The 57,671-nt window shown below is 72.9% G+C and carries 49 protein-coding genes, 1 tRNA gene and 1 riboswitch (2 of these 51 running past the window's edge); of the genes, 34 read left to right on the plus strand and 16 right to left on the minus strand.

The window, feature by feature from the left end:
- Window positions 1-865, minus strand: partial view of an ABC transporter permease gene (locus tag ACFY4B_RS20485; protein ID WP_049649813.1) — the 5' portion only. It extends 116 nt beyond the left edge of the window; 865 of the gene's 981 nt are visible here — the first part of the coding sequence; the start codon lies at window positions 863-865; its stop codon lies off the left edge, out of view.
- A 304-nt stretch (window positions 866-1,169) separates the two neighbouring features.
- Window positions 1,170-1,266, plus strand: a riboswitch (ZMP/ZTP riboswitch).
- Between the two features lie 19 nt (window positions 1,267-1,285).
- Here ACFY4B_RS20485 and ACFY4B_RS20490 point away from each other — a divergent pair.
- Entirely contained in the window at window positions 1,286-2,743 is a 1,458-nt protein-coding gene (locus tag ACFY4B_RS20490) for a glycine hydroxymethyltransferase (protein ID WP_380665050.1), read from the plus strand.
- Between the two features lie 127 nt (window positions 2,744-2,870).
- On the opposite strand, the gene ACFY4B_RS20495 is transcribed toward ACFY4B_RS20490, so the two are convergent.
- The 4 genes from ACFY4B_RS20495 to ACFY4B_RS20510 form a co-directional block, all read right to left on the minus strand.
- The gene (locus tag ACFY4B_RS20495; protein ID WP_387969662.1) at window positions 2,871-4,298 is read right to left on the minus strand and encodes an aldehyde dehydrogenase family protein; all 1,428 of its coding nucleotides are present in this window, start codon (window positions 4,296-4,298) and stop codon (window positions 2,871-2,873) included.
- 107 nt (window positions 4,299-4,405) lie between these two features.
- The gene (locus ACFY4B_RS20500) at window positions 4,406-4,870 is read right to left on the minus strand and encodes a DUF6624 domain-containing protein (RefSeq protein WP_074004455.1); all 465 of its coding nucleotides are present in this window, start codon (window positions 4,868-4,870) and stop codon (window positions 4,406-4,408) included.
- 348 nt (window positions 4,871-5,218) lie between these two features.
- The gene (locus ACFY4B_RS20505; RefSeq protein ID WP_074004361.1) at window positions 5,219-6,856 is read right to left on the minus strand and encodes an APC family permease; all 1,638 of its coding nucleotides are present in this window, start codon (window positions 6,854-6,856) and stop codon (window positions 5,219-5,221) included.
- 316 nt (window positions 6,857-7,172) lie between these two features.
- A tRNA-Leu gene (locus tag ACFY4B_RS20510) sits at window positions 7,173-7,257 on the minus strand.
- A gap of 393 nt (window positions 7,258-7,650) precedes the next feature.
- Between ACFY4B_RS20510 and ACFY4B_RS20515 the strand changes: the two genes are divergently transcribed.
- Complete coding sequence (locus ACFY4B_RS20515) at window positions 7,651-8,169, plus strand: ATP-binding protein (protein ID WP_369808266.1); 519 nt, start codon at window positions 7,651-7,653, stop codon at window positions 8,167-8,169.
- An 84-nt stretch (window positions 8,170-8,253) separates the two neighbouring features.
- Here the strand turns inward: ACFY4B_RS20515 and idi are convergent, their stop codons facing one another.
- Window positions 8,254-8,907, minus strand: coding sequence for an isopentenyl-diphosphate Delta-isomerase (gene idi / locus ACFY4B_RS20520; RefSeq protein WP_079272473.1), 654 nt, complete (start codon window positions 8,905-8,907; stop codon window positions 8,254-8,256).
- Window positions 8,908-9,496: 589 nt separating this feature from the next.
- Between idi and ACFY4B_RS20525 the strand changes: the two genes are divergently transcribed.
- The 15 genes from ACFY4B_RS20525 (at window position 9,497) to ACFY4B_RS20595 (ending at window position 27,148) form a co-directional block, all read left to right on the plus strand.
- On the plus strand, window positions 9,497-10,252 hold the full coding sequence (locus ACFY4B_RS20525; RefSeq protein WP_049649809.1) for a sugar phosphate nucleotidyltransferase: 756 nt from the start codon (window positions 9,497-9,499) through the stop codon (window positions 10,250-10,252).
- Complete coding sequence (locus ACFY4B_RS20530) at window positions 10,240-11,301, plus strand: iron-containing alcohol dehydrogenase family protein (protein WP_049649808.1); 1,062 nt, start codon at window positions 10,240-10,242, stop codon at window positions 11,299-11,301. Before ACFY4B_RS20525 ends, ACFY4B_RS20530 begins: the two co-directional genes overlap by 13 nt.
- A 91-nt stretch (window positions 11,302-11,392) precedes the next feature.
- Window positions 11,393-12,130 carry a CDP-alcohol phosphatidyltransferase family protein gene (locus ACFY4B_RS20535; protein WP_049649827.1) on the plus strand — a complete coding sequence of 246 codons (738 nt, stop codon included), beginning with the start codon at window positions 11,393-11,395 and terminating at the stop codon, window positions 12,128-12,130.
- Entirely contained in the window at window positions 12,127-13,026 is a 900-nt protein-coding gene (locus ACFY4B_RS20540; RefSeq protein ID WP_049649807.1) for a glycosyltransferase family 2 protein, read from the plus strand. Before ACFY4B_RS20535 ends, ACFY4B_RS20540 begins: the two co-directional genes overlap by 4 nt.
- A 155-nt stretch (window positions 13,027-13,181) precedes the next feature.
- Complete coding sequence (locus tag ACFY4B_RS20545) at window positions 13,182-14,123, plus strand: ABC transporter permease (RefSeq protein ID WP_049649806.1); 942 nt, start codon at window positions 13,182-13,184, stop codon at window positions 14,121-14,123.
- Entirely contained in the window at window positions 14,116-14,925 is an 810-nt protein-coding gene (locus ACFY4B_RS20550; RefSeq protein WP_234348229.1) for an ABC transporter ATP-binding protein, read from the plus strand. Before ACFY4B_RS20545 ends, ACFY4B_RS20550 begins: the two co-directional genes overlap by 8 nt.
- Window positions 14,926-15,197: 272 nt before the next feature.
- Complete coding sequence (gene hpnC / locus ACFY4B_RS20555) at window positions 15,198-16,163, plus strand: squalene synthase HpnC (RefSeq protein ID WP_117492544.1); 966 nt, start codon at window positions 15,198-15,200, stop codon at window positions 16,161-16,163.
- A gap of 41 nt (window positions 16,164-16,204) precedes the next feature.
- A complete protein-coding gene (gene hpnD, locus ACFY4B_RS20560) occupies window positions 16,205-17,062 on the plus strand; it encodes a presqualene diphosphate synthase HpnD (RefSeq protein WP_375876312.1) in 858 nt (285 codons plus the stop codon).
- Between the two features lie 127 nt (window positions 17,063-17,189).
- Complete coding sequence (gene hpnE / locus ACFY4B_RS20565; RefSeq protein ID WP_387969667.1) at window positions 17,190-18,623, plus strand: hydroxysqualene dehydroxylase HpnE; 1,434 nt, start codon at window positions 17,190-17,192, stop codon at window positions 18,621-18,623.
- Window positions 18,624-18,823: 200 nt separating this feature from the next.
- Window positions 18,824-19,912, plus strand: coding sequence for a polyprenyl synthetase family protein (locus ACFY4B_RS20570; RefSeq protein WP_387969669.1), 1,089 nt, complete (start codon window positions 18,824-18,826; stop codon window positions 19,910-19,912).
- A gap of 64 nt (window positions 19,913-19,976) precedes the next feature.
- Window positions 19,977-22,001 (plus strand): squalene--hopene cyclase, encoded by a 2,025-nt coding sequence (gene shc / locus ACFY4B_RS20575; RefSeq protein WP_049659813.1) that lies wholly within the window; start codon window positions 19,977-19,979, stop codon window positions 21,999-22,001.
- A complete protein-coding gene (locus ACFY4B_RS20580) occupies window positions 21,998-22,678 on the plus strand; it encodes a hypothetical protein (protein WP_074004365.1) in 681 nt (226 codons plus the stop codon). Before shc ends, ACFY4B_RS20580 begins: the two co-directional genes overlap by 4 nt.
- A 2-nt stretch (window positions 22,679-22,680) precedes the next feature.
- Entirely contained in the window at window positions 22,681-23,709 is a 1,029-nt protein-coding gene (hpnH, locus tag ACFY4B_RS20585; protein WP_049649487.1) for an adenosyl-hopene transferase HpnH, read from the plus strand.
- 138 nt (window positions 23,710-23,847) lie between these two features.
- On the plus strand, window positions 23,848-25,758 hold the full coding sequence (dxs, locus tag ACFY4B_RS20590; protein WP_387969672.1) for a 1-deoxy-D-xylulose-5-phosphate synthase: 1,911 nt from the start codon (window positions 23,848-23,850) through the stop codon (window positions 25,756-25,758).
- Window positions 25,748-27,148 (plus strand): aspartate aminotransferase family protein, encoded by a 1,401-nt coding sequence (locus ACFY4B_RS20595; RefSeq protein WP_387969675.1) that lies wholly within the window; start codon window positions 25,748-25,750, stop codon window positions 27,146-27,148. Before dxs ends, ACFY4B_RS20595 begins: the two co-directional genes overlap by 11 nt.
- A gap of 110 nt (window positions 27,149-27,258) precedes the next feature.
- Here ACFY4B_RS20595 and ACFY4B_RS20600 read toward each other — a convergent pair whose 3' ends face one another.
- Entirely contained in the window at window positions 27,259-27,531 is a 273-nt protein-coding gene (locus ACFY4B_RS20600) for a DUF6343 family protein (protein ID WP_375876302.1), read from the minus strand.
- Between the two features lie 76 nt (window positions 27,532-27,607).
- Between ACFY4B_RS20600 and ACFY4B_RS20605 the strand changes: the two genes are divergently transcribed.
- Window positions 27,608-27,865: an I78 family peptidase inhibitor gene (locus tag ACFY4B_RS20605; RefSeq protein WP_117492538.1), complete on the plus strand. Its 258-nt coding sequence runs from the start codon at window positions 27,608-27,610 to the stop codon at window positions 27,863-27,865.
- Between the two features lie 43 nt (window positions 27,866-27,908).
- Here the strand turns inward: ACFY4B_RS20605 and ACFY4B_RS20610 are convergent, their stop codons facing one another.
- Complete coding sequence (locus tag ACFY4B_RS20610) at window positions 27,909-28,718, minus strand: phosphatase PAP2 family protein (protein WP_380777726.1); 810 nt, start codon at window positions 28,716-28,718, stop codon at window positions 27,909-27,911.
- Window positions 28,719-28,949: 231 nt separating this feature from the next.
- Window positions 28,950-29,717, minus strand: coding sequence for a 3-oxoacyl-ACP reductase FabG (gene fabG / locus ACFY4B_RS20615; RefSeq protein ID WP_049649491.1), 768 nt, complete (start codon window positions 29,715-29,717; stop codon window positions 28,950-28,952).
- A 445-nt stretch (window positions 29,718-30,162) separates the two neighbouring features.
- Here fabG and ACFY4B_RS20620 point away from each other — a divergent pair, with 445 nt between their 5' ends.
- A complete protein-coding gene (locus ACFY4B_RS20620) occupies window positions 30,163-30,987 on the plus strand; it encodes a MarR family winged helix-turn-helix transcriptional regulator (protein ID WP_053111942.1) in 825 nt (274 codons plus the stop codon).
- A 193-nt stretch (window positions 30,988-31,180) separates the two neighbouring features.
- On the opposite strand, the gene ACFY4B_RS20625 is transcribed toward ACFY4B_RS20620, so the two are convergent.
- Window positions 31,181-32,047 carry an aldo/keto reductase gene (locus ACFY4B_RS20625; protein ID WP_074004369.1) on the minus strand — a complete coding sequence of 289 codons (867 nt, stop codon included), beginning with the start codon at window positions 32,045-32,047 and terminating at the stop codon, window positions 31,181-31,183.
- Between the two features lie 600 nt (window positions 32,048-32,647).
- Between ACFY4B_RS20625 and ACFY4B_RS20630 the strand changes: the two genes are divergently transcribed.
- The 12 genes from ACFY4B_RS20630 (at window position 32,648) to ACFY4B_RS20685 (ending at window position 44,860) form a co-directional block, all read left to right on the plus strand.
- Entirely contained in the window at window positions 32,648-34,423 is a 1,776-nt protein-coding gene (locus ACFY4B_RS20630) for an ABC transporter transmembrane domain-containing protein (protein WP_387969682.1), read from the plus strand.
- Window positions 34,424-34,466: 43 nt separating this feature from the next.
- Window positions 34,467-36,239, plus strand: a complete 1,773-nt coding sequence (locus tag ACFY4B_RS20635) for an ABC transporter ATP-binding protein (RefSeq protein ID WP_387969685.1) — start codon at window positions 34,467-34,469, stop codon at window positions 36,237-36,239.
- 155 nt (window positions 36,240-36,394) lie between these two features.
- A complete protein-coding gene (locus ACFY4B_RS20640; protein ID WP_049649495.1) occupies window positions 36,395-36,640 on the plus strand; it encodes a lipopolysaccharide assembly protein LapA domain-containing protein in 246 nt (81 codons plus the stop codon).
- A gap of 47 nt (window positions 36,641-36,687) precedes the next feature.
- On the plus strand, window positions 36,688-37,416 hold the full coding sequence (locus ACFY4B_RS20645; RefSeq protein WP_387969750.1) for an amino acid ABC transporter ATP-binding protein: 729 nt from the start codon (window positions 36,688-36,690) through the stop codon (window positions 37,414-37,416).
- 66 nt (window positions 37,417-37,482) lie between these two features.
- The gene (locus tag ACFY4B_RS20650; RefSeq protein WP_117492530.1) at window positions 37,483-38,385 is read left to right on the plus strand and encodes a glutamate ABC transporter substrate-binding protein; all 903 of its coding nucleotides are present in this window, start codon (window positions 37,483-37,485) and stop codon (window positions 38,383-38,385) included.
- Between the two features lie 12 nt (window positions 38,386-38,397).
- Window positions 38,398-39,042 (plus strand): amino acid ABC transporter permease, encoded by a 645-nt coding sequence (locus ACFY4B_RS20655; RefSeq protein ID WP_074004373.1) that lies wholly within the window; start codon window positions 38,398-38,400, stop codon window positions 39,040-39,042.
- On the plus strand, window positions 39,039-39,908 hold the full coding sequence (locus ACFY4B_RS20660; RefSeq protein ID WP_387969689.1) for an amino acid ABC transporter permease: 870 nt from the start codon (window positions 39,039-39,041) through the stop codon (window positions 39,906-39,908). The genes ACFY4B_RS20655 and ACFY4B_RS20660 overlap by 4 nt, the downstream gene beginning before the upstream one ends.
- Window positions 39,909-40,074: 166 nt before the next feature.
- The gene (locus tag ACFY4B_RS20665) at window positions 40,075-40,980 is read left to right on the plus strand and encodes a LysR family transcriptional regulator (protein ID WP_049649505.1); all 906 of its coding nucleotides are present in this window, start codon (window positions 40,075-40,077) and stop codon (window positions 40,978-40,980) included.
- A gap of 124 nt (window positions 40,981-41,104) precedes the next feature.
- Complete coding sequence (locus tag ACFY4B_RS20670; RefSeq protein ID WP_387969692.1) at window positions 41,105-41,686, plus strand: cysteine dioxygenase; 582 nt, start codon at window positions 41,105-41,107, stop codon at window positions 41,684-41,686.
- 58 nt (window positions 41,687-41,744) lie between these two features.
- The gene (locus tag ACFY4B_RS20675) at window positions 41,745-42,866 is read left to right on the plus strand and encodes a YeiH family protein (protein WP_387969753.1); all 1,122 of its coding nucleotides are present in this window, start codon (window positions 41,745-41,747) and stop codon (window positions 42,864-42,866) included.
- Window positions 42,867-42,968: 102 nt separating this feature from the next.
- Complete coding sequence (locus ACFY4B_RS20680; protein WP_387969695.1) at window positions 42,969-43,679, plus strand: spermidine synthase; 711 nt, start codon at window positions 42,969-42,971, stop codon at window positions 43,677-43,679.
- A gap of 155 nt (window positions 43,680-43,834) precedes the next feature.
- Window positions 43,835-44,860, plus strand: coding sequence for a TetR/AcrR family transcriptional regulator C-terminal domain-containing protein (locus ACFY4B_RS20685; RefSeq protein WP_387969697.1), 1,026 nt, complete (start codon window positions 43,835-43,837; stop codon window positions 44,858-44,860).
- 140 nt (window positions 44,861-45,000) lie between these two features.
- Here the strand turns inward: ACFY4B_RS20685 and ACFY4B_RS20690 are convergent, their stop codons facing one another.
- The 3 genes from ACFY4B_RS20690 to ACFY4B_RS20700 all read right to left on the minus strand — a co-directional run bounded on the left by ACFY4B_RS20690 (window position 45,001) and on the right by ACFY4B_RS20700 (window position 48,623).
- Window positions 45,001-46,908, minus strand: a complete 1,908-nt coding sequence (locus tag ACFY4B_RS20690; RefSeq protein ID WP_387969700.1) for a hypothetical protein — start codon at window positions 46,906-46,908, stop codon at window positions 45,001-45,003.
- Window positions 46,909-47,139: 231 nt separating this feature from the next.
- Window positions 47,140-47,982: a TetR/AcrR family transcriptional regulator gene (locus ACFY4B_RS20695; protein WP_387969703.1), complete on the minus strand. Its 843-nt coding sequence runs from the start codon at window positions 47,980-47,982 to the stop codon at window positions 47,140-47,142.
- Between the two features lie 131 nt (window positions 47,983-48,113).
- Window positions 48,114-48,623 carry an NUDIX hydrolase gene (locus ACFY4B_RS20700; RefSeq protein ID WP_049649511.1) on the minus strand — a complete coding sequence of 170 codons (510 nt, stop codon included), beginning with the start codon at window positions 48,621-48,623 and terminating at the stop codon, window positions 48,114-48,116.
- 122 nt (window positions 48,624-48,745) lie between these two features.
- Between ACFY4B_RS20700 and ACFY4B_RS20705 the strand changes: the two genes are divergently transcribed.
- Window positions 48,746-49,969, plus strand: a complete 1,224-nt coding sequence (locus tag ACFY4B_RS20705) for a serine hydrolase domain-containing protein (RefSeq protein ID WP_387969706.1) — start codon at window positions 48,746-48,748, stop codon at window positions 49,967-49,969.
- Window positions 49,970-50,021: 52 nt separating this feature from the next.
- Here ACFY4B_RS20705 and ACFY4B_RS20710 read toward each other — a convergent pair whose 3' ends face one another.
- From ACFY4B_RS20710 to ACFY4B_RS20720, 3 genes are all read right to left on the minus strand, one after another.
- Entirely contained in the window at window positions 50,022-50,345 is a 324-nt protein-coding gene (locus ACFY4B_RS20710; protein WP_049649513.1) for a hypothetical protein, read from the minus strand.
- A gap of 230 nt (window positions 50,346-50,575) precedes the next feature.
- A complete protein-coding gene (locus ACFY4B_RS20715) occupies window positions 50,576-52,099 on the minus strand; it encodes an aldehyde dehydrogenase family protein (RefSeq protein ID WP_049649514.1) in 1,524 nt (507 codons plus the stop codon).
- A 427-nt stretch (window positions 52,100-52,526) separates the two neighbouring features.
- Window positions 52,527-53,474 (minus strand): hypothetical protein, encoded by a 948-nt coding sequence (locus ACFY4B_RS20720; protein ID WP_049649515.1) that lies wholly within the window; start codon window positions 53,472-53,474, stop codon window positions 52,527-52,529.
- Window positions 53,475-53,784: 310 nt separating this feature from the next.
- Between ACFY4B_RS20720 and ACFY4B_RS20725 the strand changes: the two genes are divergently transcribed.
- Window positions 53,785-56,799: an AAA family ATPase gene (locus tag ACFY4B_RS20725; RefSeq protein WP_079272478.1), complete on the plus strand. Its 3,015-nt coding sequence runs from the start codon at window positions 53,785-53,787 to the stop codon at window positions 56,797-56,799.
- A gap of 244 nt (window positions 56,800-57,043) precedes the next feature.
- Window positions 57,044-57,671 carry the 5' portion of an aldose epimerase family protein gene (locus ACFY4B_RS20730; protein ID WP_082345467.1) on the plus strand. The gene runs 440 nt beyond the window's last position, so the window shows 628 of its 1,068 coding nt (coding positions 1-628); it begins with the start codon at window positions 57,044-57,046; its stop codon lies off the right edge, out of view.

The raw sequence follows: 57,671 nt of genomic DNA on the forward strand, positions 1-57,671 counted from the left end.
CGGCCTGGAAGACCTCGGAGCCGCGCGCGATCATCCGCCCCCAGTCCGGGACCGGCTCGGTGACGCCGACGCCGAGGAAGGACAGCGCGGCCTCGGAGGCGACGAAGGTCGGCACCGCCATGGTGGCGTGCACCAGCAGCTGCGAGCGCACATTCGGCAGGAGTTCGTGGACGACGACATGGAATCGGCTCGCGCCCTGGGCCCGTGCGGACTGCACGAAATCCCTTTCCCGGAGCGAGCGGACGGTGGCCCGCAGGGAAAGCGCGAGCGGAATCCAGCCGAACGCCGAGAAAACCAGGATCAGCACCAGGAACTGCATCCACTCCGGTTCCGCGGTGCCCGGGTCGACCAGCCGGGACTGGATCACCGGGCTGAGCGCGAGCAGCAGGAGCAGGGTGGGAAAGGCCAGCAGCACATTGGCGAGGAATCCGAACAACCGGTCGGTGATCCCGCCGAGGTAGCCGACCGCGACGCCGACCAGCACGCCCAGCGTGGTGGTCACCACGGCGGCCGCGAAGGCGATCAGCAGCGAGGTGCGGATGCCGTACAGCAGCTGGGTGAACACGTCCCGGCCGAGGCCGGGCTCCAGGCCGAACCAGAAGTCCCCGGAGATGCCGCCGTTCGGCAGCATCGGCAGGCCGCTGTCGCTGAGCAGGCCCGGAGCGTTCTGGCCGTAGTGGTCGACCGGGTTCTTCCCGTACAGCGCGGCGACCAGCGGAGCGCCGAGGGCGAGCAGCAGGAACAGCACCACCACCGCCAGGGCGGAGGCGCCGACCCGGTCCCGCAGGATCCGGCGGAGCGGGCCGGGGTCGGCGGCGGGCACGGGCCCGGCCGCGGTGCCTGGGACGGTGTCGACCACTGCCATGAGGCGTAACCCCCGAATTCTCCGCCGCCCCATGGGTGAGGGTGCGCTGGTGTGTATTTCCGGTACGGCCTCCGGGGGTTTCCCGGCGGCTGTTCGAGCGCCATTTGATCGGATGCGTCCGAGGTTCCGCAAATCACCTTTGGCGGACGTTCGGGTCATTCCTTTCGAACTGTTTCGGGAAATGTGGCGGCTTCATTTCGCTGAAACACTCGCGTTGCAAAAGAACGGACATACCATGCCGAAACGGACTGTCCGTTCCGCATTCTGAGACCTCCGCCACAGTCCCTCCGGTGTTGGTACGATCCCGGTGGGCCGCAACTGGCGCGTAGGGATGGAATCAACCATCGGGAAGCGGCCCCGTGAATCCTCACGTGAACTTGCCGAGCGCCTGGGCCCCCGCATCCCCACCAGGAGACCGCCATGGCCCAGCAGCCCCACACCGCCGCCTCCGCCGCGGCCGACACCGCCTTCCGCAGCGCCCTCGACGTGGTCGCCGGCGTCGAACCGCGGATCGCCGCCGCGATCGGACAGGAGCTGGCGGACCAGCGCGGCTCGCTCAAGCTCATTGCCAGCGAGAACTACGCCTCCCCGGCCGTCCTGCTCACGATGGGCAACTGGCTCAGCGACAAGTACGCCGAGGGCACCGTCGGCCGCCGCTTCTACGCGGGCTGCCGCAACGTCGACACCGTCGAGGGCATCGCCGCCGAGCACGCCCGTGAGCTGTTCGGCGCCGACCACGCCTACGTCCAGCCGCACTCCGGCATCGACGCCAACCTCACCGCGTTCTGGGCCGTCCTCTCCCAGCGGGTCGAGAGCCCGGCGCTGGAGCGCGCCGCGGTGCGCAACGTCAACGACCTCACCGAGGAGGACTGGGCGCGGCTGCGCCAGGAGCTCGGCAACCAGCGGATGCTCGGCATGTCCCTGGACACCGGCGGCCACCTCACCCACGGCTTCCGGCCCAACATCTCGGGCAAGATGTTCGAGCAGCGCAGCTACGGCACCGACCCGGCCACCGGCCTGATCGACTACGACGCGCTGCGCGAGACCGCCCGCGAGTTCCGCCCGCTGATCATCGTGGCCGGCTACTCCGCCTACCCGCGGCTGGTGGACTTCCGCCGGATGCGCGAGATCGCGGACGAGGTCGGCGCGACCCTCATGGTCGACATGGCGCACTTCGCCGGCCTGGTCGCGGGCAAGGTGCTGACCGGCGACCACGACCCGGTCCCGCACGCCCACATCGTCACCACGACCACCCACAAGTCCCTGCGCGGCCCGCGCGGCGGCATGGTGCTGTGCCAGTCCGAACTGGCCGAGCACGTCGACCGCGGCTGCCCGCTGGTGCTCGGCGGCCCGCTCTCCCACGTGATGGCCGCCAAGGCGGTCGCCCTCGCCGAGGCCCGCCGCCCCGAGTTCCAGGCCTACGCCCGCGCCGTCGTCGCCAATGCCCAGGCACTGGCCGAGGGCCTGCTGCGCCGCGGCGGGAAGCTGGTCACCGGCGGCACCGACAACCACCTGGTCCTCGCCGACGTCTCCGGCTACGGCCTGACCGGCCGCCAGGCGGAGGCGGCGCTGCTCGACTCGGGCATCGTCACCAACCGCAACTCCGTCCCGCAGGACCCGAACGGCGCCTGGTACACCTCGGGCGTCCGCCTCGGCACCCCGGCCCTCACCACCCGCGGCCTCGGCACCGCCGAGATGGACGAGATCGCCGACCTGATCCACACCGTCCTGCGCGCCACCGCCCCCGCCACCACGGCCAAGGGCTCCCCGTCCAAGGCCGCGTACACCCTGGACGCCGCCCTCCGCGACGCCACCGCCAAGCGCGCCGCCGACCTGCTCGCCCCGTACCCGCTCTACCCGGGCGTGGACCTGGCCTGACGGCGAACGGCGAACAGATGACAGATTTCGAAATCTGTCATCTGTCATCTGTTCGCTGAAAGTTGTCAGCCGTCAGCCGTCAGCCGTTCGTCGGCCCCGCCCCGCGCCGCCCCGTGCACCGGGTCCGCTAGTACTGCAGGGACTTGTACTGCAGGAACTCCTCCAGCCCGTGCCGGCCCAGCTCCCGGCCGAGGCCGGAGCTCTTGTAGCCGCCGAAGGGCGCGAGCGGGTTGAAGCGGCCGCCGTTGAGGTCCACCTGGCCGGTGTCGAGGCGGCGGGCGAAGGCGGCGGCGGTGTCGGTGTCGCGGGCCCAGACGCCGCCGGCCAGACCGTACGGGGTGCCGTTGGCGAGTTCGGCGGCGTGGTCCTCGTCGCGGTAGCGGAGGATCGCCAGGACCGGGCCGAAGACCTCCTCCTGGGCCACCGTCATCTCCGGGGTCACGTCGGCGAGCACGGTCGGGCGGACGTAGTAGCCGGTGGCGGGTTCGGTGACCGGCTCGGAGCCGCCGACGACCAGCCGGGCGCCCTCGGCCAGCGCGCCGTCGATGTAGCCGCGCACCTGGGCCAGCTGCCTGGCGTTGACCAGCGGGCCGATCCGGGTCTGCGGGTCGGTCGGGTCGCCCGGCCGGTACTGGGCGGCGACCTCCTCGGCCCGGGCGACCGCCTCCTCGTACTGGTCCTCGTGCACCAGCAGGCGGGTCAGCGCGTTGCAGGTCTGGCCCGAGTTGGCGAAGACGTTGGCGACGTTCGCCTTGACCGCCCGGGCCAGGTCGGCGCCGGGCAGCACCACGTTGGCCGACTTGCCGCCCAGCTCCAGGGAGACCCGCTTCAGCCCCCGGCCGGCCGTCTCGGCGACCTGCCGGCCGACGGCGGTGGAACCGGTGAACGAGACCAGGTCCACGTCCCGGTGCCCGACGAGCGCCGCGCCCGCCACCGCCCCGGTGCCGGTCACCAGGTTGAAGACGCCCGCCGGGAACCCGGCCGCGTGCACCAGCCGGGCGAACAGCCGGGCCACCAGCGGGGTGTCCTCGGCCGGCTTGAGGACCACCGGGCAGCCGGCCGCCAGGGCCGGGACGGTCTTGGCGACGATCTGGTGCAGCGGGTAGTTCCACGGCGTGATCGCCGCGACCACCCCGGCCGGCTCGGCGTGCACCACCGAGTTGCCGATCCGCTCCTCGAAGGGGTGCTCGGCAAGGAGGGTCAGGTAGGAGGTCGCCACGGCGAGCGGCAGCCCGGCGTGCACGGCGCCGGCGAAGCCGACCGGGGAGCCCAGCTCGGCGACGACCGTCTCGGTGATCTCGTGCTGCGCGGCGGCGATCCCGTCCCGCAGCCGGGTCAGCAGCGCCAGCCGCTCCTCGGGGGTGGTCGTGCCCCAGGCGCGGGCCGCCCGGCGGGCCGCCGTCACCGCCGTGTCGACGTCGGTCGTGCCGCCGGCCGGCACGGTGGCCAGCACCTGTTCGGTCGCCGGGTTCAGTACGGTGATCGACCCGGCGTCCCCGGAGGGCCGCCACTCGCCGTCGATGTACTGGTCGCTGTACTCCGCGTACTGCCGCACCGATCGTCCTCTCGTCCGCCCTTCAACTAGCAGCGCTAGCCGAAGGTCAGTCAATGCGGCCCGGGCGGCCGCGCGCAAGAGTCAATCCCGACCGGCGGACCTGACGGTTACTTCGGAGCGAACCGCGCGGTGTACTCGTCGAACGGCTCGATGCCCACCTCCGCGCGCCGCTCGTCCAGCCGCTCCGGCTCCTCGCACGGCCACGGCACAGGGCGGCCGTCCGCCACCGCGCCGATCTGCGTCCCGTAGCGCTGCTCCCGGCCCTCGTTGACCGCCAGCCGGTCCTGGAGGAAGGCCAGGTCGCGGGCGCCCGCCTCACCCCGGGCGACGGCCTCGCCCATCAGTGCCGCCGCCCGCCGCTGGACGTCGAGCTGCCGGTCCGCGTGCTGCGCCACCAGCCACGCCGCCCGGGCGGCCTCGGGGCCGACGGCGCGCTCGGTCGGCCAGCCGTGCGCCGCCATGATCTCCGCGAGCCGGTCCCCGTGCCGGGCGGTCAGCCGCCGCCAGGCCGCCTGCTCGGCCAGGTCGGGGCTGTTCGCCAGCCGGGCGGCCGCGCCGTCCTCGGCCATCATCGCGACCAGCTCCCGCGCGAGGACCGGATCCTGACCGTACCGCTGTGCTTCCGTCACGTCGACGACGCTCCCTGTAGCCGGGCCCTCCTGCCGAGGACCGCCCGCCACCACGCTAGGCGCGGAGAACGCGACGAAGATCATCCCCGAAGACGGTGACCCGGGGGTGCCGCCCACGGCAGAATGGATGCACACCGGGAACGAAGCGCTCCACGCACACCGGGAACGAAGCGCACCGCGCACGCGCCAACGAAGCGCTCCACGCACGCGGCGACGGAACGCACACTCCCGCGAGAGACGCCGAAGGGCCGGTCGGAGGAATCCGACCGGCCCTTCACCGTGTGACGAGGATCAAACCCGGGACGGCTCCGCCGCCTCGGCGCCCTCGGCCTCCAGCATCTCCTCGCGGACCGCGGCCAGCGAGGGGTTGGCCCAGGCGCTGGCGACGCCCCAGTAGTAGAACGCCAGCCCGATCGCGGCGACGATCAGCAGGTCCCAGCCCTCCGGCAGGTAGCCGTGCCCGCCGAAGTCGGCGCTGCCCGCCCAGGAGACGCCGGCCATCACGAACAGGTACGCGACCATCCAGGCGCCCGCCTTCAGGTGCGGCTTCAGCACGGCGAACGGCTTGCGCAGCTCGTACCAGGCCCAGATCGGCAGGCCGGCGGCCATCAGCAGGATGACCTTGCCGGTGAGCGGCCAGCGGGCCCAGTAGAGCACCAGCGAGCCGAAGATCATCGCGATCGGGGCGATCACCGGCATGGCGCGCAGCCGGACCGGCCGCGGCAGTTCGGGGGCCAGGCGGCGCAGCGCCATCACGGCGACCGGGCCGGTGATGTACGAGATCACGGTGGCCACCGAGACGATCTCGGCCAGCGAGCCCCAGCCGCGGAAGACCGCGAGGAACATGAACGCGACCACCAGGTTGAGCACCAGCGCCGGGCGCGGGATGCCGGTCTTGGCGTCGACCCTGCCGAAGATCTTCGGCAGGTGGCCGTTCTCCTGCACGCCGTGGATCATGCGCGAGGTGGTGGCGGCGTAGATCATGCCGGTGCCGGAGGGGGAGATGAAGGCGTCCGCGTAGAGCGTGATCGCGAGCCAGTTGAGGCCCCAGGCGATGGCCAGGTCGGCCAGCGGCGAGGTGTAGGAGAGGTTGCTCCAGCCGTTCGCCAGGTCGCCGCCCGGGATGGCGCCGAGGAAGGCGATCTGGAGCGCGACGTAGATCACCAGGGCGATCAGGATCGAGCCGATGACGGCCTTCGGCAGCGACTTGCCGGGGTTCTTGGCCTCGCCGGCCAGGTTCAGCGGGGACTGGAAGCCGTTGAAGGCCCAGACGATGCCGGAGACCGCGACGGCGGTGAACACCGAGCTCCAGCCGTTCGGCGCGAACCCGCCGTGGTCGGTGAAGTGCGCCGAGTCGAAGTGCGCGAAGAGCAGCGCACCGGCGGTCACCGTCGGGACGACGACCTTGAAGACGGTGATCGCGGTGTTGGTCTTGGCGAACAGCGTGATCGCGAACCAGTTGAGGGCGAAGTAGACGAGCAGCAGCACGCTGGCCAGCGCCACGCCGCTGAGGGTCAGCTCCTTGCCGTCGTACAACCCCTGCGCCCAGCCGAAGTGCCAGGAGCTCATGTACTGCACGGAGGCGGTGGCCTCACCCGGGATGACCGAGACGATGGCGATCCAGTTGGCCCAGGCCGCCAGGTAGCCGGCCAGCGAGCCGTGCGAGTACTGGCCGTACCGGACCATGCCGCCGGCCTTGGGGAACATCGAGCCCAGCTCGCTGTAGGTGAGCGCGATGGTCAGCGCCACCGCGGCACCGATCACCCAGGCGAGGATCGAGGCGGGTCCGGCGAGCTTGGCGGCCCGCTCGGCACCGAACAGCCACCCGGAGCCGATGATCGACCCCAGCCCGACCGCGGTCAGGCTGATCGTTCCGAGCGATCGGCGGTAGTTCTGGTGTGATGCCGTCGACGATTCGGGCTCACTCAACGTATCGGTCCTCTCGCTCGTGGTTCATCGGGTGGTGTCGGTGTTTTTGCGATTTTGCGTCGGTATTTCGGACAAACGGAGAGCAGCCTAAGGTCCAAAAAGGGGCGAAAACCTCAGAGGAAGCTCAAACCATCCGATTGTTGCCATCTCGTGTCCGGCGTCCGGGCCGATGCGGACCGGCGAGGAGACGGACGCCACAGCGCCAGGGAGGGCGGTGGCCAGGGACGGCGACCGGGGCCGGCCCGGGGGAAAGGGGCGGCCCGAAAAACGAAATTCCCCGTGGAAGCCTTTCGGCCTCCACGGGGAATTTCGGCTGTGTCCGAGGGGGGACTTGAACCCCCACGCCCGATAAAGGGCACTAGCACCTCAAGCTAGCGCGTCTGCCATTCCGCCACCCGGACTGGGTGTGTGCTTCGGGGGCTTTTTCCTCGCCCCCTCGGCGACAGAGAGAACATTACCAGGGTTCTGGAGTGCTTCTCACCTGCGCTTCCTCGGGGCCGCGCCGACCGACATCCTGGTCGGGCCGCTCCGGGGGCACGGGGCCGCGGCGCACCGCCCGCACAGGTTGGTACGGCCTGTGAACGCGCTCGAATCCGGCCCGAACCGGTGGGGTCCGCGAAGGAACCGGTCGACTCCCGCACCGCCCGCGGTCGGTTGCGGCCGGAAGCGGTCCGACACGGGCAACTTGTCGACGGTGCCGCACCCGCCGCGACGGCTCTCCTAGCCTCTGTGGACCGAGGGCGCCATGAAGCGGATCGCCTGATTCCCGGGTCGCGGACGAAGGGCGGCTGGACGTGGAGCAGATCAGCGGAGCGGCGAAGGCCGAACCGAGACGCGGCAGGCGGGGGGAGGGCCCGGTCGGGGCCACGGCCTCCGCGGGCCCCACCGAGGGCGTGTGGCGCTTCCCGGTGCCCGCCACCGAGGCCTCGGTGCCGCTCACCCGGCACGCGGTGCGCGACCGCCTGCTGGCCCAGGGCATGACCGGGGTGCGCTACCAGGAGCTGGTGGACGACCTGCTGCTGATCGTCTCGGAGCTGGTGAGCAACGCGGTGACGCACGCCGCCGAGCTGTCGCCCGAGGTGGTCACCGAGCTGTCGCTGCGCCGGGCCTGGGTGCGGGTGTCGGTCGAGGACGGGGACCCGTACCGGCCGAAGGCGCTGGAGAACGACACCGGACGCACCGGCGGGCGCGGCCTGCTGCTGGTGAAGAGCGTCACCCTGCAGGCCGGCGGGGTGTGCGACGTCGAAGACACGGGGGAGGGCGGCAAGGTCATCTGGGCCTCGCTGCCCGTTCCCCCGGGGCCCGACCACTGACCGGCCGGGCCGGACGCCGGACCGACGGCCGACACCTCCGGACCGCCGGTCGGGACGGCCGGACCGCCGGCCGGGGCGGGCGGACTACCAGTCCCGCCCGGCGATCTCCCGGATGCCCGGCAGCGCGGCCTCGAAGACCGTCTCGAACCAGACCGAGAACGGCCGCTCCGCCCGCAGCTCGCGCAGCTCCTGCGCGGTCACGAAGGCGAAGTCGTCCACCTCCTCCGGGGCGGGCTCGACCGGCGCGGTGACCAGTCCCACGAACAGGTGGTTCCACTCCCGCTCGATCAGCCCGGACGCCTCGTCCGGCAGGTCGTAGCGGACGGTGCCCGCCTCGCACAGCAGCGCCGGTGCGACACCCAGCTCCTCGGCGGTGCGCCGGGCGGCGGCGACGAACGGCGGCTCGTCCGGGTACGGGTGGCCGCAGCAGGTGTTCGACCAGACGCCGGGGGAGTGGTACTTGCCGAGGGCCCGGCGCTGGAGCAGCAGCCGGCCCTGGCGGTCGAACAGGAAGACCGAGAAGGCCCGGTGCAGCCGGCCCGGCTGCTGGTGGGCCCAGAGCTTCTCGCCGGTGCCGATCGTGACGCCCGCGTCGTCGACCAGTTCCAGCAGGATCTCGGTTCCGACGGGGGCGGACCCGGTGGCCCGGGGGTCGACCGTCACATCGGTCTCCACGTCGAGACCGGTGTCGATCTCGGCCGCGAAGTGCGTGGGATCGGTCGGAAGACTCTGGGGCATGGGGCCTCTTTCGGGAGCGGGAGCAACGGGAGCATCGGGTGTCTCCGACACACCGGGCGGAGTGCGGCGGACACAGCGGGGGCACCGGCGCCGGCGTCGGCATCCAGTCTGCCGTATGGGTGGCGGTCGGCAGGGGTCCCACGCACAACCGGGCGGATCATGACCCGGAGGAGTCGGAAACCGTCCAGAGAAGGGTCCGGGATGCCCTCGTAAGAGTCACAGAATTCGCAGAACCGTTCGGCGCGCGTTCGGAGCCCGTTCGACCGGCCCGGCGCCTCCTCATGGCCTCCCCGCACCGTCCCGCAGGCGGGGCCCGGGCGGATCCGGTGCGGCCCCCGGGCGGCCCGACGGCCGTTCGACGGGCCCTCGGCGGCCGCCCGTCCGCCGCTCCGCCGCCGCCCCTGGGCAGGGCGGGCGCGTTCTGGCCGGTGGCCCCGGTCGCCTACCATCACATACGACACGGTGCCCGGATCTGTGCCGGCACCGGCGCGCCGCCGCCCGGCCCGGTCGAACACCGGTCCGGGGGTCCCGGTGGCGCCGCCGCCCCCGGCACGGCCCCGCGCACAGCACGACGGATCAGGAGACCCGCATGATCGGCCTCGTTCTGGCAGCCGGCGCCGGCCGCCGGCTGCGCCCGTACACCGACACCCTGCCCAAGGCGCTGGTGCCGGTCGACGGGGAACGGACCGTCCTGGACCTCACGCTCGGCAACTTCGCCGAGGTCGGTCTGCGCGATGCCGCGATCGTCGTCGGCTACCGCAAGGAGGCGGTGTACGACCGCAAGGACGCCCTGGAGAGCAAGTACGGCGTCAAGCTCCACCTCGTCGAGAACGACAAGGCCGAGGAGTGGAACAACGCCTACTCGCTCTGGTGCGCCCGCGACCTGTTCGCCGAGGGCCTGCTGCTCGCCAACGGCGACACCGTCCACCCGGCCTCCGTCCAGCGCACCATGCTGGAGGGCAACCGGCGCCTGACCGACGCCGGCGCCGCCCCCGGCATCCTGCTCGCCCTCGACACGGTGAAGAAGCTCGCCGACGAGGAGATGAAGGTCGTCGTCGACCCGGCCACCGGCATGCGCCGGATCACCAAGCTGATGGAGCCGGCCGAGGCGAGCGGCGAGTACATCGGCCTCACGGTGATCAACCCGTCCGCCGCCGCCGACCTGACCGACGCGCTGCGCGCCACCTACGAGCGCGACCCGCAGCTGTACTACGAGGACGGCTACCAGGAGATGGTGAACCGCGGCCTGCGGATCGACGTCCAGCCGATCGGCGAGGTCTCCTGGGTCGAGGTCGACAACCACGACGACCTGGCGAAGGCGCGGGAGATCGCGTGCCGGTACTGACCCGACTGGTCCCGTCGCCGCTGTTCGTCGAGATCCGCCCGGGCGCGCTGGACGCGCTCGGCGGCATCCTCGCGGACCAGCGGCTGTCGGCCTCGGGCCGGATCGCGGTCGCGATCAGCAACGGCTCCGGCTCGGCCATGCGCCGCCGCCTGGAGCCGGCCCTGCCCGGCGCCGACTGGTACAACGTGGACGACGGCAGCCTGGACAGCGCGGTGCGGCTGGCCGAGGCGATGCGCGGCGGCCACTACGACGCGATGGTCGGCCTCGGCGGCGGCAAGATCATCGACGCCGCCAAGTACGCCGCGGCCCGGGTCGGCCTGCCGCTGGTCGCGGTCGCCACCAACCTGGCCCACGACGGCATCTGCTCGCCGGTCTCCACCCTGGACAACGACGCCGGCCGCGGCTCCTACGGGGTGCCCAGCCCGATCGGCATCGTGGTCGACCTGGACGTGATCCGGCAGGCCCCGCAGCGCTTCGTGGCGGCCGGTGTGGGCGACGTCGTCTCCAACATCTCCGCGTGCGCGGACTGGGAGCTGTCGCACGCGGTGACCGGCGAGCCGGTGGACGGTCTGGCCGTGGCGATGGCCCGCTCGGCGGGCGAGAACCTGCTGCGGCACCCGGGGAGCACCCAGGACCAGGACCTCCTGACGGCGCTCGCCGAGGCCCTGGTACTGTCCGGCATCGCGATGAACATCGCGGGCAGCACCCGGCCCTCGTCGGGTGCCTGCCACGAGATCTCGCATGCCCTGGACGTGCTGTATCCCAAGCGGTCCGCCCAGCACGGCGAGCAGGTCGGCCTCGGCGCCGCCTTCGCCAGCTTCCTGCGGGGCGAGCGCGAGCTGACCGGTCTGATCGTGGAGCGCCTGGCGAGCCACGGACTGCCGGTGACCGCGGCTCAGATCGGCTTCACCGAGGCGGAGTTCACCGAAGCGGTGCACTACGCTCCGAACACCCGACCGGGGCGCTTCACCATCCTCGAACACCTCGACCTCTCCCCTTCCGCAATCAGGGACGCGTACGCCGACTATGTCCAAGCCGTCAACAGCTGACCCCTCCACCGCGGGCGCCGAACGGCCCCCGGTGGACCTGACCCGCAGGCCCTCGATCGGGGAACTGCGCGCGGTGATCCACCCGGAGGGCATGCTCCAGCGCCGCAGTGCCGAGCACTGGGCCGGTCGCCTGTACATGCGGAAGATCTCGCTGCGGATCACCCGGGTGCTCTCCACCGTGACGGCGATCACGCCCAACGGTCTGACGTACCTGATGATGGTCACCGGCATCCTGGCCGGTGCCGCGCTGGTCCTGCCGGGCATCGCGGGCGCCGTCCTGGGCGCCCTGCTGATCCAGGTCTACCTGCTGCTGGACTGCGTGGACGGCGAGGTGGCCCGCTGGCGCCGGCAGACCTCGCTCACCGGCGTCTACCTGGACCGGGTCGGCCACTACATGTCCGAGGCGGCGCTGCTGACCGGCCTCGGCCTGCGCGCCACCGACCTGCTGCACCGCGAGGGCACCGGGTCGCACTGGGAGTGGGCCTTCCTCGGCACCCTGGCCGCGCTCGGCGCGATCCTGATCAAGTCCGAGACCGACCTGGTGGACGTGGCCCGCGCCCGCAGCGGCCTGACGGCCGTCGAGGACAGCGCCTCGGTGCCGCGTTCGGCCTCTGTCGCCAAGGCCCGTCGGGCGGCCTCCTTCCTGAAGTTCCACCGCCTGGTCGGCGCGGTCGAGGCCTCGCTGCTCATCCTGGCCGCCGGCGTCGCCGACGCCGTGCACGGCGGACTGCTCTTCACCCGGCTCGCGGTGGTCGTCCTGGCCGCGATCGCGATGCTCCAGACCGTGCTGCACCTGCTGAGCATCGTCCTCTCCAGCAGGCTGCGATGAGCGCGCCGGGCACGGCGGAGGACTTCCGCCTCGGCGCCGTGATCATCACCATGGGCAACCGGCCCGCCGAGCTCAACGCCCTGATCGAGGCCGTCCGCGCCCAGGAGGGCCCGGCGGTCGAGCTGGCCGTGGTCGGCCAGGGTGTGGAGCTGCCCCCGCTGCCGGAGGGCGTGCGCACCGTCGAGCTGCCGGAGAACCTGGGCATCCCGGGCGGGCGCAACGTCGGCATCGAGCTGTTCGGCCGGGACGGCGCGGAGGTCGACGCCGTCCTCTTCCTGGACGACGACGGGAACCTGCCGCGCACCGACTCGGCCCGCCTGCTGCGCGAGGCCTTCACCGCCGACCCGGAGCTGGGCATCGTCTCCTTCCGGATCGCCGACCCGGACACCGGTGTCACCCAGCGCCGGCACGTCCCCCGGCTGCGCGCCAGCGACCCGCTGCGCTCGTCCCGGGTGACGACCTTCCTGGGCGGCGCGAGCGCGGTGCGCTGCAAGGTGTTCGAGCAGGCCGGGCAGCTGCCCGCCGAGTTCTTCTACGCCCACGAGGAGACCGACCTCGCGTGGCGCGCGCTGGACGCCGGCTGGGCCATCGACTACCGGGCGGACGTGGTGCTGCACCACCCCACGACCTCGCCCGCCCGCCACGCGAGCTACTTCCACAACGTGGCCCGCAACCGGGTCTGGCTCGCGAGGCGGAACCTTCCGGCCCTGTTGGTGCCTCTCTATCTGGGAACCTGGTTCCTGCTGACCCTGGCCCGCCGCCCCTCCCCGGAGGCGCTGAAGGCCTGGTGGGGCGGGTTCCGGGCGGGCTGGCGCGAACCCTGCGGTGCGCGGCGGCCCATGCGGTGGCGTACCGTCTGGCGACTGACCAGGCTGGGCCGACCTCCGATCATCTGATCACATCTGATGGCATCCGCATCGGATGATCGATCGCTGCGGCCGGTGCCCACACACCGGCCGGCTCCCCCGAGATCCCAGTGGATCCCCATCGGCGCACGACCGGCGGACCCCGCCGACCGGCCGCCCCGACCGATCCCGCGTGAAGGACGAATGTGTCGACAGTGAGTGAACCCGTCAGCCTCTCGGCCCCCAGGGGGGCGGACGCGGGCCTGACCCCCAAGCAGCTTGCGGACAAGTACGGTCTGGCGGTGAGCGGCGCCCGTCCCGGCCTGTTCGCCTACTCCAAGCAGCTCTGGGCCCGGCGCCACTTCATCTGGGCCTTCGCCACCGCCCGCCTGGTGGCCCAGTACACCAACGCCAAGCTCGGCCAGCTGTGGCAGGTGGTGACCCCGCTGCTCAACTGCGCGGTGTTCTACCTGGTCTTCGGCGTGATCCTGGCGAGCAAGCAGGGCTTCCCGGACAACACCTACATCGCCTGGCTGTGCATCGGCGTCTTCGTCTTCCAGTTCACCCAGAACGCGGTGCAGGCCGGCACCCGGGCGATCTCCGACAACCTCGGGCTGATCCGGGCGCTGCACTTCCCCCGGGCCAGCCTCCCGATCGCCTTCACCGTGATCCAGCTCCAGCAGCTGCTGATCTCGATGGTCGTCCTGGTCGTCACCGTGCTCGCCGCCGGCATCACCCCGGGCCGGACCTGGCTGCTGATCATCCCGGCGCTGCTCCTGCAGACGCTCTTCAACACCGGCATCTCCCTGGTGATGGCCCGGCTCGGCTCCCGGACCAGCGACATCTCCCAGCTGATCCCGTTCGTGATGCGCGCCTGGATGTTCCTGTCCGGTGTGATGTTCAGCATCCAGGACAAGATCACGCACTGGCCGCACTACATCCAGACGCTGATGTCGCTCAACCCGGCGTCGATCTACATGGACCTGCTGCGGCACGCCTTCGCGCCGGTCATCTACAACCCGCACCAGCCGGTGCACCAGACCCTCCCGCCGCACCAGTGGGCGTACGGCCTGGCCTGGGGCGTGGGCATGTTCGTCGTCGGATACGTCTTCTTCTGGAAGGCCGAGGAGGAGTACGGCCGTGGCTGACATCGACCTGAGCAACAACGACACCGTCACGGACGCGGACGTCGCCCGCGAGCCCACCGTCGTCGTCGACGACGTGCACATCGTCTACAAGGTGCACGGCGCCGGCTCCGGCAAGGGCAGCGCCACCTCGGCGCTGAGCCGCATCATCAGCCGCAAGCGCGCCTCCGGCGTGCGCGAGGTGCACGCGGTCAAGGGCATCAGCTTCACCGCGTACAAGGGCGAGGCGATCGGCCTGATCGGCTCCAACGGCTCCGGCAAGTCGACCATGCTGGCCGCCATCGCCGGCCTGCTGCCGACCGAGAAGGGCGGCATCTACACCAACGGCCAGCCCTCGCTGCTGGGCGTCAACGCCGCGCTGATGAACGAGCTCACCGGTGAGCGCAACGTCGTCCTCGGCTGCCTGGCCATGGGCATGACCCCGGCCCAGGTGAGGGCCCGCTACCAGGACATCGTCGAGTTCTCCGGCATCAACGACAAGGGCGACTTCATCTCCCTGCCGATGCGCACCTACTCCTCCGGCATGGGCGCCCGGCTGCGCTTCTCGATCGCCGCCGCGAAGACCCACGACGTGCTGCTGATCGACGAAGCCCTCGCCACCGGCGACCAGGCCTTCCAGCAGCGCAGCAAGCGGCGGATCGACGAGCTGCGCAAGTCCGCCGGTACGGTCTTCCTGGTCAGCCACGACAACAACTCGATCCGCGAGGTCTGCGAGCGGACCATATGGATCGAGGCCGGCGAGCTGGTCATGGACGGACCCACCGAGGAGGTCGTGAGCCGCTACGAGCGCGGCGAGCGACCGTAGTCCCCGTCACACTCCCGCGGGGCCGGTTCCGGAGCTTCCGGAGCCGGCCCCGCGCCTTTCCCGCCGCCCGGCGCGGAGGCGAGCGCCCGCTGCCCCGGCGGGGCGCTCTTCTCCGGCGCGCCCGGGCGTGTCAGCCTGGTGGTCGCGGGGGCGGTGTGCCGTGCGTGACGCCCGCGCTCGGACGCGTGTCCGAGTCGGACCGGTCGTGCCAAGCGGTGTAGAACGGGGGAGTGACAGCAGTGTCGGCTTCGGCCCAGCCCAGAGATACGCCGGTGAACGGTTCCGCAGGACAGACCCTGGACAAGGCGGGCGCGGAGAACTTCCCCGTCGCCCCGTTCTTCCTGCCCGCGGCCTGGCGCGACGACCTGATGGCGGTGTACGGCTTCGCCCGCCTGGTCGACGACGCCGGCGACGGCGACCTGGCCGACCCGGCCGCCACCGCCCGGCTGCTCGGGGTCGAGCAGACGCCCCCCGCCACCCCTTCGGACCAGTCCGGCCCGCCGGCTCCGCAGGAGACCGCCTTCCGGCTCGCCCTGCTCGACGGACTGGAGCAGGACCTCGACCGGGTCTTCGAGACGGCCCTGCGCACCGCCGGCGGCTCCGGAGCGGCCGGCGCGGACCGCCCCCGCCACCCGCTGATGAGCGCGCTCGTCCCGCTGGTCGACCGGCACGGCCTGACCCCCGAACCGTTCCGCCGTCTGATCGAGGCCAACCGGGTGGACCAGACCACCTCCCGCTACGCCACCTTCGACGACCTGATCGGCTACTGCACCCTCTCCGCCGACCCGGTCGGTCGCCTCGTGCTGGCCATCGCGGGCGTCTCCACCCCCGAGCGGACCGAACTCTCCGACGCCGTCTGCAGCGGCCTCCAGGTGGTCGAGCACATCCAGGACGTGGCCGAGGACCTGGCCCACGGCCGGATCTACCTGCCCGCGGAGGACCTGGCCCGCTTCGGCGTCACCGAGGCCGACCTGGCCGCGCCCTCCGCCGACGGCGCGGTGCGCGAGCTGATCGCCTTCGAGGTCGAGCGGGCCCGCACCCTGCTCGACCGCGGCGCACCATTGGTAGGTACGGTTCGGGGGAGGCTTCGACTGCTCCTGGCGGGATTCACCGCAGGCGGCTATGCGGCCCTGGCGGCCGTCGAGGACGCCGGGTACGACGTGCTCGCCCAGCAGGCGAAGCCGGACAAGCGCCGCCTCGCAGCGAAGGCGGCGGCCATCTTCGCGAAGGGAAGGTGAACGCCCGCGTGGCGGCATCACCACTGGCGTCGGCCCAGGTCATGGCGGCGTACCGGTACTGCGAGGCAGTCACCGGACTGCAGGCGCGCAACTTCAGCTACGGCATCCGGTTGCTGCCAGAACCCAAGCGGTTGGCCATGTCGGCCCTGTACGCCCTGGCCCGCCGGGTGGACGACATCGGCGACGGCGACCTCCCGGACGACCGCAAGGCCGAGGCGCTGGTGCGCACCCGGGAGCTGGTGGACGAGGTCCGCTCCGGGGTGGTCGCCGACGACGACACCGACCCGATCAAGGTCGCCCTGGCCGACGCGGCCCGGCGCTTCCCGATCCCGCTCGGCGGTTTCGACGAGCTGATCGACGGCGTCGAGATGGACCTCAAGGGCGCCGAGTACCAGACGTACGACGAGCTGAAGGTCTACTGCCGCTGCGTGGCCGGCGCGATCGGCCGGCTCTCGCTGGGCGTCTACGGCTGCGACGACCCGGAGCTCGGGGCGCGCTACGCGGACACCCTGGGCCTGGCGCTGCAGCTCACCAACATCCTGCGCGACCTGCGCGAGGACGCCCTGACCGGCCGCACCTACCTGCCCGCCGAGGACCTGGTCCGGTTCGGCTGCGAGCAGGGCTTCGCCCTGCCCGAGCCGCCGGTCGGCGCGGACTTCACCGGCCTGGTGGCCTTCGAGGCCGCCCGCGCCCAGGCCGCCTTCGAGGAGGGCCTGCGGCTGCTGCCGATGCTCGACCGCCGCAGCCGCGCCTGCACCGCCGCGATGGCCGGGATCTACCACCGGCTGCTCGGCCGGATCGCCGCCGAACCGGAGTCGGTCCTGCGCGGCCGGGTCTCGCTGCCGGGCTGGGAGAAGGCGTACGTGGCGCTTTCCGGGCTCGCCGGGGGGCGTTCTTGATTCTCGCAACAGTTCTGTCACGCTGTGTCAGCTGGGAATCACGTGCGGGTAGTTCCGTGTTGAACAAACGAGGATCTTCTTCAGGGACCGCCCGCGGGCGGTCCACCGACTGCGAGGGGGAGGGCCGATGACCGGGCGAGCCGATGCCGCGCGCCCGGCGGCCGTGGTGGTCGGCGGCGGCCTCGCCGGGATCACCGCCGCGCTGCGCCTCGCCGAGGCGGGCCACCGGGTCACCCTCGCGGAGGGGCGGCCCCGGCTCGGCGGCCTGGCCTTCTCCTTCCAGCGCGGCGAGCTCACCGTTGACAACGGCCAGCACGTCTACCTGCGCTGTTGCACCGCCTACCGCGGCCTGCTGGAGCGCCTCGGCGCCTCCCGGCTGGTCCACCTCCAGGACCGCCTCGACATCCCGGTGCTCTCCGTCACCGGGCCGCCGGAGGCCCCGGTGCGCACCCTGGGCCGACTGCGCCGGGCCGGCCTGCCCGTCCCGCTGCACCTGGCCGGCAGCCTGGCCCGCTACCCGCACCTGTCCCCGGCCGACCGCGCCCGGGTGGTCCGCGGCGCACTAGCCCTGCGGGGCCTGGACCTCGCGGACCCGGCCCTGGACGAGGTCTCCTTCGGCGACTGGCTGCGCCGCAACGGGCAGAACGCCGCCACCCAGGCCGCCCTGTGGGACCTGGTCGGCGTCGCCACCCTGAACGCCCGGGCCGACCAGGTCTCGCTGGCGCTCGCCGGGATGGTGTTCAAGACCGGCCTGCTCGCCGACCCGGGCGCCTCGGACATCGGCACCGCCGCCGTCCCGCTCGGCGTGATCCACCACGACCGGGCGCTCACCGAACTGGAGCGGGCCGGCGTCCGGGTGCTGCTGCGGTCCCGGGTGGCCGAGCTGAAGCCGGCCGCGCCGCAGCACGCCGTCCGGCTGGAGGGCGGGGAACTGCTCACCGCCGACACCGTCGTGCTGGCGGGCGCCCAGGACAGCGCGGCCGCGCTGCTGCCGCCGAACGCGGTCCCCGGGCAGGAGCGGCTGGCCGGCTTCGGCACCGCGCCGATCCTCAACGTGCACGTGGTCTACGACCGCAAGGTGCTGCGCCGGCCGTTCTTCGCCGCGCTCGGCTCCCCGGTGCAGTGGGTCTTCGACCGCACCGCGCACTCCGGCCTGGCCGCCACCCCGACGGGCCGGGCCCACCCGGGCGCCCAGTACCTGGCGCTGTCGCAGTCCGCCGCGCAGGACGAGATCGACCTGCCGGTGGCCGAGCTGCGCGGCCGCTACCTGCCCGAGCTGGGCCGGCTGCTGCCGGCCGCGGCCCAGGCCGAGGTGCTGGACTTCTTCGTCACCCGGGAGCGCACCGCGACCTTCGACCCGGCGCCGGGCAACGGGGCGCTGCGCCCCTCGGCCCGCACCGAGGTCCCCGGCCTGCTGCTGGCCGGCTCGTGGACGGCCACCGGCTGGCCCGCGACCATGGAGGGCGCCGTGCGCAGCGGCCACGCCGCGGCCGACGCCGCGCTCGCCGCGGCCGGCGCCCGGACGCCGGTGGACCGCGGCGACGGGAGGTGGCCCAGGTGACGGCGGGCCCCGCCGCCGGAGAGCCCGCCAGAGCCGACGGGCGTACCGTCGAGCGCACCGGCGCATCCACCGGGAGCGGCCCGGCCGGCCGTACCGGCACCGCTGGAACCACCGGCACCGGCACTCGATTCGACACCAGCCGCACCGACAGCGCCCGGCCGCCCCGTGCGGCCCGGCACCACGAGGAAGAGGGAACGCACGTGGAGTCACGCACCGGCTACGCCGTCGGAGGCACGGCGCACGCCGAACCGGTCTCGGTGCCGGAGCTGCTCGCCCGCAGCCGTACGCTCTGCACCCCGCCGCTACGGGCCGCCGTCGCCCGACTGGCCGCACCCATGGACACCGTCGCCGCCTACCACTTCGGCTGGATCGACCGGGACGGCACCCCGGTGACGGGGGACGGCGGCAAGGCCGTGCGCCCGGCGCTGGCGCTGCTGTCCGCCCGGGCCACCGGCGCGGCGGCCGAGGTCGGCGTGCCCGGTGGGGTCGCGGTTGAACTGGTGCACAACTTCTCCCTCCTCCATGATGATCTGATGGACGGTGACGAGACCCGACGGCACCGGGCCACCGCCTGGACGGTCTTCGGGCCGGCCCAGGCGATCCTGGTCGGCGACGCCCTGGCGACGCTCGGCACCGAGGTGCTGCTCGACGCCGCCGTGACCGGCGGGGCGAGCGCCACCGACGCCGCGCGCGCCGTCCGGCTGCTCACCACGGCGACCCGCCGGCTGATCGACGGCCAGGCGATGGACGTCGCCTTCGAACAGCGCGACAGCGTCACGGTCGCCGAGTGCCTGGAGATGGAGGGCGGCAAGACGGCGGCACTGCTGGCCGCCGCCTCGGCGATCGGCGCCGTCCTGGCCGGCGCCGACGACAAGGTCTCCGACTCGCTCCAGCGCTACGGCTACCACCTGGGCCTCGCCTTCCAGGCGGTGGACGACCTGCTCGGCATCTGGGGCGCCACCGAGGTCACCGGCAAGCCGCACTGGGGGGACCTGCGCCAGCGCAAGAAGTCCCTTCCGGTCGCCGCCGCCCTGGCCGAGGGCGGAGCGGCCTCGCGCCGGCTCGCCGAAGAGCTGGCCGACCCGAAGGGACGCGGGGAGGAGAGCGAGCCCGAGCTCGCCGCCCGCGCCGCGCTGATCGAGGAGGCCGGCGGCCGCGCCTGGACCCGGGAGGAGGCCCGCCGCCAGCACACGACTGCCCTCGCCGCCCTGGACGAGGTGCCCATGACCGACGAGGTGCGGGAGCACTTCGTCGCACTCGCCGAATTCGTGGTGGTACGAGAGAGGTGACGTTACGTTGACAGCAACCGCGGACGGCCGGCTCGACCCTGAGTACGATTCCGAGCCGGTCGCGGTGGGCGACCGCCCCCCGGCCCTGCTGGGCACGGGGCGGTGGCAGCCCGAGGACACCGACCAGCCGCGGCCGGCCGGTGAGACGGACCACGGACCGGCCGACGCGCGGGAGGCCCTGGCCCGCGCCACCACCCACCTGCTCTCCCTGCAGTCGTCCGAGGGCTGGTGGAAGGGCGACCTGGAGACCAACGTCACCATGGACGCCGAGGACTTACTGCTCCGCCAGTTCCTGGGAATCCGCACCGAGGAGCAGACCCGCGCCACCGCCGAATGGATCCGCTCCCAGCAGCGCGAGGACGGCACCTGGTCCACCTTCCACGGCGGGCCGCCCGAGCTGTCCACCACCGTCGAGGCGTACGTCGCCCTCAAACTGGCCGGGGACGACCCGGAAGCCCCGCACATGCTGGCCGCCGCGCGCTACGTCCGCTCCGCCGGGGGCATCGCGGCCGCCCGGGTGTTCACCCGGATCTGGCTCGCCCTGTTCGGCTGGTGGCCCTGGGAACGGCTGCCCGAGATGCCGCCCGAGATCATCTTCCTGCCCAGGTGGCTGCCGCTGAACATCTACGCCTTCGGCTGCTGGGCCCGCCAGACCATCGTCCCGCTGACGGTCGTCTCCTCCCACCGCCCGGTCCGTCCGGCGCCCTTCCCGCTCACCGAGCTGCACACCGACCCGAACGACCCGTACCCCCACCGGCCGCTCGCCCCCGCCACCACCTGGGACGGCCTGTTCGAACGCCTCGACAAGGCGCTGCACGCCTACCACCGCCGGGCCTTCCGCCCGCTGCGCCGACTGGCCCTCTCGCAGGCCTGCCGCTGGATCGTCGAACGCCAGGAGGCCGACGGCTGCTGGGGCGGCATCCAGCCCCCCGCCGTCTACTCGCTGATCGCCCTGCACCTGGAGGGCTACGAGCTGGAGCACCCGGTGATGAAGGCCGGACTCTCCTCCTTCGACCGCTTCACCGTGCACACCGAGGACGGCAAGCGCTGGCTGGAGGCCTGCCAGTCCCCGGTCTGGGACACCTGCCTGGCGACCATCGCCCTGGTCGACGCCGGGGTGCCGGCCGACCACCCGGCGCTGGTCTCCGCCGTCGACTGGATGCTCGGCGAGGAGATCCGCAAGCCCGGCGACTGGACCGTGAAGCGGCCCGGGCTCGCCCCCGGCGGCTGGGCCTTCGAGTTCGAGAACGACACCTACCCCGACATCGACGACACCGCCGAGGTGGTGCTCGCGCTGCGCCGGGTCGCCCACCCCGACCCGGCCAAGGTCGACGGCGCGGTGGACCGGGGCGTGCTGTGGAACCTCGGCATGCAGTCCAAGAACGGCGCCTGGGGCGCCTTCGACGTGGACAACACCAGCACGCTGCCCAACAAGCTGCCGTTCTGCGACTTCGGCGAGGTGGTCGACCCGCCGTCCGCCGACGTCACCGCGCACGTGGTGGAGATGCTCGCCGAGACCGGCCGCTCCCGCGACCCCCGGACCCGGCGCGGCATCGAGTGGCTGCTGCGCAACCAGGAGGCGGACGGCTCCTGGTTCGGCCGCTGGGGCACCAACTACATCTACGGCACCGGCTCGGTGCTGCCCGCCCTGGTGGCGGCCGGCGTCCCCGACGAGCACCCGGCGATCCGCCGGGCGGTGCGCTGGCTGGAGGACCGGCAGAACGCCGACGGCGGCTGGGGCGAGGACATGCGCTCCTACGACGACCCGGCGCGCTGGGCCGGGCGCGGCGACTCCACCGCCTCGCAGACCGCGTGGGCGCTGATGGCGCTGCTCGCGGCCGGCGAGGGGCCCAAGGACCGGGCCAACCCGGCGGTGGAGCGCGGCGCGGAGTGGCTGGTGCGCACCCAGCTGCCCGAGGGCACCTGGGACGAGCCGCAGTTCACCGGCACCGGCTTCCCGTGGGACTTCTCCATCAACTACCACCTGTACCGGCTGGTCTTCCCGGTCACCGCGCTCGGCCGCTACCTCAACGGCGCCCCGGGCACGATCCGGGCCGACGGAACCCCGGCGATCGGGACGGCGCGGTGACCACCGCGCCCCTGCTGGTGCTCTGCGCCCTGGGCCCCGAGGTCTGGGCCCTGCGCGGCGGCGACTGGCGCGGTGCGACCGGAGGGTCCCCGGTGCTGGTGCGCACCGGGGTCGGCCGGCGCCGCGCCGGGCTGGCCGTCCGGCGCCTGCTCGGCTCCGCGCCCAGCGGCTACGGCGCCGTGGTGGTGGCCGGCTTCGGCGCCGCGCTCGGCCCGGGCGTCCTGCCCGGCGACGTGGTCGCCGCCGACGGCGTGCGCGACGCCGAGGGCCACCTGTACCCGCTCGACTCCGGCGCGGAGCTCACCCGGGCGCTGAAGGAGCGCGGCCTGACTGTGCACACCGGCGTGCACCACACCGCCGACCACGTGGTGCGCGGCATCGAACGGCGGGCGCTGCACCTCCAGGGCGCGCTCGCCGTCGACATGGAGGCCGCCGCCGTCCTGGCCGCGCTGCGCGAGGTCCGGCCCGTGCTGCCGGCGGCCGTCCTGCGGGTGGTGGTGGACACGCCCGAGCACGAGCTGCTGCGGCCCGGCACCCTCCCGGCCGGGGTGCGCGCCTGGCGGACCCTGCGGGCGACGGTACCCGCCCTCGTCGACTGGTACCGGCAGGAGCGCGCGCCCGGCTCCGTAGACCTGAACCACCCCACATCCTCGACGCTCCCCCAGGAGGCGAGCTAGCCATGGCCATGCCGTTGCGCCAGACCGTGCGGGTCGGCACCTACCTCATGCAGCAGAAGCTGCTCAAGCGCCGGGACAAGTTCCCGCTGATCGTGGAGCTGGAACCGCTCTTCGCCTGCAACCTCGCCTGTGAGGGCTGCGGCAAGATCCAGCACCCGGCGGGTGTCCTGAAGCAGCGGATGCCCGTCGCCCAGGCGGTCGGCGCGGTCCTGGAGTCGGGTGCCCCGATGGTCTCGATCGCCGGCGGCGAGCCGCTGATGCACCCGCAGATCGACGAGATCGTCCGGCAGCTGGTCGAGCGCCGCAAGTACGTGTTCCTCTGCACCAACGCGCTGCTGATGCGCAAGAAGATGGACAAGTTCACGCCCTCGCCGTACTTCACCTTCGCGGTGCACATCGACGGCATGCGCGAGCGGCACGACGAGTCGGTGGCCAAGGAGGGCACCTTCGACGAGGCCGTGGCCGCGATCAAGGAGGCCAAGCGGCGCGGCTTCCGGGTGACCACCAACAGCACCTTCTTCAACACCGACACCCCGCAGACGGTCATCGAGGTGCTGGACTACCTCAACGACGAGCTCAAGGTGGACGAGATGATGATCTCGCCCGCCTACGCCTACGAGAAGGCCCCCGACCAGGAGCACTTCCTCGGCGTCGAGCAGACCAGGGCGCTCTTCCGCGCGGCCTTCGCCGACGGCAACCGCAAGCGCTGGCGCCTCAACCACAGCCCGCTCTTCCTGGACTTCCTGGAGGGCAAGGCCGACTTCGAGTGCACCCCCTGGGGCATCCCCAACTACTCGCTGTTCGGCTGGCAGCGGCCCTGCTACCTGATGGCCGACGGCTACGTGCCGACCTACCGCGAGCTGGTCGAGAAGACCGACTGGAGCAAGTACGGCCGCGGCAAGGACCCGCGCTGCGAGAACTGCATGGCCCACTGCGGCTACGAGCCGACCGCCGTCCTCGCGACGATGGGCTCGCTGCAGCAGTCGCTGCGCGCCATCACCGAGACCGTCAACGGCAACAAGGGCCGCTGAGCGGGGAGCCGGCCTCCGGGTCGGCACCCCGGCCCCGGGCCCCGCGCCCGGGGCCGGCTCCGCCCCCGCAGCCAGGCCGGCCCGCGCCCGGGCCGGGTGGAGGCACCACCGCACCGCTCCGAGTCGTGAGGTGAACCCATGTCACTGCTCTCCCGCGTCACGTCCCCGGCCGAGCTGCGCAAGCTCCCGGCTGTCGAACTGCCCCTGCTCGCCGACGAGATCCGCGACTTCCTGATCGAGGCCGTCACCCGCACCGGCGGCCACCTCGGGCCCAACCTCGGCGTGGTGGAGCTGACCATCGCGCTGCACCGGGTCTTCGACTCGCCGTACGACCGGATCGTCTTCGACACCGGCCACCAGAGCTACGTCCACAAACTGCTCACCGGCCGCCAGGACTTCAGCCGGCTGCGGATGCGCGGCGGACTCTCCGGGTACCCCGCGCGGGGCGAGTCCGAGCACGACCTGGTCGAGAACTCGCACGCCTCCACCGCGCTCTCCTACGCCGACGGCCTGGCCAAGGCGGCCCGATTGCTCGGCCAGCACGACCGGCACACCGTCGCGGTGATCGGCGACGGCGCCCTCACCGGCGGCCTCGCCTGGGAGGCGCTCAACAACATCGCCGAGGCGCGCGACCGGCCGCTGGTCATCGTCGTCAACGACAACGAGCGCTCCTACGCCAGGACCATCGGCGGCCTCGCCAACCACCTGGCCACCCTGCGCACCACCCAGGGCTACGAGCGGTTCCTCGCCCTGGGCAAGGAGGCCCTGCAGCGCACCCCGCTGGTCGGCCAGCCGATCTTCGACGCGCTGCACGGCGCCAAGAAGGGGTTCAAGGACGCCTTCGCCCCGCAGGGCATGTTCGAGGACCTCGGCCTCAAATACCTCGGGCCGATCGACGGCCACGACCTGGGCGCGGTCGAACAGGCGCTGCGCCAGGCCCGCAACTTCGGCGGACCGGTCATCGTGCACTGCCTGACCGTCAAGGGCCGCGGCTACCGGCCGGCCGAGCAGGACGAGGCCGACCGCTTCCACGCCGTCAACCCGATCGACCCGTACACCTGCCTGCCGATCTCGCCCAGCGGAGGCGTCTCCTGGACCTCGGTGTTCGGGGACGAGCTGCTCACCCTCGGAGCCGAGCGCCCGGACCTCGTGGCGATCACCGCGGCCATGCTCCAGCCGGTGGGCCTGGCCCCGTTCGCCAAGGCCTACCCGGAGCGGACCTTCGACGTCGGGATCGCCGAGCAGCACGCCGTCACCAGCGCGGCGGGGCTGGCCACCGGCGGACTGCACCCGGTGGTCGCGGTCTACGCGACCTTCCTCAACCGGGCCTTCGACCAGGTGCTGATGGACGTCGCCCTGCACCGGCTGGGCGTCACCTTCGTGCTCGACCGCTCCGGGGTGACCGGGCCGGACGGCGCCTCGCACAACGGCATGTGGGACATGTCGATCCTCCAGGTCGTCCCCGGCCTGCGGCTCGCCGCGCCGCGCGACGCGGAACAGCTGCGCGCCCAGCTGCGCGAGGCCGTCGAGGTCGGCGACGCCCCGACCGTCGTCCGCTTCCCGAAGGGGAACGTCGGGCCCGCGGTGCCGGCCGTCGAGCGGATCGGCGGGGTGGACGTGCTGCTGCGCACCGGGCGGGCGCCGGAGATCCTGCTGGTCGCGGTCGGCACCACCGCCTCCGCCTGCCTGGACGCGGCCCGGCTGCTGCTCGCCGAGGGCTTCACCGCGACCGTGGTCGACCCGCGCTGGGTCAAGCCGGTCGACCCGGTGCTGCCCGAACTCGCCGCCGCCCACCGGCTGGTGGTCACCGTCGAGGACAACGGCCGTACCGGAGGCGTCGGTTCGGCCGTCGGCCAGGCGCTGCGCGACGCCGACGTGGACGTGCCGGTGCGGGTGCTCGGCCTGCCCCAGGAGTTCCTCGGCCACGCCTCGCGCGGGGAGATCCTGGAGGAGGCGGGGCTGACCGGGACCGGGGTCGCCGCCCAGACCGCCGTCTTCGCCAAGAACCTGCTACCGACCCGAGGAGCGAACCCGCGCCATGCCGGCTGAACCAGATCGCCCCGCCTTCGACCTCGCCGCGCTGATCGCCGAACGCGGCGGCGAGCGCTACGAGTTGCACGGCCGCTACCTCAACCCGCAGCTGCCGCGGATGCTGCGCACCATCGGCTTCGACAGGTACTACGAGCGCGCCCGGGGCCAGTACTTCTACGACGCCGAGGGCAACGAGTACCTCGACATGCTGGCCGGCTTCGGCATCTTCGCGCTCGGCCGCCACCACCCGGTGGTGCGCTCGGCGGTCCAACAGGTGATGGACCTCGACCTGCCGGACCTGGTCCGCTTCGACTGCTCACCGCTGCCCGGGCTGCTGGCCGAGCGGCTGCTGTCGTACGCGCCCGGACTGGACCGGGTGTTCTTCGGCAACAGCGGCACCGAAGCGGTGGAGACGGCGCTCAAGTTCGCCCGGTACGCCACCGGGCGGAAGCGGATCCTGTACGCCGACCACGCCTTCCACGGGCTGACCACCGGCTCGCTCTCCGTCAACGGGGAGAGCGGCTTCCGCAAGGGCTTCGACCCGCTGCTGCCGGACACCGCCGTCCCGCTCGGCGATCTCGGCGCGCTGGCCAAGGAGTTGAAGCGCGGCGACGTCGCGGGGCTGATCGTCGAGCCGATCCAGGGCAAGGGCGTCCAGGCGCCGCCGCCCGGCTGGCTGCGGGCCGCCCAGGCGCTGCTCCACGAGCACCGGGCGCTGCTGATCTGCGACGAGGTGCAGACCGGCATCGGCCGCACCGGCGAGTTCTTCGCCTACCAGCACGAGGAAGGCGTGCTGCCGGACCTGGTCTGCGCCGCCAAGGCGCTGTCCGGCGGGTACGTGCCGGTCGGGGCGACGCTCGGCAAGGGCTGGATCTTCGAGAAGGTGTACTCCTCGATGGACCGGGTGCTGGTGCACTCGGCCAGCTTCGGGTCCAACGCCCAGGCCATGGCGGCCGGGCTGGCGACCCTGGCGGTGATGGGCGACGAGCAGGTGGTGGAGAACGCTCGCAAGGTGGGCGACTACTTCCGTGGACGGCTGACCGCGCTGGTCGACCAGTACGAGCTGCTCGCCGAGGTGCGCGGGCGCGGGCTGATGATCGGGATCGAGTTCGGCCGGCCCAAGTCGCTGAAGCTGCGCACCGGTTGGACCGCGCTCCAGGCGGCGCGCAAGGGGCTGTTCGCGCAGATGGTGGTCGTGCCGCTGCTGCAGCGGCACCGCATCCTGACCCAGGTGTCGGGGGACCACCTGGAAGTGATCAAGCTGATCCCCCCGCTGATCATCACCGAGCGTGACGTGGACCGGTTCGTGGACGCCTTCACCGAGATCATGGACGAGGCCCACCGGGGGAGCGGGTTGATGTGGGACTTCGGGCGGACGTTGGTGAAGCAGGCGGTCGGCGGGCGCTGAGGCTGCCGGGGCCACTGGGGTCGGGATCGTGGGTGGCACGGTGTGGGAAGTCGACGGCACGGAGTGGGAAGTCGGCCGGGTCGACTTCCCACTCCGTGGGAGACACCGCGTCAGAGCTCGGTCCGGCGGCGCCGGATGACAACCACGAGATCGACGGCGGCGAACAGGGTGAGCAGGCCGCAGGCCACGGCGAAGCCGGTGAGGGTGCCCCGGCTGGGCGCACCGTAGGCGGGCGAGACGGCCGCCCAGACGGCGAAGCCCGCCGTGGCCAGCGCGAACAAGGGGGTGAAGGTGAGCGAGAGCAGGTAGCGGAGCTTGAGGTCGCTGCGGGCGGTGGCCGGCTCGGTGCCGCTGCGCCACCGGCGCGGGGTGGTGGTGCGCATGCCGTTCACCTCCGGACCGCGTGGGTCGGGCTACGATTCCAGCGTACGTCCGAGGAGGCGAGCCGGGGGAGGCGCGATGTCGGGTTCGGACGCGGTGGGGGCGGGGTCCGGTGCGGCGGGTTCGGGTTCGGGCTCCGGTTCGGGGGCGGCGGGCCAGGACGGCGAGGGGTATGCGGGGCTGCGGATCGAGCGGGCCCGGGAGTTGGCCCGGCGGCACGGCTGGGCGTCGGTCCGGGTGCTGGAGCCGGGGGACCTGATGACCATGGAGTACCGGCAGGGGCGGCTCAACCTCGCGGTGCGCAACGGTGTGGTCGAGCGCAGTTGGGAGGGGTAGGACCGCGGGTGACCCGTCGGACCTGGTTCGGGCGGGCCCGGGTTCAGCAGAGCAGGTGCCGGCGGCCGAAGCGCCGGTGGAGCCGCTGTTCGGCGGCGGCGACCAGGGGTTCCAGCAGCGGCAGCGAGAGCAGGACGAGCAGTCCGGCGGCCCAGCCGGCCAGGACGTCGGTGACCCAGTGGGTGCCCAGGTAGACCGTGGTCAGACCGATCGAGCAGGCGGTGGCGGCGGCGATCACCGCGCCGGTCCGCCGCCAGCGGACGGCGAGGTAGGCGAGCACGCCCCAGGTGACCACCGCGTTGGCGGTGTGGCCGGAGGGGAAGATGGTGCCGCCGGAGAAGAGCTCGGGCGAGCCGACGTACTGCGCGTAGTGCGGGCCGAGCCGGCCGGTGACGATCTTGACCGCGCCGACGGTGACGTTGAGCAACAACAGCGCGATGCCCATGACCAGCAGCGGGCGCAGTCGGCCGAGGCGGTGGGCCCGCCAGCCGAGCCAGACGAAGGCGGCGATCGCCGACGGCCCGCGCTGCCCGGCGACCACCCAGGTGTCGAGCAGCGGCTCCAGTCGGGGCCACCGCTCGTAGGGGCGCAGCAGCCGGACCGACCAGTCGAGGTCGACCAGCGCGGTGTTGAGCAGGACACCGGCCAGCACCAGCAGGTAGCCGGCCAGGGTGACGGCGAGGAGGGCGGCCTGCCGTCGGCTCATCGGCGGCCAGCCGGGCTCGCCGGGGTCGGGGCCGAGCGGGGCGAGGTGGCGCGCGGGGGTGGTGGGACGGTCCAGGCGGCCGGTCTCGGCGGTGCGGCGCTCCGGCCCCTGGCGCGGAAGGGGAACGGGGGTACTTCTGGATTGCACGGGGTGACCTTACCCATCCGGACAGGGCTATTCCGGTGGTAATTGTCATTTTCCCGGGAAATCGACAATTGGGCCGACCAGGGGTGGTCCGAGGGGTGATTTCCGCTATTTCAGGATCGAAAGCCAGTGTGGTCGTCGAATGGTTCTGCAAAAGCCCCGGTAAAGCAAACGGAGTGGGAGGCCGGTGCGCCCGGCTTCCCACTCCGTGGTAACCCTGTGTAGGTTCCGTGCTCAGTCGAGGGGGCCGCCCGCGACGTAGATCACCTGGCCGGAGACGAAGCCGGCGCCCTCGCTCGCGAGGAACGCGATGGTGTGGGCGACGTCCTCGGGCTGACCGACCCGCTGGACCGGGATCTGAGAGGCTGCGGCCCGCTTGAAGTCTTCGAAGTCCATGCCGACCCGGGCCGCGGTGGCTGCTGTCATGTCCGTGGCGATGAAGCCCGGGGCGACCGCGTTGGCCGTGATGCCGAACTTGCCCAGCTCGATGGCCAAAGTCTTGGTGAAGCCCTGGAGACCGGCCTTGGCGGCCGAGTAGTTGGCCTGGCCGCGGTTGCCCTGGGCCGAGGACGAGGACAGGTTGACGATGCGGCCGAAACCGGCGTCGACCATGTGCTTCTGCACCGCGCGGGTCATCAGGAAGGCGCCGCGGAGGTGAACGTTGATGACCGTGTCCCAGTCGGACTCGGACATCTTGAAGAGCAGGTTGTCGCGGAGCACACCCGCGTTGTTCACCAGGACGACGGGGGCGCCGAGCTCGGCGGCCACCCGGTCGACGGCGGCCTGGACCTGCTCGGCGTCCGAGACGTCGGCGCCGACGGCGAGCGCCCTGCCGCCGGCGGCGGTGATCCGGTCGACGGTCTCCTTGCCGGCCGCTTCGTCCAGGTCCAGGACGGCGACCGCGTAGCCGTCGGCGGCCAGTCGGACGGCGGTGGCGGCGCCCAGGCCGCGGGCGGCGCCGGTCACGACGGCGACCCGGGGGGCGGTGCTCTGCTCGGTCATGCTCGCTCTCGTCTCTCTCGGGAGTGCCTCCCGGGGAGAGCCCCCGGAGAGGGTGGCCACACCCTACCGGCGGGTAGGGGGAGCGGCCAGGGTGGAGAGACGCAGGTGACGGTGGGTAAGGACCGACCGGTCGGCTTTCTGCTGAGAACGGGTTACTGCAAGCTGTTCGCAGCGAGTAAATATGCCAATGTTGCCGAACCTGCGTCTACTATCCGCCCCTGCCTGCCAGCAAGGGCCCGCCGTTTGTATAGTGTCCGCCAGCAGCCACCGGCTGCACGGCTGGAGCGCCCTCCCTCATAGCTGGACGCCCACTCGCCGTTACTGCCCCACCCGGGTGTCCCACACACACCGGGTGTGACATCGGGACGGATACATGGTGCTGGGGGAGATCCCGACAACCCGCGTGTCTACGCGACTGCAGCAGTCGCCAGGACACCTGATTCGCGTGGCACAGCAGGTCCACACCCGCTTGTGGTCCGAACACGTCGGAGCCGATCTCACGGCTCCGCAGTTCGCCGTGCTGCTGGTCCTGGCCCTGGAACCGGGTGCGGACCAGCGGACGGTCGGCGAGCGGGCCTCGCTCGACAAGGCCACGATGGCCGAGATGGTCGCGCGGCTGGTCCGTCGTGGCCTGGTGCTGCGCAGGCGCGACCCGGCCGACGGCCGGCGCAAGCTGCTGGCCCTCTCGCAGGGCGGCGCCCAGGCGGTGCGCGAGGCCACCGGTGGTGTGGTCCGCGTTCAGCGCGTCCTGTTCGAACCGCTCACGGCGGAGGAACAGGTCGAGATCGTCCGGGTGATGGCCAAGATAGCCAGGCTGGAGCCCGCGGCGGTCGCCGTCATCACCGACGCGCGGCCGATACTGGACGCCCAGCGGGCGATCGGCTACCTGATCAGGGTGAGCCAGCAGGTGCACACCAAGCTCTGGTCGGAGCACGTGGGCGCCGAGCTGACGGCTCCGCAGTACGCGGTGCTGGACGCGTTGGAGCTGGAACCGGGCGCCGACCAGCGCACGGTCGGCGAGCTGGCCTCGCTGGACAAGGCCACGATGGCCGAGATGGTCAGCCGGCTGGTGCGCCGCGGTCTGGTGCAGCGTCGGCGCGACCCCTCGGACGGACGGCGCAACCTGCTCTCGCTCTCACCGGCGGGACAGGACCTGCTGCACCGCTCGGCCGCTGGGGTGGCCGAGGTCCAGCGGCTGCTGCTGGCACCGCTGGAGGAGGGTGAGCACGAGGCCGCGCTCGCGCTCATCGCCAAGGCGGGCAGGCTGTAGGTCAAAAGTTCGCCACCGTAGCCAAAACGATTCGCCAAAACGCTGAGGGTCCATGGCCATGGGCTTTGGCGCATCGGGGCACACCGAAGGCCGCCCGCTCCTGTAGAGGTGCGGGCGGTCTTCGTGCGACCGGTGGTCAGCCGGTCGGGTGCTCAGACGGTTCGGGGGCCCGGAGGCCGGGACCCCGGGCGCGTCAGTTCCAGTCGAACTCCTGCGGGTCCGGGCCGATCCGCTTGCCGGTGGCCACGGCGGCGATCGCCGCGAGGTCCTCGGCGTCCAGCTCGAAGCCGGCGACGTCCAGGTTCTCCCGGATCCGGGACGGGGTGACCGACTTCGGGATGGCGATCACACCGCTCTGGAGGTGCCAGCGCAGCACCACCTGGGCGACCGTGCGGCCGTGCTTCTCGGCGATCTTCACCAGTGCGGGCTCGGCGAGCAGCTCCTTGCCCTGGCCCAGCGGGCTCCACGCCTCGGTGGCGATGCCGTGCTCGGCGTGGAACGCGCGCAGCTCCGTCTGCGGGAAGTACGGGTGCAGCTCGACCTGGTTCAGGGCCGGGGCGACGGAGGCCTCGTCCAGCAGGCGCGTCAGCTGCTCGGTGCCGAAGTTGGAGACGCCGATCGACTTGACCTTGCCGTCCGCCTTCAGCTGCTCGAAGGCCTTCCAGATGTTCAGGTAGCTGTCGCCGTGCATCGGGCGCGGCCAGTGGATCAGGTACAGGTCGAGCTGGTCGAGGCCGAGCTTGGCCAGCGAGGCGTCGAACTCGCGCAGCACCGCGTCGCGGCCCTGCTCGCCGGACCAGTCGCGGGTGCCCGAGTTCCACAGCTTGGTGGTGACGTAGAGGTCCTCGCGGGCCACGCCGCCCGCCAGCGCCTCGGTGATCGCCGCGCCGGTGCCGGCCTCGTTCTCGTAGATGGCTGCGGTGTCGATGGAGCGGTAGCCCGCCTCGATCGCGGCGCGGACGGCGGGGGTGGCCTCGGCGTCCGGGACCTGCCACACGCCGAAGCCGAGCTGCGGGATCTGCGCGCCGTCGTTGAGGGTGACGGTGGGGATGCTGCTCACGGGAAGAGGTGCCCTCCTGATTGTCCTGCTGTTCCAGTGGGGGCAACTGGTGTCCCGGTGTGATTGTTCCCGCCGAACGGGCGAATCTTGGGTGAAGCTTTGCGGGGATTTGGCCTGGGCGGCGGCCGGCCGATGACGGGGCGGAACCGCCCTGGTGGGGGACGTGCGGGGGGCTCGCGGGAAGTCTGCCGGGAACCCGCGGGGGCGCACAGGGGGAGTGCGGGCCCGGCGCGTGGCGGGCGGGGCGTGGCGCGCGCGGTCGGCGGAGGAAAAACCTGTTGCGCGGATCACATCGAGGTTGGCAGGCTCGCGGCCATGACCTCCTGACTTCCGGGCCCTTCGTGCCCATTCCATGTCCGTCCGGTGTCCGCTCCGGACGCAGCGTCGATGTCGCGCCGGGCGCCGTGCCGCAGCGCCGCGCATCCTCCGCCCGCCGGCCCGGGCCGCCTGCCGTTCGGCCGCCGTGCGTGCTGTGCGCACGGTGCTGAGGCGTTCCGTGCGCCCTGTTCCCCCTGCTTCCCGGCTCCCCTTGCTTCCTGGCTCCCCCGCACCCCCGTGCGCCCGTGCCCCGCGCCCGCGCACCGCTCGTATCGGAGTGTCATGCTGCTCACCCCCCTGCCGCTGGCCGATCCCGGCCGTCCCGACCTCTCCTCACCCCTGGCCTTCCTGCGCTGGCTGCAGCGCGGCCAGCGGCGCGAGCAGCTGCTCGCCACCCTCTGGGCGCTGATCGAGATGGGGGGCCAGGCCGCCCTGCCGATACCGCTCGGGCTCGGCGTGCAGGCCGCCGTGGACGGCGACGCCGGCGGGATCTGGCGGGCCGCCGGGCTCCTCCTGCTGCTGGGCGCGGGCGCTTCGGTCGGCACCGTGCTGTTGCACCGCCAGGCGGTCTGGAACTGGATCCACGCGGCCACCCACGTACGGCAGTTGGTGGCCCGGCAGGCCTCGCACCTCGGCGCCGGGCTGTCTCGCCGGATCGCCACCGGCGAGGTCGTCGCGGTCGGCAGCGGGGACGTCGAGCGGATCGGCTGGTACGTCGAGCTGGTCGCCCGGGTCCGGTCCGCGGTGATCGTCTGGCTGGCCGTCAGCGTGGTGGTCCTGACGGTCGATCCGGTGCTCGGGGCCGGGGTGCTGCTCGGCGTCCCGGTGCTGGCGGCCTCCGTCTGGCCGCTGATCGGGCCGTTCGAGCGGCGCTACGAGCAGCAGCGCGCCCTCGGCGGCAAGGCCACCGAGCTGGCGGCCGACACCGTCGCGGGGCTGCGGGTGCTGCGCGGCATCGGCGGCGAGGAGCTGTTCCTGGAGCGGTACCGGGCCGCGTCCCAGAAGGTCCGGGCGGCGGCCGTCCGGTCGTCCCGGATCTGGTCGCTGATGCAGGCCCAACAGGTGCTGCTGCCGGGCCTGTTCGTGGTCGGCGTCACCTGGTACGGCGCCCGGCTGGTGGCCTCCGGCGAGCTCGCCGTCGGCACCCTGATCGCGGTGTACGGCGCGACGGCCTTCCTGGCCGCTCCGCTGCGCATCCTGGGTGAGGCGGCGCACGCCTGGAGCGTGGCCCGGGTCTCCGCCGGGCGGGCCGTCCGGGTGCTCTCGCTGGACCGGACCACCGGTACGGCCGAGGCCGCGCTGGCCAGGCCGGACAAGGCCGACCTGCACGACCCGGCGAGCGGCCTGACGGCACGGGCCGGCGAGCTGACCGCGGTGGTCTGCGGGGACCCGGACTACGCCGGGGCGCTGGCCGAGCGGCTCGGCGGCCACGTCCCGTTGGCCGAGGGCGAACGGGCACAGGCCTCGGCGCGGCTCGGCGGCACGGAGCTGGACGCGGTGCCGTTGGCCGAGGCCAGGGCGGCGGTGCTGGTCCACGACAAGGAGCCGGTGCTGCTCTCCGGCACGCTGGCCGAGCTGTTCGACATCCCGTCCTCGGGGCGGGTCCCGGCGGCCGAGGCCCTCGCGGCGGCCCGGTCCGACGACGTGCTGGAGGCCCTGGTGGAGGGCTCGCCGGAGTGCGGGGGAGACCCGATGCGCGCCCGGATCACCGAGCGCGGACGCTCGCTCTCCGGCGGGCAGCGCCAGCGGCTCGCGCTGGCCCGCGCCCTGCTGGCGGACCCTCCGGTGCTGGTGCTGGACGAGCCCACCAGCGCGGTGGACGCGCACACCGAGTCGCGGATCGCCTCCGGGCTGCGGGACACCCGAGCCGGCCGCACCACCGTGGTGTTCGCGACCAGCCCGCTGCTGCTCGACCAGGCGGACCGGGTGGTGCTGCTGCAGGAGGGCCGGGTCGTCGCGGCCGGGCGGCACCGTGAGCTGATGCGGACCGAGCCGGCCTACCGGGCAGTGGTCACCCGCGACGAGGAAGCGGCCCGCCCGGTGGGTGGGGCCGTATGAGGACCATCGTCAACTTCCCTGCCACGCACGCGAGGAGTACGTCATGAAGCCCCCCGTCCAGGAGGAGCAGGGGCCGGCCACCACCCTGCCGGTCGGCTCCCCGGCCGCCGTGCGCGGGTACCTGCTGCTGCTCGCGCGGCGGCACCGCCGCGGGTTCTCCGCGGTGGTGACACTGCACTCGACGGCCACGCTGGCCGGGCTGGTCGGGCCCTGGGTGCTCGGCCGCCTGGTCGAGTCGCTGGCCACCGGGACGGCCGGGTCCACCATCACGGTGGCGGTCGCCTGGTACCTGCTGGCCCTGGTGGCGCAGGCGGCGTTCACCGGCTGGTCGCGGATGCGCGGCGCGGTGCTCGGCGAGAAGGTGCTGGCCGACCTGCGCGAGGACTTCCTGGTCCGCTCGGTGGCCCTGCCGACCGGGGTGCTGGAGCGGGCCGGCACCGGGGACCTGGTCTCCCGGGGCACCACCGACATCGACCGGCTGGACAAATCGGTGCGCGAGGCGGTGCCCGAACTCGCCGTCGCCGTGGTGTCGTTGCTCCTGGTGCTCGGTGCGCTGCTGATCACGTCGCCGCTGCTCGCACTGACCTCGCTGGTCGGCCTGCCGCTGCTGCTGGTCAGCTCCCGCTGGTACTTCCGGCGCGCGCCGCAGTCCTACCGCAGCGAGTCGGCCGGGTACGCGGCGGTGAGCAACGTGCTGGCCGAGACGGTCGACGCCGGGCGGACGGTCGAGGCCCTGCGGCTGGGCGACCAGCGGGTCCGGCTGACCGACCGCAAGCTGCGCGAGTGGCTGGCCTGGGAGCGGTACACCCTGTGGCTGCGCTCGGTCTGGTTCCCGACCATCGACGCGGTCTACACCTCGGCGGTGCTCGCCACCCTGGTGCTCGGCGGGCTGTTCACCCTCCGGGGCTGGATCACCGTGGGCCAGTTGACCACCGGCGTGCTCTACGCGCAGATGCTGACCGGCCCGGTGGACCTGATCCTGCGCTGGTACGACGAGCTCCAGATCGGCCAGGCCTCGCTGGCCCGGCTGGTCGGCGTGCGCGAGGTGCCGGAGCACGAGGGGGACGAGTCCGCCCGGCCGGACGGCCGTCGGGTCGAGGCGAAGGATGTCCGGTTCGGCTACCGGGAGGGCGCCGACGTCCTGCACGGCATCAGCCTGGACGTCGCCCCGGGCAGCCGGGTCGCGCTGGTCGGGCCGTCGGGCGCGGGCAAGTCCACGCTCGGCCGGCTGCTGGCGGGGATCTACGCCCCCGGCCGCGGCAGCGTGACCCTCGGCGGTGCGGCGCTGGCGCGGATGCCGGCCGAGCGGGTGCGCGCGCAGGTCGCCCTGGTGAACCAGGAGCACCACGTCTTCGTCGGCACCCTGCGGGACAACCTGCGGCTGGCCGCGCCCGACGCGGACGACACCGAGCTGCGGGCCGCGCTGGACGCGGTGGAGGCCGGGGCCTGGGTGGACGCCCTGCCGGAGGGCCTGGACACCGAGGTCGGCTCCGGCGGCACCTCGCTGACCCCGCCGCAGGCCCAGCAGCTGGCGCTGGCCAGGCTGGTGCTGGCCGATCCGCACACCCTGGTGCTGGACGAGGCCACCTCCCTGCTGGACCCGCGGGCCGCCCGGCACCTGGAGCGCTCGCTCTCCAGGGTGCTGGAGGGCCGGACGGTCATCGCCATCGCCCACCGGCTGCACACCGCGCACGACGCGGACGTGATCGCGGTGGTCGAGGGCGGGCGGATCAGCGAGTACGGCAGCCACCCGGACCTGGTCGCGGCGGGCGGTCCGTACGCGGCGCTCTGGCGGTCCTGGCGGGACGAGCGGTAGCGCGACGCCCCGGGGCGGGACGAGCGGGGAGCGGGCCGTCCCGGTAGGAGGGGCTTCAAACCCGTACGGGGCCGGATTGCCCCGTACGGGTTACTCCCTGGCCCGGAGGGGCGCGTAACCGGGCAAATCGGCCGCCCGGCCCGCAGACTGCTCCGGTGACCAAGATTTCAGACGGCTCGTCCCGCTCCCCGCGCGGTGAGATCGGCGGGATTCCCACGCGCTACATCGGGATCGGCGCCATCGTCGTCCTCGCTGTGTGGTTCCTGTTCGCCAACCTCGACAAGGTCAAGATCCAGTTCTGGGTCTTCACCGTCACCGCGCCGCTCTGGATCGCGCTGCTGGCCACGCTGATCGCGGGCGTCGCGCTGGGCTGGCTGCTGAAGGGACGGCGCAGCAGGTGACCACAGCCCCCGGGCCGGCTCCGTCCGGCGCATCGGCCTTCACCCCGCTGATCGAGATGCGCGGGGTCAACAAGCACTTCGGGGACCTGCACGTGCTGCAGGACATCGAGCTGACGGTGGGACGCGGCGAGGTCGTCGTCGTCATCGGCCCGTCCGGCTCCGGCAAGTCCACCCTCTGCCGGGCCATCAACCGGCTGGAGCCGATCGAGAACGGCACCATCCTGATCGACGGCCAGCCGCTGCCCGAGGAGGGCAAGGGGCTGGCCAGGCTGCGCGCCGAGGTCGGCATGGTGTTCCAGTCCTTCAACCTGTTCGCGCACAAGACCGTGCTGCAGAACGTCTCGCTCGCGCAGATCAAGGTCCGCGGCCGGCCCAGGGCGGACGCGGACGACAAGTCCCGCGCGCTGCTGGAGCGGGTGGGCCTCGCCGATCAGGCGGCCAAGTACCCGGCGCAGCTCTCCGGCGGGCAGCAGCAGCGGGTCGCGATCGCCCGCGCGCTGGCGATGGACCCCAAGGCGCTGCTGTTCGACGAGCCCACCTCGGCGCTCGACCCCGAGATGATCAACGAGGTGCTGGACGTCATGCGCCAGCTCGCGAGCGAGGGCATGACGATGATCGTGGTCACCCACGAGATGGGCTTCGCCCGGGCCTCCGCGAACCGGGTGGTGTTCATGGCCGACGGCCGGATCGTCGAGGACCGTGCCCCGGAGGACTTCTTCAGCGCTCCTGAGAGCGATCGTGCCCGGGACTTCCTGTCCAAGATCCTGAAGCACTGAGGCGGCGCCGTGAACCGTGAGACGACGCCGGCGGCGAGGCCCGCGGGAAGATCTGTGGGAAGGCCCGTGGCGCGCGCGGGGCGGCGCGTGCTCGCCGCCGCCCTGCTGTTCACCGCGCTGGTGGCGGGCTGCGGCAAGCCCGGCACCCCGCCGCCCAAGGGCCCGCAGCCCAGCGCCCTGCCCAGCTACCAGGTGCAGGACGCCTCCGCGATCACCGGCTCGCCGACCCTGGACGCCGCCCGCGGCCGGGGCCACCTGGTGGTCGGCGCCAAGGAGGACCAGCCGTACCTGGGCCAGAAGAACCCGGCCACCGGCGTGTACTCCGGCTTCGACATCGAGATCGCCAAGATGGTCGGCGCCTCGTTGGGCTTCCCGCCGGACCGGATCCAGTTCAAGACGATCGCCTCGGCCAACCGCGAGACCGCCCTGCAGAACGGCCAGGTGGACTACTACGTCGGCACCTACACCATCAACGACAACCGGAAGAAGCTGGTCGGCTTCGCCGGCCCGTACTTCATCGCCGGGCAGTCGCTGCTGGTGCGCAAGAACAACACCACCATCCACGGCCCGCAGGACCTGGACGGCAAGAAGGTCTGCTCGGCGGCCGGCTCGACGCCGTACCAGCGCATCCAGTCGCAGTACCCGAAGGCCAAGCTGATCGGCTACGACACCTACTCGGCCTGCGTGGACAACCTGATCACCAACCAGGTCGACGCGGTGACCACGGACAACGCGATCCTGCTCGGCTACGCGGCAAAGGTGCCGGACGAGCTCAAGGTGGTCGGCCCGCTGTTCTCGACCGAGCCGTACGGCATCGGGGTGCCGAAGAACGACACCGTGCTGCGCGGCGCGATCAACGACGCTCTGGAGCACCACATGCAGAACGGCGACTGGAGGAGGGCGTTCGAGGCGACCCTCGGCCTCTCCGGGGAGCCGGCGCCGAACCCGCCGCAGATCGACCGGTACTGAGAGGGCCGCGCCGTGAAAACGCTGACCGACAACTGGTCGACCTACTGGGACGGGTTCCTCGGCACGCTCTCGCTGTTCGCGGTGAGCGCCGTGCTGTCGCTGGTGCTGGGCGTGCTGATCGCGGGCTTCCGGGTCTCGCCGGTGAAACCGCTGCGGGTGTTCGGGACGCTGTGGGTGACGGTGCTGCGCAACACGCCGCTGACCCTGCTGTTCTTCATCGTGGTGCTGGGCCTGCCCCGGTTCGACATCACCCTGCCCTTCTACACCTTCGCGGTGCTCGCGCTGGGCTGCTACACCTCGGCCTTCGTCTGCGAGTCGATGCGGTCGGGCATCAACACGGTGCCGACCGGGCAGGGCGAGGCGGCCCGTAGCCTCGGCATGAACTTCGGGCAGACGATGAGCCTGGTGGTGCTGCCGCAGGCGTACCGCTCGGTGGTGGCGCCGCTCGGCAGTGTGATGATCGCGCTGGCGAAGAACACGGCGATCGCCGGCTCGTTCAGCGTCACCGAGCTGCTGGGCACCTACCGGACCATCAACGAGCTGGGCTACAGCATCATCTGGACCTTCGTCTGGATCGCCGTCGGCTACCTGATCATCACCCTGGCCATCAGCGCCGTCTTCAACCTGCTGGAACGACGAGTGGCGGTGTCCCGATGACGGTCGAATCCTCGGCGCTGTACGACATCCCTGGCCCGAAGGCGCTCTCCCGGCACCGGCTGTACGGCGGGATCGCGCTGCTGCTGATCGCGGCGCTGATCGGCTGGGTGGTCTACATGCTCTTCCACACCCATCAGTTCACGTACGCCAAGTGGCAGCCCTTCGAGTACCGGGGCGTGCAGGAGCTGCTGCTGCGCGGGCTCGGCAACACCTTGCAGGCCTTCGGCTGGACGGTGCTGTTCGCGCTGCCGTTCGGCGCGCTGTTCGCGGCCGGGCGGCTCTCCGACCACCGGGTGGTGCGCTGGTTCGCCACGCTGGTGGTGGAGTTCTTCCGGGCCATGCCGGTGCTGGTGATGATCTTCTTCGTCTTCGTCGCGCTCAAGGTGCAGCCGCTCTGGGCGCTGGTGGCCGGGCTGGTGCTCTACAACGGCTCGGTGCTGGCCGAGGTGTTCCGGGCCGGCGTGCTCGCGGTGCCCAAGGGGCAGCGGGAGGCGGCGTTCGCGCTGGGGATGCGCAAGACCCAGGTGATGACGTACGTCTTGGTACCGCAGGCCAACCGGGCGATGCTGCCGGCCATCATCAGTCAGCTGGTGGTCGCGCTCAAGGACACCTCGCTGGGCTTCCTGATCACCTTCGAGGAGTTCCTGCACGCGGGCAAGCTGATCGCCACCAACCTGGACTACGACCTGCCGTTCATCCCGGTGGTGATGGTGATCGCGCCGATCTACATCGGCATGTGTCTGCTGCTCTCCTGGCTCGCCCGCTTCGTGGAGCGGCGCAGCCGGCGCAGTCCGAGCGCGCGGGGCGGGGCACCGGTGGCCAAGGCCGGGGTGCCGGTGGGGCTGCCGCCGTCGGCGCAGTTGTGAGAAGGCCGGTTCGGGGCTGAACCATAGGTACGGGTGGGGTTGGGGTCGGTACCTCCAAATTCCTCTTATGATTCTCGGGCGCCCGGGCGCGGCCCGTGGACGACCGGAGCGCGGCCGGAACGGGGCTGCTGACGGTGGACGAGAGGGCGGAGGGACCATGGAGCCGGTGTTCGATTCGCGGCACATCAGGACGTTCCACGAGGTCGTCCGGGCCGGCTCCTACTCGGCCGCCGCCCGCGAACTGGGCTACACCCAGCCCGCCATCACCCAGCAGATGAAGGCGCTCGAACGCACCGTCGGCGTCCCGCTCTTCACCCGGGCCGGGCGCGGACTGCGGCTCACCGAGGCCGGCGAGGCGCTCTCCCGGCACGCCGAGCTGATCCTCGGCAGCATGTCCGCCGCCCAGCAGCAGCTCGCCGCGCTGGCCCGGCTGCGCGCCGGTCGGGTGCGGGTCTGTGCCTTCCCCAGCGCCAACGCCACCCTGATACCCCAGGCGATGGCCCGGCTGCTGGCCGAGCACCCCGGTGTGCGGGTCGAGCTGCTGGAGGCCGAGCCGCCGGACTCCGTCCAGCGGCTGCTGCGCGGGGAGTGCGACATCGCGCTGGCGTTCCGGTACCCCGGCGCGGCCGCCGAGGTGCCGGAGGGCGTGGACGAGATCCCGCTGATGGAGGACCTGCTCACGGTGCTGCTGCCGGTCGGGCACCCGCTCGGGCGCCGGCACGCCGTACGGCTGGCCGACCTCGGCGGCGAACGCTGGATCGCCGGCTGTCCGCGCTGCCGGGCCAACCTGCTGCACGTCTGTGCGGAGGAGGGCTTCGCGCCGGACATCGTCTTCTCCACCGACGACAACCTCGCGGTGCAGTCGCTCGTCGCCGCCGGGGTCGGGATCGCGCTGATGCCGGCGCTGGTGCTCTCCTTCATGTGCCACCGCAAGGTCACCGGACGGGCCGTCGAGCCGCACCTGCGGCGGCAGGTGAGCGCGTACGTGCTGCGCGAGCACCGGCGGATCCCGGCCACCGGGCTGGTGCTGGACCACCTGCGGCAGGCGGCGGCGAGCCGGGTCGGGTGCTGACCCGTCGGCGGGCGACATGACCGACGAGCAAGGACTGCTACCCGGCAACCTATAAGCGTTGATGGGGAGATTGCTTACAAACCCTCCTTGGACGTGATGGGTCCATAGGTTCGAACCTGCTGGGATGACACCCTCAGCCACGGTCGGCAGCGACCGGCTCACCGAGCGGATGACCGCGCTGATCAGTGAGATCCGCGCCGTCGTGGACCGCGGGCTCCCGCCGGAGCTCACCGCCTACCTGGTCGGCGAGCGCCTCGCCCCGCACCTGCACGCCGACCCGGACGGGCCCGACGCGCTGCTCACCCCCGCCCAGCGCGAGGGCGACCCGCAGCGCTACCGCCAGCACGTCCTGCACGCCGAGGGGGACGGCAGCTTCTCCGTCGTCGCCCTGGTCTGGCTGCCCGGGCAGCAGACCCCGATCCACGACCACGTCTCCTGGTGCGTGGCCGGCGTCCACCAGGGCCAGGAGAGCGAGACCCGCTACCGGCTGGTCTCCGACGGCCCCACCTCCCGGCTGGTCGAGACCGAGCACGTGGCCGGCCCGGCCGGCACCGTGGCCGCCTTCGCCCCGCCCGGCGACATCCACCTGGTGCGCAACTCCTGTAGCAGCACGGCGATCTCCATCCACGTCTACGGCGCGGACGTCTCGCGGCTCGGCACCAGCATCCGGCGGGTCTACCGGCTGGCCGCCGACCGGCAGCAGTGAGGGCGGCGTGGCACTGACCCTCAGGCACCGCACCGCCGGCACCCGCTCGCTGCCCCCGATGCGCGGGGACGCCCCCGGGCTGCTGCTCGCGGCCCTCGGAGTGGCCGCCGCGCTGGGCATCCACGCGCTGGTGCCGGCCGTGCCCGAACTCACCGCCGCCGTCCTGCTCGGCATGCTGGTGGCCCACCTGCCCGGGCTGCGCCCGGTGGTCCGCGGGATCGCCCGGCCGGGGCTGTCCACGGCCGGGAAGCGGCTGATGCGGCTCGGGATCGTCCTGCTCGGGCTCAAGCTCAGCCTGGACGACGTGCTCGGCCTCGGCTGGGCCACCGTCGCCATGGTGCTCGCGGTGGTCGCGGCCACCTTCGCGGGCACGCTCTGGCTGGGCCGGCGGCTCGGCCTGCCCGGGGACCAGCCGCTGCTGGTCGCCACCGGGTACTCGATCTGCGGGGCCTCGGCGATCGGCGCGGTCAGCCAGGCGGCGGGCAGCGAGGAGGAGGACGTCGCGGCCTCGGTGGCGCTGGTGACTCTCTGCGGGACGCTGGCGATCGCCGTGCTGCCGCTGCTCCAGCACCCGCTCGGGCTCGGCGAGCTGGAGTTCGGGCGCTGGGTCGGGGCGAGCGTGCACGACGTCGGGCAGGTCGTCGCCACCGCGCAGACCGGCGGGGCCGGGGCGCTGCGGGAGGCGGTGCTGGTCAAGCTGATGCGCGTGGTGCTGCTGGCGCCGCTGGTCGCGGGGGTGGCCGTGGCGGTGCGGCGGAACCTGCGGGCGGCGCGGGTGGCGGCCTTGGCGGAGGTTCCGGTCGGGGCGCCGGTGGGCGCCTCAGCGGCGGGCGGGGCGGGTGAGGAGGGCGCGTCGGGCGATGAGTCGAGCGCGAAGTCGGGTGAGAAGCCGGCTGAGAAGTCGGTGAAGACCGGCAGCCGTCCGCCGATCGTGCCGCTGTTCGTGGCCGGGTTCCTCGCGATGATCGTCCTGCGGACCACCGGGGTGCTGCCCGAGCGGGCGCTCGACCTGGCCGCGGACGCCCAGGGGCTGCTGCTGGCCGCCGCGCTGTTCGGCCTGGGCAGTGCGGTGCACCTGCCGACCATGGCCCGCACCGGCGGGCGGATCGCCCTGCTCGGACTCGGGTCCTGGGTGGTCGTCGCGGGCGTCTCCTACGTGGGGGTGCTGGTCACGACCTGACGGACCCGGGTGCGGACTCGGCTATTGTCGGGCAGGTGCCCGCCCCGTCCGTACGGGGGCGGCACCGCAGCCGAGTTCGCCCGAGTCCACCAAGGGGGACGGATGACCACCGCACTGCCCGAACGCGACGGCCACGAGGCCGTCGTCACCCTCGACCGGCGGGAGGGTCCGTACGGCGAGGTGGTGCTCCGGCAACGCGGTCGGGACTTCGAGATCATCGCCAACGGCTGCTTCCTGATGGACACCGCCGACGGGCGCTCGGAGCGGCTGCTGATCCAGGCGGCGCTGGACGAGCTGGACCGCACGGGCGGCCCGGTCGAGCGGCCGTCGGTGCTGATCGGGGGCCTCGGGGTCGGCTTCTCGCTGGCGTACGCGGCGGCCGAGCCGCGCTGGGGACGGATCGCCATCGTCGAGCGGGAGAGCGCGATCATCGACTGGCACCGGACCGGCCCGCTCGGCGCCTTCTCCGACGGTGCGCTGGAGGACGCGCGGGTCGAGGTGCTCCACACCGACCTGCTGGAGTACCTAGCGGAGGCGGACGGCGAGCGCTACGACGCGCTGTGCCTGGACATCGACAACGGGCCGGACTGGACCGTCACCGAGTCCAACGACGGGCTGTACGGCGCGGACGGGCTCGCGGTGCTGTGGCACCGGCTGCGGACGGGCGGGGTGCTGGCGGTGTGGAGCGCGCAGCCTTCGCCTGCCTTCGAGGAGGCGCTGCGGGCGGTGGGGTTCTCGGACGTGGTGACGCACGAGATCCCGGTCGCCCGGGGGGTGCCGGACGTGGTGCACCTGGCCCGGCGGGTCGGCTGAGGGCGCGCCGAGGGCCGACTGAGGGCGGACGCGGATCGGGCCGGGTACGGCCGGATCGCGGGTGAACCCGGCTGTGGCGGCCGGTGGTTGGCGCCTGGTGCGTCAATTGCTGTCAGCGTCAAGGCTGTTGAACGGCAGGTTGATGGTGGGATCGGGTGGCTGAGAGCGGGAGTCCCTCGGAGCGGATCGCGGCCGAGCTCCGACGTCGCATCGCGGCAGGGGAGTTGGCGCCGGGGGCGCGGGTGCCGTCGACCCGGCGGATCACCCAGGAGTGGGGCGTCGCGATGGCCACGGCGACCAAGGTGCTGAACCGCCTCCGGGAGGAAGGGCTCGTACGGGCCGTTCCCGGGGTGGGCACGGTGGTGGCCGGGAAGGCAGCTCCGGAGGAGGTCCGGGCCCGGGAGCCGCGGCGGGAACCGGCGCGGGAAGCGCGGCCGGTGGCGGAGCCGACCGCGGAGCTGACCGTGGCGCGGCGAGTGAGAGCGGGCGGCGAGGGTGAGCTCACCCGGGAGCGGATCGTCGCGACGGCCGTCCGGGTGGCCGACGAGGAGGGGCTGGCGGCGCTGTCGATGCGCCGGGTCGCGACCGATCTGGGCGTCGCGACGATGTCGCTCTACCGCCATGTGCCCGGCAAGGACGAGCTGTTGCGGCTCATGACGGACGTGGCGTTCGGGGAGCAGCCGCTGCCCGAGCCGCCGGCGGAGGACTGGCGGGAGGGGCTGGAGACGGTCGCCCGGCTGCAGTGGCGGATCTACCGGCGTCACCCGTGGCTGGCCTCCACGATGTCCTTCACCCGGCCCGTGCTGGCGCCGGACGCCGCAGTGCACACCGAGCGGTCGATGGCCGCCCTGGCGGGGCGGGGTCTGAGCGGCGAGGAGATGGCCCAGGCGGCCGTCGCCCTGGCGGCGTTCGTGTGCGGGCTGGCCGTCCACTTCGAGCGGGAGGCGCAGGCCGAGCAGGACAGCGGGCTGTCCGCGGAGGAGTGGATGGACCGGGTGGAGGGTGAGGAGCACGCCCGGCTGATGGTGGATCCGGAGCGGTTCCCGATGTTCGACGCGATGAACCGGGGGCCGGAGATCGACCTGGGCCTGGAGGCGCTGTTCGAGTTCGGGATGGCGCGGATGCTGGACGGGGTCGGTCTGATGATCGAGCGGCGGGGGCAGGGGGCGGCGAACAGCTGACAGGTAACAGATTTCAGATTTCGTTCGCTGAAATCTGTCAGCTGTTATCTGTCGGTTGTTACCTGTCAGCCGTCAGCTGTCCGTTGACGGCCGTCACCCGTTCGCGGTGACGGCGCGCAGCGGCTTCCCCCGCCTCCGGCTCAGCCGAACGGGCGGTTCTGCGGTTCGGCGTCCGCCTCCTCCGCCGGCTCCGGTTCGGGAGCCGACAGGTCCGGGAGGCCCCCGATGGCGAAGGGGTTGAAGTCCGGCGGCGGGACCATCACCGGCGTGCCCTTGCCCGGAGCCGGCTCCTCCGCGTCCCCGCCCTGCCCCGAACCCCGCTCCGCCGCCGCGGCCGCGGCGGGCGGTGCCTGGGCCGGGATGACGGGCGGGGTCGAGGGCGGCGGCGGGACGGCCGGGCCCTGGGAGGGGAGAGTCGTGCCGAACGGGTCGGCCTTCTGCTCGGCCGCGACCGTGGTGCCGAACGGATCGGCGACCGGAGCCGCCCCGGCGGGCTGGATGGCGGGCGCGTCGCCCGACAGGTCCGGGATGCCCCCCATGGCGAAGGGGTTGAAGTCCGGCGGCGGGACCATCACCGGGGTGCCCTTCGGTCCGCCCTCGGCGTCCGGTGCCGCCTGGTCCCCACCAGCGGCGGGGACCTCCGGGGTCTCCGCGACCGGCGCGAAGGGGTTGAAGTCCGCGGGAGGCACCCGTACCGGTGTGCCGCGCAGGTGCACCGGCCTCTCCTCCGGCGCCTCCGCCGGGGCCTCCTCGATGGTGGCGGCAGGCGACGGGGTCGGGGCGGGAGCGGGCGCCGGGGTCGGAACGCTGCTCACCGCGGCGGCCGGGACGGCGGCCGCGGTGCCGGGGACCGGTACGCCGTCCCAGCCGAACTGGATGCTCTTCAGCAGCTCCGCGAACGCCTCCGTGTACAGCTCCCAGTCCTCCGGCCGTGCCGTGGACAGCTGGGCGCACAGCACCGTCCCGCCGTCCGGCAGCGGCACGAAGGCCTGGACGGCCGAGGTGACCACCCAGCGCCGCTGTCCGTCGGCGGCCAGCGGTCCGGGTACCGGGACGGTCCGGCCCTCAACCAGGACGGCGGCCGGTCCGGCCGGCAGCAGTACGGTCCACACCTCGGCGTGCCGCCGGACGGTGGCCAGCTCGGTGGCGAGCGCGGTGATCGGCAGCGGGTGCCGGGCGAGCGAGACGACCAGGGCGGCGTCCGAGGCCCGGTCGTCCAGCTCCAGCGCGCAGACGCCGGCGTACACGACGCCCGCGTCGCGGATCAGATCGGCCAGGGTGGCGGAGATCACCGCGAAGTCGCGCCGCGGCTCCGGACCGGTGGCGCTGAACAGCTCCTCGGCGACCTCGGCCAGGTGCCGGGCCAGCTCATCGGCGGCCGCCACGGTGGCCGGGGCGCTCCCACCGCTCGCACTGCCACCGGTCGCGCTGCCGCCGGTCCGGTCCGCGCCGTCGGGCAGCGGGGGCACCGTACGGGCGGAGACGCCGGGCGGGCCGCCCGGGGAGGTCAGCGAGTGGAAGCCGGGCGGTACGACCAGCCGGACCTCGGCGCCCGCGCCGGTGGGCAGTTCGACCGGCTGGCGGGTCTGCTGCCCGGCCGCCAGCGCGGCCAGCGCGGGGGCGAACGGCGGACGCAGCTTGGCGTCGGCGAACTCGCCGGTGACCGGGAGCTGGAACAGCGCGGCCGAGGTGGTGCCCCGGTCGGCGATGGCACCGCGCACCGCGCCGCCGCCGTACCGGGCCTGGAGCGCGGTGACCACCCGGTCGGTGAGCCGCGCGCCGGTGCCCGGCCGTCCGGTGCCCGCGGTGGTCACCGTGCCGAGCCGGTCGAGGGCGGTGTGCACCGGGCCGTTGGGGGCCAGCGGCAGGGCGAACAGCGCCTCGGCGGCGGGGTGTTCGGCCGTCCGCAGGGCGCTCAGCGAGGCCGCCGGGTGGCGCGAGGTGTGTTGGTCGAAGAGGGCGTCGGTGAGGGTGCCGAGGGTCGCGCAGACCTGCTCCGCTGCCGCGAAGGGATTGGCCTCCACGCTGAACTGGACGTCCTGGGTCACCTGGTGAGCCCCCCGCTCTGCTCCGTCTGCTGTCGGTGGTTCGGGTGGGACCGGCCCCGGCGCGGCGGCGCGCCGTCAGATCCCTGCTCATTCCTATCAGAGCCCACTGTCCTGACCGAACCGCAGGATCACCCGATGATCACTTGGGCGGTCGGCGCGCGGCGACGAGTCCGGCGCCGGCCCCGGCTACCGCTCCGCCGGCCCCGGTCGTCGATCCGCCGACCGCGCGGGTCACTCGGCGGCGGCCCCGGTGGCCTGCGCGGACCCGTCGTCGGGGGTGCCGGCCGCGAGCGCGGTGACCGCCTCGACGATCCCCGGCACGGCGAACAGCCCCGCGAGGTCCCGCACCAGGCGCCCGGTCGGGCCGTCGGGGCGCTCGTCGGCGAAGAAGGAGGCCAGTTCGGCGGCGAGCGCCGGCTCGCGGGCGGCGGTGAGGGTGAGCGCCGCGACGAACTCCTGCACCAGGTGGAGCTGGAGTTCCGCCAGCGGCACCGAGCGCTCGGACAACCACTCCAGCGAGGTGATCTCGGCGTTGGCGATCCAGGCCCGGACGGTCAGCCGCAGCCCGACGCTCGGCGCGGGGATCGCCAGATGGGCCAGGATCTGTTCTTGCGCCGCCCGGCGCACGTCGTCGATCACCGCCGAGGTGCCCGCGCTGGCCGCCACCGAGCCGCCGCGCAGCAGGGCGGCGAAGCCCGGCCCGTGGCTCTGCACGAAGTCCAGGTAGCGGCCCATCACCCGGTGCAGCCGCTCCGACAGCGGCCCCTCCATGGGCTCCTCGAACCGCGCCGACAGTTCCTGCCCGGCCCGCCGCAGCGACTCCTCGTACAGCGCCTGCTTGCCGGGGAAGTAGTGGTAGACCAGCGGCCGGGAGGCGCCCGCGGCGGCGGCGATGTCGTCGATCGACACCTCTTCCGGCGGCCGGCGGCTGAACAGCTCCAGCGCCACGGCGATCAGCTGCTCCCGCCGCTCGTCCACGCTCAGCCGCCGACGCGGCCGCCCGCCCGCCGCCCCGGCGGATGCGGAGGTCCATGCTGCGTGGTCGGCCGTCGGAGACGGCGTACGGGAGGCCATGTGCGCCACCCTAGTTCGTCACGGGCCCTCCGGTGGAGCCTGGGGCGCGCCGCCCGCCGGCCCGCACGCCGTCTCCGAAGCCCGCACGCCGCCCCGCACCCCGGACCCTCAGCCCCGAGGCCTCGGCGGCGCTAGGCGGACCGGAGCTCCAGGTAGCGGCGGTAGGCCTCCAGGCCGTCGGGGACGAAGGTGTCGCGGGTGAGGCGGTCGGCGAGTTCGGCGGGGGTGAGCCAGGCGTGCCAGGCGACCTCGGACTCCTGGGGGGAGACCGGGCCGTCCCACTCCGCCTCGTACATGTCGCACCACCAGGAGAGCCGGTCCTGTTCGAAGAGGAACTTGAACAGGGGCCGCGGGGTGACGCCGTGGACGCCGAGTTCCTCCTCGGCCTCGCGGACGGCGGCCTCGGCGTAGGTCTCGCCGGAGCCGACCACGCCGCCGACGAACATGTCGTACGCGCCGGGGGCGAACAGCTTGGTGTCGGTGCGGCGGTGGACGAAGATCCGTCCGGCCGGGTCGCGGACCAGGATGAAGACGCAGCGGTGGGTGAGCCCGCGCCGGTACACCTCGCCGCGCAGGGCGGTCCCGATCACGCGGTCGTGCTCGTCGACGATGTCCAGCAGTTCCTCGGCAGGGTTGGTCATGGGGGACAGGTTAGGGTTTCGGGGCTCGGTTCGAACGAATTCGATCGAAGAAGGATCGAAGGAGATCGAAAGCGAGCGCACATGGCATGAGAAGCAGCGGAACTGGTCGAGGACGGCACGCGGTGGTGGAGATCTGGGGCGAGACGGCCGAGGGGTTCGAGCCCGTACGGGAGGCCTTCGCACGGAACTTCGCCGACTACGGCGAGCTCGGCGCGGCCTTCGCGCTGTACGTGCGCGGCCGCAAGGTGGTCGACCTGTGGGGCGGCGACGCCCGGCCGGAGGTCGGCGGCCGGCCGGCGCCCGCGGTGCCGTGGACGGCGGACACCGCCCAGGTGCTGCGCTCGGTCACCAAGGGCCTCACCGCGACCGCCGCGCTGCTGCTGGTCGAGCGCGGCCTGCTCGACCTGGACGCCCCGGCGGCCTCGTACTGGCCGGAGTTCGCGGCGGCCGGCAAGGGCCGGGTCCCGGTGCGCCAGCTGCTCTCGCACCAGGCCGGGGTGCCCGCGCTGGACGTGCCGCTGCGACTGGAGGACGTGCTCACCTGGGAGCGCGCGGCCGCCGCCGTCGCCGCGCAGGAGCCCGCCTGGGAACCCGGCACCGCGCACGGCTACCACCCGTACACCTTCGGCTGGCTGGTCGGCGAGGTGGTGCGCCGGGTGAGCGACCGGACCATAGGCCAGTACTTCGCCGAGGAGGTCGCCCGGCCGCTCGGGCTGGACCTGTGGATCGGGCTGCCGGCCGGCGCCGCGCCCCGGGTCGGCAAGCTGGTCGACCTGCCGGCCCCGGAGGCGGCGCGGACCGGTCCGAGCGGGCTGCGGCTGCGGCCCAAGCAGTCCGTCCGGGACGCCTACCAGGACCCGGCCTCGCTGACCGCCCGCTCCTTCGCCTCGGTGCGCCCCGGCGTGGACCTCAACGACCCGGCGGTGCAGGCCGCCGAGATCCCCGGAGCCGGCGGCATCGGCACCGCCCGGTCGCTGGCCCGGTTCTACGCGGCGCTGATCGGTGCGGCCGACCGTGCGGACGGCTCCGGCGCGCTGCTGCCGCCGCTGCTCGGCCCCGAGGTGCTGGCACGCGCGGTCGGGCCGGCGGTGAGCGGGCCGGACCGGGTGCTGATCGTCAACTCCACCTTCGGCCTGGGCTTCTGGCGGCACGGTCCGACCGCGCCGATGGCCTCCCCGGCGAGCTTCGGCCACCCGGGCCGGGGCGGTTCGCTCGGCTTCGCCGACCCCGACCTGGGGCTGGGCTTCGGCTACGTCACCAACGGCATGCAGCCGGGTGTCACCGGGGACGTCCGCTCGCGGAACCTGATCCGCGCGGTGCGGGGGTGCCTGGGGCTGGACCGGTAGCCCCGGCCGGTCGCTTCAGGCCTGTGGGTAGCCCCGGGCCAGGCCGGTCGCTTCAGGCCTGGCCGGTCTCGAAGCGGCGGATCTTCCCGCCGTCGACGGTGAAGCGCCACGCGGTGCGCATCGTGCCCCAGGTCTCGTTGGTGAACTCGGCGACCAGCGCGTGGCCGCCGTGCGACTCGGTCTGGACGGCCATCCGGCCGTTCGGGCCGAAGATCTCCCGGTCGACCCAGTCCGCCAGGTCGCGCTCGGACCCGTCGTCGGACATGGTCGCGTCCGCGGCGAGCAGCGCGAAGAAGGCCTCGCGGTCGCCCGCGTTGACCGCGGTGACGAAGGCGCGGACGGCGGGGTCGCTGAGTTTCGTGGGGGCGATGGTCACGCGGGACTCCCGGATCGGGGTTGGGGTACGGGGAGTCCTGTCTACGGCTTTCGCGCGGGCCGTCCGGGCATGTCGGCGGCGCGTCGGTGAATTGGGCGCATTCATGTGCTTTGATCCCCGGAACAGGCGAATCGCCCCGGAGCCCGCCACGGGGAGTGGCGAGGAGCGGGAGGCCCCGGTGGGCCTCCCGCTCCGCTTTGCCGCTCCGCTTCCTGGAGGAAGCCGACTTCCTAGAAGAAGCCGACCGCGTCGGGGGAGTAGCTGACCAGCAGGTTCTTGGTCTGCTGGTAGTGCTCCAGCAGCGCCTTGTGGTTCTCCCGCCCGATGCCGGAGTTCTTGTAGCCGCCGAAGGCCGCGTGGGCCGGGTAGGCGTGGTAGCAGTTCGTCCAGACCCGGCCCGCCTGGATGGCGCGGCCGGCCCGGTGGGCGGTGTTGAGGCTGCGGGTCCAGACGCCCGCGCCGAGCCCGTACTGGGTGTCGTTGGCGAGGGCGACGGCGTGGTCGAAGCCGTCGAAGCGGGTGACCGAGACGACCGGTCCGAAGATCTCCTCCTGGAAGACCCGCATCGAATTGTCGCCCTCGAAGACCGTCGGCGTGACGTAGTACCCGCCGGCCAGCGCGCCGCCGAGGTCGGCCCGCTCGCCGCCCGCCAGGAGCTTGGCGCCCTCCTCCTGGCCGATCTCGAAGTAGGAGAGGATCTTCTTCAGCTGTTCGACACTGGCCTGGGCGCCGACCTGGGTCTCGGTGTCCAGCGGGTCGCCCTGGCGCATCGCCCGGACCCGCTCCAGGCCGTCGGCGAGCAGCCGCTCGTAGATCGCGGAGTCGATCAGCGCGCGGCTGGGGCAGGTGCAGACCTCGCCCTGGTTGAGGGCGAACATCGCGAAGCCCTCGACGGCCTTGTCGTAGAAGGCGTCCGAGGCGGCGGCGACGTCCGCGAAGAACACGTTCGGGCTCTTGCCGCCGAGCTCCAGCGTGACCGGGATCAGGTTGTCGGCCGCCGAGCGGGCGATCAGCCGGCCGGTGGTGGTCTCGCCGGTGAAGGCGACCTTGCGGACCCGGGGACTGGCGGCGAGCGGGGCGCCGGCCTCCTCGCCGAAGCCGGTGACGATGTTGAGCACGCCGGGCGGCAGCAGGTCGGCGGTCAGTTCGGCGAGCAGCAGCACCGAGGCCGGGGTCTGCTCGGCGGGCTTGAGCACCACCGCGTTGCCGGCCGCGAGCGCCGGGGCGAGCTTCCAGATCGCCATCAGGATCGGGAAGTTCCACGGGATGATCTGGCCGACCACACCCAGCGGCTCGTGGAAGTGGTACGCCACGGTGTCCTCGTCCAGCTGGGAGAGGCTGCCCTCCTGGGCCCGCAGCGCACCGGCGAAGTAGCGCAGGTGGTCGACGGCGAGCGGGAGGTCGGCGGCCAGCGTCTCGCGCACCGGCTTGCCGTTCTCCCAGCTCTCCGCGACGGCCAGCCGCTCCAGGTTGGCCTCCATCCGGTCGGCGACCCGCAGCAGCACCTGCGCGCGCTCGGCGGCCGAGGTGCGGCCCCAGGCCGGGGCGGCGGCGTGGGCCGCGTCCAGGGCGGCCTCGATGTCCTCGGCGGTGCCCCGGGCGACCTCGGTGAACACCTCGCCGGTGACCGGGGTCGGGTTGCCGAAGTACTCGCCGCGCACCGGGGGCGTCCAGTCGCCGCCGATCCAGTGCTCGTACCGGGAGCGGTAGGCGACGATGCTGCCGGGGGTGCCGGGGGGCTGGTAGACCGTCATGCTCGGTGTCTCCTCGCTGCGTCGGGTGCCGTCGGCGCGGCTCGGGCCGCGGGCGGCACGCCGGACCGCCCGGTCAGGGGGCGGTCCGGCGGGAGGGGTGGGACACGCCATCGGACCGGCGCCCCGCCGGGCGCCCGCCGTCGAGCACGATAACCGCCCGGCGCCCGGCGCGGCTACGGTCCGTACGCCGGGCCCGTACGGAGGGTGTGTCCGCCGGCCGCTCCCGGGGGCGTGCCGACGGGAGTCCGGAGCCGATCGCCAGGGGCGCCCCGGAGCGGATCACCGCGGGCGCCCGGAACCGGATCGCTGCGGGGCGCGCGTTCCGGCCGCGTTCCCGCGGCGTGCCGCCGCACGCCGCCGCCTGGCCCGGACGGCGCTCCCGGGCGGGCCGCCGTACGCCCGTCGGGCGGTTCGGGGCGGGCGCCGGTCAGACCGCGTGGTACCGCCCGGTGCGGGCCTCCCAGCTGAGGTAGCCGGCCAGCCAGGTCAGCAGTCCGTCCGCGTACCGCTCGGCGATCACGCGTTCGATCCGGGAGAGGCCCAACTCGCGGTGGACGTCCGGCAGTCGGTCGCGCAGCTCGGCGCAGCGGTCGACCATCAGCTGGGCTTCGGCGATGACCGCCGCGCAGGCCTCCTCGGCCGAGCAGCACCGCTCCCGCTGGACGATCATGACCAGGTTGTTCACGTCTCCGCGCGGCGCCTCCAGCGGGTAGGAGCGCACGTCGTTGCTGAGGGACGGTATGTCGGCGGCCAGCTGGCGGAGTTGGCGCAGCACCGGGTGGTGCAGGACGGCGGCCGGGACCTCGAACTGGCCCAGGCGTTCGACCATGTCGAAGATGGTCTCCATGGCCGCGGTGCCCCGTCGGAGCTCCAGGTAGCCGTCGCGGTCCGGCGGCCGGGTGGAGATCCGGCCGGCCGCCTCGGCCGGGTGACTGGCCAGGTAGTACTCCCAGTTGTAGGCGGCGCGGGCCTGCCAGCGGGCCGGCATGCCCTGGACGCTGCGGTCCCACAGGTCGGCGAACGCGGTCTCGACCGGGGAGTCCTGGTCGGGGCGGGCACCGTGCAGGACGGCGATCAGCCGTTCGCAGATCGGGGCGACTTCGGCGGGGCGGCGGCCGAGCGGGCCGTCGAACTGGTCGTCGAAGAGGAAGTAGAAGCCCATCAGGTCGGCGGCCAGGGCGAGTTCGTCCGGACCGGCGTCCGGGTAGCCGAGCGCGGCGAGGTCCACCACTTCCCAGTGGGCGTAGCCGGGGTGGTCGGCGTCGGGTAGCAGGGGGTGGCGGATGAGCCAGTCCCGGTGCAGTGCGGTGGCGCGCGGGCCGTGCGGACTGCGGCGGTGCGGGAACGGAATCTGAAGTGAGGTGTCGTCAGACATCGGACTCCCGGTGCAGCGGAGGTTGGGGGCGCTTTTTGTTCGAGCGCTGATGGTGGGGGGAGTTGACGCGGCGAGGCGCGGGCGGGGGGGGTGGGTTCCGCAAGATCATCCGAACCTCGAAGGCCGTAGGGTATCTGATGCAATGATCGGACGTTAGGGATATAGGGCAGTTGCCCTTGACAAGCCGCCCGAACCCTCACCGTCCGCCCCAGCCTGCACGAATGCCCCACGGGAACGGCCGCGCGGCGCTAACCTCGGCTGCACGCAGTGATGGAGCTGTGACGCGAGCGGGCGAGGCGGAGGCACGACGGTGACCGAGCAGGAGAACGCAATTCGGGCGGGTGCTGGTTCCGCCCACGAGGGCGACGGCACCGCGCCCCGGGTCCGGCTGCACGACCGCGACTCCGAACTGCGCTCGGTGGAGGCCGCCGTGGACCAGCTCTGCCGCGGCTTCGCCGCAGGTGGCACCGAGATCGGTGATCTGCTCACCTTCTCCGGCCGCCCCGGCATCGGAAAGACCAGTCTGCTGCACGAGGTCCGGCGGCTCGCCAAGCTCCGCGACGGCGCCACCGTGCTCTTCGCCCGAGGCGGAGAACGGCAGTTCAAGGATCCGTACCACGTGCTGCGGCAGCTGCTCCAGCCCGTGCTCAGCGACCTGCCGCCGGACGTGTTCGCCCAGGTCATGGGCACCTGGGAGGAGGTCGTCGGACCGGCCATGGGCCTCAAGCAGCCCAAGGCCGGCGCCCGCCGCCTCGACCCGCAGGGCGTGCGCGACGGCCTCGACTACGTCCTCACCCAGCTCGCGCCGCGCCGGGCGCCGATGGTGATGATCGTCGACGACCTGCACTGGGCGGACGGGGAGTCACTCTCCTGGCTGACCAAGTTCGCCATCCGATCGAGTGAACTTCCCGTCCTGCTCGTCTTCGCCTTCCGGGAGGACGAGAGCGACTGGCCCACCGAGACCCAGGAATTCCGCCGGGCCGTCCTCGGACTCAAGGCGCGCAGGCACGAGCTCAACCGCCTCAACCTCAGCTCGGTCACCGACATGATCCGTGCCGAACTCGGCGACAAGGCCGAGGAGGCCTTCTGCTACGAGTTCTGGAACGTCGTCAACGGCAACCCGTTCGAGGTCATCGCCCTGCTCGACCAGGTCCGCGACCAGGAGCTCGAACCGGTCGAGGAGAACTCCCGGCAGCTGCGCGAACTCGCCGTCGACGCCACCGGGATGACCCTCAAGAGCTGGCTGGACCGGCTCGGCGCCAGCACCCTGCGGTACGCCTGGGCCTGCGCGATGCTGGGCACCGACATCCGGGTCGACCTCGCCACCCGGATCTCCACCCAGAGCACCGAGGGCGCCCGCGAGTCCATCAAGCAGCTGCGCAAGCAGCGCGTGCTGACCCAGACCCCCAACGGGAACCTGGAGTTCGTCCACCCGCTGATCGCCAGCTCCATCTACAACACCATGCCGGACGCCACCCGCCTCGGCATGCACGGCATCGCCGCCGCCGAGATCGAGAACGCCGGACTCGGCCTGCTCGCCGCCTCCCGCCACCTGGTCGAGACCCACTCCGGCGAGGGCGACGACCGGATCGTCAAGAAGCTGCGCCGCGCCGCCATCGAACACCAGCTGATCGGCGCCCCCGAGGCCGCCCAGCGCTGTCTGCACCGCGCGCTCAACGAGCCGCCCGCCGACGAGATCAAGGCCGAGGTGATGTACGAACTCGGCTGCTCCGCACTGCTCACCGACCCCGTTGCCACCGTCAACCAGCTCAAGCTGGCCCTCGACCCCGACGAGCTGCCGCTGCGGCCCGAACTGCGCGTGGACGCCACCTTCCGGCTCTCCGAGGTGCTCGCCCACGCCGGTGAGCTGGGCGAGGCCGCCCTGGTCTGCCAGCGCGAGGCCGAGCAGACCGTCGACCCGGCCGGGCGTCAGCGGCTCCAGGCCGCCTCGTTCATGTGGCACGCCTTCCGCAAGTCCGAGGAGGACGGCCCGGGCCGCTCCGCCCGGCTCGGTGAGATGTGCCGGAGCCTGAACGGCAAGGAGGCCTCCGCCCGGGCCGTACTCGCCATGCGCGCCTGGGACCTCACCCTGCGCGGCGCCCCGTCCGCGGAGGCGCTCGCGCTCGCCGACGAGGTCCTCGACGGCGGGCGGCTGCCCAAGGGCCTCGGGTGGACCGACACCACCTGGGGCTTCGAACTGCCCTCGATGCTCTGCCTCACGTACATCTACAACGACCGCATCGCCCAGGCCGAACGGCTGGCCGCGGACGCCATCATCCAGTTCGAGGTGGCCGGTTGGAGCGGTGCCCACCGGGGCTTCGCCTACTTCCTGATGGGCCTGGCCCGGTTCCGCCGCGGCCTGCTCGCCGAGGCCGAGGACTTCCTGCGCCGGGCGCACCGCATCTCCGAGCGGATCGGGGACATGCTGCCGCTGGCCTGGGACGCGGTCGGCGTGCTGGTCGACACCCTGCTCGCCCGCGGCCGGATCGACGAGGCCTGGCAGCTGGCCAACGACTCCGGCTTCCACCCGCCGTACCACGCGACCGCCATGGTGCTGCCGGACGCCGCCTCGTTGTACGGCAAGCTGCTGGTCGCCAAGACCCGCAACGCGGGCGCGGCCGCCGCGCTCACCGAGGCCGGCTCCCAGCTGGAGATCCGCGGCTGGCGCAACACCGTCTGGGCGCCCTGGGCAGGCCACCTCGCCATCGCGATCGCGGGCGACGAGCCCGAGCGTGCCCGGGAGTACGCCCAGAAGGCGGTCCATGACGCGCGGGCCTTCGGCACCGCCTCGGCGATCGGCAGCGCGCTGCGGCTGTACGCGCGGATCGAGCACGGCCGACAGGCGGTCGAGCTGCTGGAGGAGGCCGTGGCGTACCTCGGGCAGTCCCCGGCCGGCTACGAGCACGCCGTCGCTCTGGTCGACCTCGGGGCCGCGCTGCGCCGGGTCGGTCGGCTGGATGACGCCCAGGAGTGCCTGTACCAGGGCATCGAGCTGGCCCAGCACTGCTCGGCGGAGGGGCTGGTCGACCGGGCGCGGCAGGAGCTCGCCAACTACGGCCTGCGGCCCAACCGGGTGGGGCTGCGCGACTTCCGGGACACCCTGGAGACGCTCAGCAGCTCGGAGTGGGAGGTCGCCAAGCGGGCCGTGCAGGGCGTGCCGCCGCAGCGGATCGCCGACGAGCTCGGGGTGCCGATCGGAATCGTCAACCGGCGGCTGGCGGCGGTCTACCGCAAGGCGGGCAGCGGGCCGGACGGCCTGGCCTCGGCGCTCGGGCTGCCGCCGCAGCAGCGGGACCTGGGGCGGCTGGGGGACCTGAACGACTAGGCGGGCGAGGGGCGGGTGCCGGGCCGGTGCCGGGCGCGGCGGTCAGCGCCCGGCGTGCGGGTCCGGCGCCCGGCGTGCGGATGGTGGAAGGCGGCGCGCGGGGCGGCGCGTGGGCTGGTGGAAGCGCCCCCGCTGCCGCCGCCGTCGCTAGGCTGACGGACACGGGGCTGCCGCGGCGCCCCCTCGACGGACCCGGAACCGGGCGGCCGCGGTGCAACGCCCGCCGCCAGTGAGGAGCAGGCCAATGGCGAGCGAGGCCACCAGCGTGCGGCAGGAACCCCTGGACCCTTCGGGTGCGGGTGCCGCGATCGAGCGCTGGACGCTCACGGCCGGCCCGTACGAGGCGAGCGTGCTCACCCTCGGGGCGACCCTGCACACCCTGAGCGCACCGGACCGCTCCGGCCGCTCCGCCCAACTGCTGCTGGCCACCGACCGGTTGTCCGAGATCCTCGGCCCGGCCCGGCACTACGGCACGGTGGTGGGCCGGTACGCCAACCGGATCGACCGTTCGTCGGTCACCATCGACGGCGAGGAGCACCAGCTCGCCCCGACCGGCGGCGGCATGACCATCCACGGCGGTCCGGACGGCTTCGCGCACCGGATGTGGGCGGCCGAACCGGTCGAGGGCGGGGTGCGGCTGGCGCTGCACAGCCCGGACGGGGACCAGGGCTTCCCCGGCGCGTTGGACGTCACCGTCACATACACCCTGGACGCCTCCGGCGAGCTGGTGATCGCCTACCGTGCCGTCACCAGCAAGCCGACCGTCGTCAACCTGACCAACCACGCGTACTTCAACCTCGCGGGTGAAGGCAGCGGCGACGTCCTGGGCCACCTGCTCACCCTGGACGCCGACGCGTACACCCCGGCCGACG

This window comes from Kitasatospora sp. NPDC001261, from assembly GCF_042896795.1.
Lineage (GTDB): Bacteria > Actinomycetota > Actinomycetes > Streptomycetales > Streptomycetaceae > Kitasatospora.

Coding starts and splice junctions, on each gene's coding strand:
- dxs (WP_387969672.1), top strand. CDS start 23,848: ATGTCACTGCTCTCCCGCGTCACGTCCCCGGCCGAGCTGCGCAAGCTC.
- ACFY4B_RS20605 (WP_117492538.1), top strand. CDS start 27,608: ATGTCGGGTTCGGACGCGGTGGGGGCGGGGTCCGGTGCGGCGGGTTCG.
- ACFY4B_RS20700 (WP_049649511.1), bottom strand. CDS start 48,623: ATGACCAACCCTGCCGAGGAACTGCTGGACATCGTCGACGAGCACGAC.
- ACFY4B_RS20525 (WP_049649809.1), top strand. CDS start 9,497: ATGATCGGCCTCGTTCTGGCAGCCGGCGCCGGCCGCCGGCTGCGCCCG.
- ACFY4B_RS20695 (WP_387969703.1), bottom strand. CDS start 47,982: ATGGCCTCCCGTACGCCGTCTCCGACGGCCGACCACGCAGCATGGACC.
- ACFY4B_RS20660 (WP_387969689.1), top strand. CDS start 39,039: ATGACGGTCGAATCCTCGGCGCTGTACGACATCCCTGGCCCGAAGGCG.
- hpnH (WP_049649487.1), top strand. CDS start 22,681: ATGGCCATGCCGTTGCGCCAGACCGTGCGGGTCGGCACCTACCTCATG.
- ACFY4B_RS20595 (WP_387969675.1), top strand. CDS start 25,748: ATGCCGGCTGAACCAGATCGCCCCGCCTTCGACCTCGCCGCGCTGATC.
- idi (WP_079272473.1), bottom strand. CDS start 8,907: ATGCCCCAGAGTCTTCCGACCGATCCCACGCACTTCGCGGCCGAGATC.
- ACFY4B_RS20535 (WP_049649827.1), top strand. CDS start 11,393: ATGCTCCAGCGCCGCAGTGCCGAGCACTGGGCCGGTCGCCTGTACATG.
- ACFY4B_RS20670 (WP_387969692.1), top strand. CDS start 41,105: ATGACACCCTCAGCCACGGTCGGCAGCGACCGGCTCACCGAGCGGATG.
- ACFY4B_RS20600 (WP_375876302.1), bottom strand. CDS start 27,531: ATGCGCACCACCACCCCGCGCCGGTGGCGCAGCGGCACCGAGCCGGCC.
- hpnD (WP_375876312.1), top strand. CDS start 16,205: ATGGCGGCGTACCGGTACTGCGAGGCAGTCACCGGACTGCAGGCGCGC.
- ACFY4B_RS20715 (WP_049649514.1), bottom strand. CDS start 52,099: ATGACGGTCTACCAGCCCCCCGGCACCCCCGGCAGCATCGTCGCCTAC.
- ACFY4B_RS20635 (WP_387969685.1), top strand. CDS start 34,467: ATGAAGCCCCCCGTCCAGGAGGAGCAGGGGCCGGCCACCACCCTGCCG.
- ACFY4B_RS20630 (WP_387969682.1), top strand. CDS start 32,648: ATGCTGCTCACCCCCCTGCCGCTGGCCGATCCCGGCCGTCCCGACCTC.
- ACFY4B_RS20500 (WP_074004455.1), bottom strand. CDS start 4,870: ATGATGGCCGAGGACGGCGCGGCCGCCCGGCTGGCGAACAGCCCCGAC.
- fabG (WP_049649491.1), bottom strand. CDS start 29,717: ATGACCGAGCAGAGCACCGCCCCCCGGGTCGCCGTCGTGACCGGCGCC.
- ACFY4B_RS20490 (WP_380665050.1), top strand. CDS start 1,286: ATGGCCCAGCAGCCCCACACCGCCGCCTCCGCCGCGGCCGACACCGCC.
- ACFY4B_RS20680 (WP_387969695.1), top strand. CDS start 42,969: ATGACCACCGCACTGCCCGAACGCGACGGCCACGAGGCCGTCGTCACC.
- ACFY4B_RS20675 (WP_387969753.1), top strand. CDS start 41,745: ATGCGCGGGGACGCCCCCGGGCTGCTGCTCGCGGCCCTCGGAGTGGCC.
- ACFY4B_RS20540 (WP_049649807.1), top strand. CDS start 12,127: ATGAGCGCGCCGGGCACGGCGGAGGACTTCCGCCTCGGCGCCGTGATC.
- ACFY4B_RS20720 (WP_049649515.1), bottom strand. CDS start 53,474: ATGTCTGACGACACCTCACTTCAGATTCCGTTCCCGCACCGCCGCAGT.
- hpnE (WP_387969667.1), top strand. CDS start 17,190: ATGACCGGGCGAGCCGATGCCGCGCGCCCGGCGGCCGTGGTGGTCGGC.